This window comes from Deinococcus aetherius (assembly GCF_025997855.1).
GTDB lineage: Bacteria > Deinococcota > Deinococci > Deinococcales > Deinococcaceae > Deinococcus > Deinococcus aetherius.
The window spans coordinates 1503833-1560710 of record NZ_AP026560.1 but is presented as its reverse complement, the minus strand read 5'-3'; the positions used below and the strand labels follow the sequence as shown (position 1 = coordinate 1560710).

Annotated in this window: 50 protein-coding genes, 1 pseudogene and 2 CRISPR repeat arrays (2 of these 53 cut by a window edge); of the genes and pseudogenes, 29 read left to right on the top strand and 22 right to left on the bottom strand. The window is 69.7% G+C overall.

Features of this window, described 5'->3' with window-relative positions; genetic code table 11:
* The 3 genes from recG to DAETH_RS07780 form a co-directional block, all read left to right on the top strand.
* On the top strand, nt 1–2238 hold the 3' portion of the coding sequence (gene recG, locus DAETH_RS07790) for an ATP-dependent DNA helicase RecG (RefSeq protein ID WP_264777345.1). The gene continues 102 nt to the left of window position 1, outside the view; the window shows 2238 of its 2340 coding nt (coding positions 103–2340); its start codon lies beyond the left edge, outside the window; its stop codon occupies nt 2236–2238.
* 101 nt (nt 2239–2339) lie between these two features.
* Nucleotides 2340–2567: a hypothetical protein gene (locus DAETH_RS07785; RefSeq protein ID WP_264777344.1), complete on the top strand. Its 228-nt coding sequence runs from the start codon at nt 2340–2342 to the stop codon at nt 2565–2567.
* A gap of 206 nt (nt 2568–2773) precedes the next feature.
* Nucleotides 2774–3619: an SDR family oxidoreductase gene (locus DAETH_RS07780; protein ID WP_264777343.1), complete on the top strand. Its 846-nt coding sequence runs from the start codon at nt 2774–2776 to the stop codon at nt 3617–3619.
* 52 nt (nt 3620–3671) lie between these two features.
* Here DAETH_RS07780 and DAETH_RS07775 read toward each other — a convergent pair whose 3' ends face one another.
* The 4 genes from DAETH_RS07775 to rsmA form a co-directional block, all read right to left on the bottom strand.
* On the bottom strand, nt 3672–5210 hold the full coding sequence (locus tag DAETH_RS07775) for a gamma-glutamyltransferase family protein (protein WP_264777408.1): 1539 nt from the start codon (nt 5208–5210) through the stop codon (nt 3672–3674).
* A gap of 53 nt (nt 5211–5263) precedes the next feature.
* Nucleotides 5264–5878, bottom strand: a complete 615-nt coding sequence (locus DAETH_RS07770) for a hypothetical protein (protein WP_264777342.1) — start codon at nt 5876–5878, stop codon at nt 5264–5266.
* Nucleotides 5879–5941: 63 nt separating this feature from the next.
* Nucleotides 5942–6874, bottom strand: coding sequence for a carbohydrate kinase family protein (locus DAETH_RS07765; RefSeq protein WP_264777341.1), 933 nt, complete (start codon nt 6872–6874; stop codon nt 5942–5944).
* Between the two features lie 98 nt (nt 6875–6972).
* Nucleotides 6973–7824: a 16S rRNA (adenine(1518)-N(6)/adenine(1519)-N(6))-dimethyltransferase RsmA gene (gene rsmA, locus DAETH_RS07760; RefSeq protein WP_264777340.1), complete on the bottom strand. Its 852-nt coding sequence runs from the start codon at nt 7822–7824 to the stop codon at nt 6973–6975.
* A gap of 81 nt (nt 7825–7905) precedes the next feature.
* Between rsmA and DAETH_RS07755 the strand changes: the two genes are divergently transcribed.
* The 4 genes from DAETH_RS07755 to DAETH_RS07740 are packed head-to-tail and all read left to right on the top strand — an operon-like array spanning nt 7906 to nt 11645.
* Entirely contained in the window at nt 7906–8754 is an 849-nt protein-coding gene (locus DAETH_RS07755; RefSeq protein ID WP_264777339.1) for a tetratricopeptide repeat protein, read from the top strand.
* A 1-nt stretch (nt 8755) separates the two neighbouring features.
* A complete protein-coding gene (locus DAETH_RS07750; protein WP_264777338.1) occupies nt 8756–10261 on the top strand; it encodes an NAD(P)H-hydrate dehydratase in 1506 nt (501 codons plus the stop codon).
* Nucleotides 10262–10275: 14 nt separating this feature from the next.
* The gene (locus DAETH_RS07745) at nt 10276–10977 is read left to right on the top strand and encodes a DUF4388 domain-containing protein (protein ID WP_264777337.1); all 702 of its coding nucleotides are present in this window, start codon (nt 10276–10278) and stop codon (nt 10975–10977) included.
* A 59-nt stretch (nt 10978–11036) separates the two neighbouring features.
* Nucleotides 11037–11645 carry a GNAT family N-acetyltransferase gene (locus DAETH_RS07740; RefSeq protein WP_264777336.1) on the top strand — a complete coding sequence of 203 codons (609 nt, stop codon included), beginning with the start codon at nt 11037–11039 and terminating at the stop codon, nt 11643–11645.
* A gap of 9 nt (nt 11646–11654) precedes the next feature.
* Here DAETH_RS07740 and DAETH_RS07735 read toward each other — a convergent pair whose 3' ends face one another.
* From DAETH_RS07735 to DAETH_RS07725, 3 genes are all read right to left on the bottom strand, one after another.
* Complete coding sequence (locus tag DAETH_RS07735) at nt 11655–12518, bottom strand: DUF2167 domain-containing protein (RefSeq protein ID WP_264777335.1); 864 nt, start codon at nt 12516–12518, stop codon at nt 11655–11657.
* 110 nt (nt 12519–12628) lie between these two features.
* Complete coding sequence (locus tag DAETH_RS07730) at nt 12629–13447, bottom strand: AAC(3) family N-acetyltransferase (protein WP_264777334.1); 819 nt, start codon at nt 13445–13447, stop codon at nt 12629–12631.
* A 114-nt stretch (nt 13448–13561) separates the two neighbouring features.
* Nucleotides 13562–15721: a glutamine synthetase III family protein gene (locus DAETH_RS07725; protein ID WP_264777333.1), complete on the bottom strand. Its 2160-nt coding sequence runs from the start codon at nt 15719–15721 to the stop codon at nt 13562–13564.
* 362 nt (nt 15722–16083) lie between these two features.
* On the opposite strand from DAETH_RS07725, the gene glnA reads away from it, so the two are divergent.
* The 9 genes from glnA (at nt 16084) to DAETH_RS07680 (ending at nt 27582) form a co-directional block, all read left to right on the top strand.
* On the top strand, nt 16084–17451 hold the full coding sequence (glnA, locus tag DAETH_RS07720; RefSeq protein ID WP_264777332.1) for a type I glutamate--ammonia ligase: 1368 nt from the start codon (nt 16084–16086) through the stop codon (nt 17449–17451).
* Between the two features lie 228 nt (nt 17452–17679).
* Entirely contained in the window at nt 17680–18837 is a 1158-nt protein-coding gene (locus DAETH_RS07715) for a branched-chain amino acid ABC transporter substrate-binding protein (protein ID WP_264777331.1), read from the top strand.
* 175 nt (nt 18838–19012) lie between these two features.
* On the top strand, nt 19013–20026 hold the full coding sequence (locus tag DAETH_RS07710) for a branched-chain amino acid ABC transporter permease (RefSeq protein WP_264777330.1): 1014 nt from the start codon (nt 19013–19015) through the stop codon (nt 20024–20026).
* Nucleotides 20023–21666: a branched-chain amino acid ABC transporter permease gene (locus DAETH_RS07705; RefSeq protein WP_264777329.1), complete on the top strand. Its 1644-nt coding sequence runs from the start codon at nt 20023–20025 to the stop codon at nt 21664–21666. Before DAETH_RS07710 ends, DAETH_RS07705 begins: the two co-directional genes overlap by 4 nt.
* A complete protein-coding gene (locus tag DAETH_RS07700) occupies nt 21663–22466 on the top strand; it encodes an ABC transporter ATP-binding protein (RefSeq protein ID WP_264777328.1) in 804 nt (267 codons plus the stop codon). The genes DAETH_RS07705 and DAETH_RS07700 overlap by 4 nt, the downstream gene beginning before the upstream one ends.
* Nucleotides 22459–23220, top strand: a complete 762-nt coding sequence (locus DAETH_RS07695) for an ABC transporter ATP-binding protein (protein WP_264777327.1) — start codon at nt 22459–22461, stop codon at nt 23218–23220. The genes DAETH_RS07700 and DAETH_RS07695 overlap by 8 nt, the downstream gene beginning before the upstream one ends.
* Nucleotides 23221–23323: 103 nt before the next feature.
* Complete coding sequence (locus DAETH_RS07690; RefSeq protein WP_264777326.1) at nt 23324–24340, top strand: lipocalin family protein; 1017 nt, start codon at nt 23324–23326, stop codon at nt 24338–24340.
* A 94-nt stretch (nt 24341–24434) separates the two neighbouring features.
* Nucleotides 24435–26993: an ATP-dependent chaperone ClpB gene (gene clpB, locus DAETH_RS07685; protein WP_264777325.1), complete on the top strand. Its 2559-nt coding sequence runs from the start codon at nt 24435–24437 to the stop codon at nt 26991–26993.
* 103 nt (nt 26994–27096) lie between these two features.
* A complete protein-coding gene (locus DAETH_RS07680) occupies nt 27097–27582 on the top strand; it encodes a GNAT family N-acetyltransferase (RefSeq protein WP_264777324.1) in 486 nt (161 codons plus the stop codon).
* Nucleotides 27583–27641: 59 nt separating this feature from the next.
* On the opposite strand, the gene DAETH_RS07675 is transcribed toward DAETH_RS07680, so the two are convergent.
* Nucleotides 27642–27863, bottom strand: coding sequence for a WGxxGxxG family protein (locus DAETH_RS07675; RefSeq protein WP_264777323.1), 222 nt, complete (start codon nt 27861–27863; stop codon nt 27642–27644).
* A gap of 87 nt (nt 27864–27950) precedes the next feature.
* Here DAETH_RS07675 and DAETH_RS07670 point away from each other — a divergent pair, with 87 nt between their 5' ends.
* Nucleotides 27951–28604, top strand: coding sequence for a hypothetical protein (locus DAETH_RS07670; protein WP_264777322.1), 654 nt, complete (start codon nt 27951–27953; stop codon nt 28602–28604).
* Nucleotides 28605–28620: 16 nt separating this feature from the next.
* Here DAETH_RS07670 and DAETH_RS07665 read toward each other — a convergent pair whose 3' ends face one another.
* Nucleotides 28621–29067: a hypothetical protein gene (locus DAETH_RS07665; protein WP_264777321.1), complete on the bottom strand. Its 447-nt coding sequence runs from the start codon at nt 29065–29067 to the stop codon at nt 28621–28623.
* Nucleotides 29068–29107: 40 nt separating this feature from the next.
* Here DAETH_RS07665 and DAETH_RS07660 point away from each other — a divergent pair, with 40 nt between their 5' ends.
* From DAETH_RS07660 to DAETH_RS07650, 3 genes are all read left to right on the top strand, one after another.
* Nucleotides 29108–30025 (top strand): carbohydrate kinase family protein, encoded by a 918-nt coding sequence (locus DAETH_RS07660; RefSeq protein ID WP_264777320.1) that lies wholly within the window; start codon nt 29108–29110, stop codon nt 30023–30025.
* Between the two features lie 24 nt (nt 30026–30049).
* Nucleotides 30050–31192 carry an acyl-CoA dehydrogenase family protein gene (locus tag DAETH_RS07655; RefSeq protein WP_264777319.1) on the top strand — a complete coding sequence of 381 codons (1143 nt, stop codon included), beginning with the start codon at nt 30050–30052 and terminating at the stop codon, nt 31190–31192.
* Nucleotides 31193–31287: 95 nt separating this feature from the next.
* A complete protein-coding gene (locus tag DAETH_RS07650; RefSeq protein ID WP_264777318.1) occupies nt 31288–33516 on the top strand; it encodes a phospholipase D-like domain-containing protein in 2229 nt (742 codons plus the stop codon).
* Nucleotides 33517–33817: 301 nt separating this feature from the next.
* On the opposite strand, the gene radA is transcribed toward DAETH_RS07650, so the two are convergent.
* Both radA and DAETH_RS07640 read right to left on the bottom strand, forming a co-directional pair.
* On the bottom strand, nt 33818–35167 hold the full coding sequence (gene radA, locus DAETH_RS07645; RefSeq protein ID WP_264777317.1) for a DNA repair protein RadA: 1350 nt from the start codon (nt 35165–35167) through the stop codon (nt 33818–33820).
* On the bottom strand, nt 35160–35453 hold the full coding sequence (locus DAETH_RS07640) for a DUF2087 domain-containing protein (RefSeq protein ID WP_264777316.1): 294 nt from the start codon (nt 35451–35453) through the stop codon (nt 35160–35162). Before DAETH_RS07640 ends, radA begins: the two co-directional genes overlap by 8 nt.
* Nucleotides 35454–35659: 206 nt before the next feature.
* Between DAETH_RS07640 and DAETH_RS07635 the strand changes: the two genes are divergently transcribed.
* The gene (locus tag DAETH_RS07635) at nt 35660–36055 is read left to right on the top strand and encodes a hypothetical protein (RefSeq protein WP_264777315.1); all 396 of its coding nucleotides are present in this window, start codon (nt 35660–35662) and stop codon (nt 36053–36055) included.
* Nucleotides 36056–36166: 111 nt separating this feature from the next.
* Here DAETH_RS07635 and DAETH_RS07630 read toward each other — a convergent pair whose 3' ends face one another.
* From DAETH_RS07630 to DAETH_RS07615, 4 genes are all read right to left on the bottom strand, one after another.
* The gene (locus DAETH_RS07630; protein ID WP_264777314.1) at nt 36167–38407 is read right to left on the bottom strand and encodes an ATP-dependent Clp protease ATP-binding subunit; all 2241 of its coding nucleotides are present in this window, start codon (nt 38405–38407) and stop codon (nt 36167–36169) included.
* A 225-nt stretch (nt 38408–38632) separates the two neighbouring features.
* Nucleotides 38633–39904, bottom strand: a complete 1272-nt coding sequence (locus DAETH_RS07625) for a S41 family peptidase (protein WP_264777313.1) — start codon at nt 39902–39904, stop codon at nt 38633–38635.
* Nucleotides 39905–39967: 63 nt separating this feature from the next.
* A complete protein-coding gene (locus DAETH_RS07620; protein WP_264777312.1) occupies nt 39968–40768 on the bottom strand; it encodes a fumarylacetoacetate hydrolase family protein in 801 nt (266 codons plus the stop codon).
* A gap of 45 nt (nt 40769–40813) precedes the next feature.
* Nucleotides 40814–41158 (bottom strand): hypothetical protein, encoded by a 345-nt coding sequence (locus DAETH_RS07615; RefSeq protein WP_264777311.1) that lies wholly within the window; start codon nt 41156–41158, stop codon nt 40814–40816.
* Between the two features lie 73 nt (nt 41159–41231).
* On the opposite strand from DAETH_RS07615, the gene DAETH_RS07610 reads away from it, so the two are divergent.
* Nucleotides 41232–41849, top strand: a complete 618-nt coding sequence (locus DAETH_RS07610; protein ID WP_264777309.1) for an NUDIX hydrolase — start codon at nt 41232–41234, stop codon at nt 41847–41849.
* An 86-nt stretch (nt 41850–41935) separates the two neighbouring features.
* Entirely contained in the window at nt 41936–43435 is a 1500-nt protein-coding gene (locus DAETH_RS07605) for a class-III pyridoxal-phosphate-dependent aminotransferase (RefSeq protein WP_264777407.1), read from the top strand.
* A 15-nt stretch (nt 43436–43450) separates the two neighbouring features.
* On the opposite strand, the gene DAETH_RS07600 is transcribed toward DAETH_RS07605, so the two are convergent.
* Together DAETH_RS07600 and DAETH_RS07595 are read right to left on the bottom strand one after the other, a co-directional pair.
* Entirely contained in the window at nt 43451–43759 is a 309-nt protein-coding gene (locus DAETH_RS07600; RefSeq protein WP_264777308.1) for a hypothetical protein, read from the bottom strand.
* A 113-nt stretch (nt 43760–43872) separates the two neighbouring features.
* Nucleotides 43873–44379: a hypothetical protein gene (locus tag DAETH_RS07595; RefSeq protein ID WP_264777307.1), complete on the bottom strand. Its 507-nt coding sequence runs from the start codon at nt 44377–44379 to the stop codon at nt 43873–43875.
* A 101-nt stretch (nt 44380–44480) separates the two neighbouring features.
* On the opposite strand from DAETH_RS07595, the gene DAETH_RS07590 reads away from it, so the two are divergent.
* Complete coding sequence (locus DAETH_RS07590; RefSeq protein WP_264777306.1) at nt 44481–45836, top strand: acyl-CoA dehydrogenase family protein; 1356 nt, start codon at nt 44481–44483, stop codon at nt 45834–45836.
* 212 nt (nt 45837–46048) lie between these two features.
* On the opposite strand, the pseudogene DAETH_RS07585 reads toward DAETH_RS07590, so the two are convergent.
* Nucleotides 46049–46192: pseudogene (locus DAETH_RS07585) on the bottom strand (SDR family oxidoreductase); the annotation flags it as partial.
* 385 nt (nt 46193–46577) lie between these two features.
* On the opposite strand from DAETH_RS07585, the gene DAETH_RS07580 reads away from it, so the two are divergent.
* From DAETH_RS07580 to DAETH_RS07560, 5 genes are all read left to right on the top strand, one after another.
* Complete coding sequence (locus DAETH_RS07580; protein ID WP_264777305.1) at nt 46578–47522, top strand: hypothetical protein; 945 nt, start codon at nt 46578–46580, stop codon at nt 47520–47522.
* 67 nt (nt 47523–47589) lie between these two features.
* Nucleotides 47590–48327: an alpha/beta hydrolase gene (locus DAETH_RS07575; protein ID WP_264777304.1), complete on the top strand. Its 738-nt coding sequence runs from the start codon at nt 47590–47592 to the stop codon at nt 48325–48327.
* A 31-nt stretch (nt 48328–48358) separates the two neighbouring features.
* Nucleotides 48359–49210, top strand: coding sequence for a M55 family metallopeptidase (locus DAETH_RS07570; RefSeq protein WP_264777303.1), 852 nt, complete (start codon nt 48359–48361; stop codon nt 49208–49210).
* Nucleotides 49211–49594: 384 nt separating this feature from the next.
* Nucleotides 49595–50686, top strand: a complete 1092-nt coding sequence (locus tag DAETH_RS07565; RefSeq protein WP_264777302.1) for a transposase — start codon at nt 49595–49597, stop codon at nt 50684–50686.
* Between the two features lie 39 nt (nt 50687–50725).
* A CRISPR array of direct repeats spans nt 50726–51050; the repeat unit is 37 nt; unit sequence GTTTCAATCCTCAGCCCACCCAAAGGCAGGCTGCAAC.
* 41 nt (nt 51051–51091) lie between these two features.
* Nucleotides 51092–52206, top strand: a protein-coding gene (locus DAETH_RS07560; RefSeq protein WP_264775521.1) for an IS630 family transposase whose coding sequence is annotated in 2 segments (ribosomal slippage) — nt 51092–51509 and nt 51509–52206 — 1116 coding nt in all. Because the reading frame shifts where the segments join, the coding sequence is not laid out codon by codon here.
* A gap of 60 nt (nt 52207–52266) precedes the next feature.
* A CRISPR array of direct repeats spans nt 52267–54795; the repeat unit is 37 nt; unit sequence GTTTCAATCCTCAGCCCACCCAAAGGCAGGCTGCAAC.
* A gap of 186 nt (nt 54796–54981) precedes the next feature.
* Here the strand turns inward: DAETH_RS07560 and DAETH_RS07555 are convergent.
* The 4 genes in view from DAETH_RS07555 to ispG are tightly spaced (at most 24 nt apart) and all read right to left on the bottom strand, a layout consistent with a single transcriptional unit that may run on beyond the window.
* The gene (locus tag DAETH_RS07555; protein WP_264777301.1) at nt 54982–55383 is read right to left on the bottom strand and encodes a DUF4259 domain-containing protein; all 402 of its coding nucleotides are present in this window, start codon (nt 55381–55383) and stop codon (nt 54982–54984) included.
* 4 nt (nt 55384–55387) lie between these two features.
* Nucleotides 55388–56083 (bottom strand): metallophosphoesterase family protein, encoded by a 696-nt coding sequence (locus tag DAETH_RS07550; protein ID WP_264777300.1) that lies wholly within the window; start codon nt 56081–56083, stop codon nt 55388–55390.
* A gap of 24 nt (nt 56084–56107) precedes the next feature.
* Nucleotides 56108–56404 carry a DUF7710 domain-containing protein gene (locus tag DAETH_RS07545; protein WP_264777299.1) on the bottom strand — a complete coding sequence of 99 codons (297 nt, stop codon included), beginning with the start codon at nt 56402–56404 and terminating at the stop codon, nt 56108–56110.
* Nucleotides 56405–56878: the 3' end of a flavodoxin-dependent (E)-4-hydroxy-3-methylbut-2-enyl-diphosphate synthase gene (gene ispG, locus DAETH_RS07540; protein WP_264777298.1), read on the bottom strand. Its footprint extends 753 nt past the window's final position; the window shows 474 of its 1227 coding nt (coding positions 754–1227); its start codon lies beyond the right edge, outside the window; it ends in the stop codon at nt 56405–56407.

Below are 56878 nucleotides of genomic sequence, written 5' to 3'. Positions count from 1 at the left end.
TTGCTCGCGTCCCCGCTGGCGAGCCCCTTCCCCGTCGTGCGCGAGGCGCTGCGAGGGTACGCGGGGTTGGACGCGGTTCGGCGGGAGCAGGCGCTGAAGACGGCGCTGGCGTCCCTCGGCGGGCAGGAGAAGGAGAAGGCGGCGCCACGTCCTCCTCTGCGGCAGGCCGTCCCCACGGCGGACCCCGGCGAACGGCTTCCCGTCGACGCCGAGATCACGCGGCTGGACACCGGGCCCGGTGGCGCCCGCAAGCTCCAGGCGCTCGGCCTGCACGCCCTGCGCGACGTGCTGCACGCCTACCCGCACCGCCACGAGGACCGCCGCGCCCTGCCCGACCTGTCTACGGTCGAGGAGGGGCAGAAGGTGACGGTCGAGGGCCGGGTGGTGTCCAAGGCCCGCCGCACGCCGAGGCCGAACCTGCTGGTGTTCGACGTGACGCTGGAGACGCCCTCGGGCGGGCGGGTGCGGGCGTCGTGGTTCAACCAGCCGTGGGTGGAGCGGCACCTCAAGGACGGCGCGCGGCTGGTGCTGACGGGGCGGGTCAAGAAGTTCGGTCGCAGCGTGCAGCTCGGCGTCGAGCACCTGGAGACGGTGGAGGACGCGCAGGGCAGCCTTAGCACGGGGCGGATCGTCGGGGTGTACGACTCGAAGGACGGCATCAGCCAGGAGTTCCTGCGGCGGGCGGCTCATCGCGCCCTGCAAGCGGCGCCGTTCGACGACTACCTCCCCGCCCACTGGCGGCAGAAGTACGGGCTGACCGACCTCGCGGACGCGCTGTGGGGCATCCACTTCCCGACGGACGAAGGCCATCTGGAGCGGGCGACGAACCGGCTGCGGTTCGACGAGTACCTCTTTCTGGAACTGCGCGTGCTGTTGCAAGGCGAAGACGCCGTGCTCCTCGGCAAACGCTTCCAGGCGACGGGCGAGGACATCGCGCGCTTCGAGACGGCCCTCCCCTTCTCGTTCACGAACGCCCAGCGGCGGGTGCTGCTGGAAATCACCGACGACATGCGCAGCGAGCGGCAGATGGCGCGGCTGGTGCAGGGGGACGTGGGGAGCGGCAAGACGGCGGTGGCGGCGTGTGCACTGTACCTCGCCGTGCGGGACGGGTATCAGGGGGCGCTGATGGCCCCGACCGAGATTCTGGCGCGGCAGCATTACACGAACCTCATCGGCTACCTCTCCAAGCTCGACGTGCGGGTCGGCCTGCTGATCGGGGCGATGACCCCGAAGGTCAAGCTGGAAATGCAGACGCGCATCGCCGAGGGGGACGTGGACGTGGTGGTGGGCACCCAGGCCCTCATTCAGGAGAACGTGCGCTTCGACAACCTGGGGCTCGCCGTGGTGGACGAGGAGCACCGCTTCGGGGTGATGCAGCGGCGCAGGTTGCTCGCGGGACGCCCGGACGTGCTCGTCATGTCGGCGACGCCGATTCCGCGCAGCCTCGCGCTCACGGCGTATGGGGACCTCGAACTCTCCATCATCGACGAGTTGCCGCCCGGCCGCACGCCGGTCGAGACGAAGCTGATTCAGGACACGCACCGTCAGCAGGCGTACGGCTTCGTGATGCGGCAGATTCGGGAGGGACGGCAGGCGTTCGTGGTGACGGCGCTGATCGAGGAGAACGAGAACCTGGAGGCGCTGGCGGCGACGCAACTCGCGGACGACCTCAAGGTGATCCTGCCGGAGGCGCGCATCAATCTGCTGCACGGCAAGATGAGCGCCGCCGAGAAGGAGTACGTGATGGACCGCTTCCGTGCGGGCGAGTTCGACGTGCTGGTCTCCACCACCGTGATCGAAGTGGGGGTGGACGTGCCCAACGCGACGGTGATGGTGATCGAGAACGCCGAGCGGTTCGGGCTCTCGCAGCTTCACCAGCTCCGGGGGCGGGTGGGGCGCGGCAGCGCGCAGAGCTACTGCGTCCTGATCGCGGGGGAGCACTCCAAGAAGACCCGGCAGCGCCTCAAGATCATCGAGGGCTCGACGGACGGCTTCGTCATCGCGGAGGCGGACCTCAAGCTGCGCGGCCCGGGCGAGATTCGCGGCACCCGGCAGAGCGGTATCCCTGACCTCAGACTTGGCGACCTCTCCAGCGACGTGGAAATTATCGAGCGGGCACGCGAACTCGCCAAGCACATCCTGGCGCACGACCCACGGCTGGAGCACCCGAGGTTGCAGTACCTGAGAAGCGAGCTGCAAAACCGCAGTCAGAGTGTGGCCTTCCGCGAGGTGATCTGACGTGGGGGCAGCTTTCGGGGAAAGACTGGGCGCGGCTGGGGCGGCTTGAGCGTCCCTACGAGCCTCTTACAGAGGAGCAGGCAGCAAGGTTCGCGGCGGAGTTGCGTGGGGAGGTCAGCAAGGGGCACATCCTGCACAACGTCCACATCCAATTCCTTGCCCGGCGCGTAGGTCACGACGACTTTCTGGCCTACGCACCCGAACTCGAAACGCCGTGGGTCGGCGTCGATCTGACGTGGCTGGATGCGAGACACGGGAAGGCAGAGCGCCCGCCCTGGCCCTCCACGCACCTCTACCCGAGCCTCGAAGCCTTCTTCATGGAGCGATGAAACCTCCCCCCGTCGTGCCTGACATGTGACAACTCTGTGACACCCCTCTTCATACACTGGGGTCATCAGCGCAACACAACCAAGCGGGCCGGGTGAAGCTCGCGCGCCGGAAGGCTGGCTCCACGCGGGTCAGCCTTACCTTTTTGGGGGGAGACATTGTCTTTACGCTTGCCGCACCCTTCAAAGGTCACTCCTATGCTGGCGGGATGACGCAGGATATGGACGGAAAAACGGTGCTTGTCACGGGCGCGACGAACGGGATCGGTCTGGTGACGGCGCGGGAGCTGGCGCGGATGAGCGCGCGGGTGGTGATCGTGAGCCGCGACCCCGAGAAGACGGCGCGCGTGGCGGAGGAGGTGGGCGCGGCAGACTTCCTGGTCGCCGACCTGTCGGAACTCGCGCAGGTGCGCCGGGCCGCCGCCGAGTTCCGGGAGCGGGAAGGCAGGCTCGACGTGCTGATCAACAACGCGGGAGCCTACTACGCAAGGAGGCAGGAGACGCGCGAGGGGATCGAGACGACGTGGGCCCTCAACCACCTGGCGGCCTTCCTGCTCACCCGTGAGTTGCTGCCCCTGCTGCGGGGGACGCCGGGGGCACGGGTGGTGACGGTTTCCTCGGAGGCGCACCGCTTCGGGCGGATTCGGTTCGACGACCCGGAGTTCCGGCGCGGGTACAACGGGTGGCGGGCGTACGGGCAGAGCAAGCTGGCGAACGCCCTCTTCGCACGGGAACTGGCGCGGCGTGAGCCCGGCCTTCAGAGCAACGCCCTGCACCCCGGCATGGTGCGGACGGGCTTCGGGCACAACAACGGGGGGCAGACCAGCCTGCTGTGGAGCGTTGTGGACCGCTTCGCCATCAGCCCCGAGCAGGGTGCGCGGACGAGCCTCCGCCTCGCCAGCGATCCCGCCATCACCGTCAGCGGGCGGTACTTCGCCAAGGAACGCGAGGCCCGCCCCGCCCCTCAGGCCCTCGACGACGGGGCGGCGCTGCGGCTGTGGGAGCTGAGCGAGGAGTACGTGGGGGGCGGCTGGGGCGCCGTGAGTGGGAAGTAGTAAGTGGTCAGTGGACTCGATCTTTTCCCACTGACCACTCACCACGAACCACTTACCAGAGGGCGACGTGCCCGTCCGTCCGGCTCTCCGTCCCGCCCTCCAGCACGCCGGTCTCCGGGTTGCGGCGGATGATCTGGCCCCGGCCGAAGGAGCCCGCCTCAAGCTGCACGCGCACGTCGTGGCCGCGTGCGGCGAGGGCGCGGGAAACCCCGGCGCCGAGCGTGTACTCGACCTCCACCGCCTTGCCCGTCAACCACTGCCAGCGCGGCGCGTCGAGGGCCTGCTGGGGGTTCATGCCGTAGCGGACCATGTTGAGCACGACCTGGAGATGACCCTGGGGCTGCATGAAGCCGCCCATCACGCCGAAGGGGCCGACCGGGGTGCCGTCGGCGCGGGAGAGGAAGCCGGGGATGATGGTGTGGTAGGGCCGCTTGCCGGGCGCGAGGACGTTGGGGTGGGTGGGGTCGAGGCTGAAGTTGTGCCCCCGGTTGTGCAGGGCGATCCCGGTGCCGGGCACGACCACGCCGCTCCCGAAGCCCATGTAGTTGCTCTGGATCAGGCTGACCATGCCGCCTTCCCCGTCGGCGGCGGCGAGGTAGACGGTCCCGCCCGTGCCCGGCGCGCGGGTAGCGGGGTCGTGCGCCGTGTCACCGAGGAAGGCGCGGTGGTCGGCGGTGTTCTCCGAACCGAGCAGGCGCTCCACGTCGACCGGAACGTGACGGGGGTCGGCCACGAAGGCGTGCGCGTCGTGGAAGCCGCGCTTCATCGCCTCGATCTGGAGGTGAAGGCCGTCCGGGTCCTCGCGCAGGTCGGGGAGGTCCAGGCCGTTCAGCACGTTCAGGGCGATCAGGGCCGCGATGCCCTGACCGTTCGGCGGAATCTCGTGGACGAGGTGGTCGCCGTACCTCGCCCCAATGGGCGTGACCCACTCGGAGCGGTGGGCGGCGAGGTCGGAGGCCCGCAGCAGGCCGCCGGTCGCGCGGGCATGGGCGTCGATACGTTCGGCGAGGTCGCCCTCATAGAAGGCCGCGCCGTGGGTGGCGGCGATGGCCTCCAGGGTGCGGGCGTGGTCCTCGCTCCGCCACAGGTGACCGGGGGCGGGGGTGAAGCCGTCCGGGGCGAAGACGCGGAACCACTCCTCCAGGATGGGGAGGTTCAGGCGACGGTAGATGCTGACGGCCCGCGCCCAGTTCGCGGCGAGGACGGGCGAGAGGGGATAACCGTCCCGCGCGTAGGAAACGGCGGGGGCGAGCACCTGCTCGAAGGGCAGGCGTCCGAAGCGGGCGTGGAGGTCGGCCCAGCCGCGCACCGCGCCGGGAACGGTGACGGGGAGCCAGCCGTGGCGGGGCATCTCGCTGCCCCCGAGAAGGTCCAGGGAGAGGGCGGCGGGGGCGGCGCCGCTCGCGTTCAGGCCGTGCAGTTCGCCCCCCGCCCAAAGAAGCGCGAAGAGGTCTCCGCCGATGCCGTTGCTCGTCGGCTCGACCACCGTCAGGGCGGCGGCGGTGGCGACGGCGGCGTCCACGGCATTGCCCCCGGCCTGGAGGATGCCCAGACCCGCCTGAGCCGCGAGCGGCTGCGAGGTCGCCACCATCCCCCGCCCGGCGTAGACGGGGCGGCGGACGGTGGGGTATTCGGGATGGAAGCTCACGCCCGTCCCTCCAGGAAGAGGCGCCCCACCTCACGGATGAAGGCGTCGCGGCGCTCCAGCTCCTCGGCGGTGTACCGTTCGCGCAGGACGCGGCCCTTGAAGTCGGCCACGCTCTCCCCCGCCGGGACGGGCCAGGTTTCGAGGGGCGTGCAGGCGAGGGCCTGATCCTGCCCCCACACCCAGTCCGGGTTGACGGGGAGACCGGTCCCGGCGGCCCCCAGCGGCCAGGTGGCGTCCACGACCATGTCTCCCTGGGGCGCGTGGACGATCAGGTAGTTGTGCACGTCCACGACGGGCCGATTGCCGCTCAGGGCGAGTAGTTCGGGTGGGGCGCCGGGGGGCGGGGTGATCTCCTGGGTGCAGGCGACGACGGTGCTGGGGACGCCTCGCTCGGCGAGGAGGGCGGCGAGGAGTTCGTGCTTGGTGGAGCAGGTGCCGCGCCACTCGCGGACGATGCCCGCCGGGTCGTGGGTGCTCGCCCGGGCGTAGGGCAGGTCGCGCACGAGGGCGAACGCCTCGGGGACGCTCGGGAGGGGGGCTGCCGGGTCACGCAGACCCCGGGCGGCGGCCTCCTCGTGGAGCAGGCGGGTGAGGGGGAGGTCGGCGGTCATGGGGGGCAGGGTAACGCAAGCACGCCCCAGCCTGTGGGGGCCGGGGCGCAGGTGAGGAAAGGCTCAGCGGCCCAGCGCCCGTTCGAGGTCGGCGGGGGTGATGGGCCGGGCCTGGGCGCCGAAGCGGGTGGCGGCGAGGGCCCCGGCGGCGTTCGCGGCGCGGGCGGCCTGGGCGAGGGGCAGGCCCGTCAGGGCCGCGTGCGCGAAGGTGGCGGTGAAGGTGTCGCCCGCGCCGGTGGAGTCGACGACCTGCCCCTCGGGCGGCACGGCGTCCACGAGTTCGGTCTCCTCGGGGGACCAGACGATGCTGCCCATGCGGCCCACCTTGACGACCACCCGGCGGGCCCCCGCCTCCCCCAGCCGGGCGAGCGCCGCGCTGATGCTCGCGGTGCCGGTCAGCGCGAGGAGTTCGTGCTGATTGAGGGTGAGGTAGTCGGCCGCGATCACGTCGGCCATCAGCCGGGTGCCCACCTTGTTCACGGCGCCGGTGCCGAGGTCGATGAAGACGGGGACGGGCTTTTTCGCCCCCCGCGCGATCTCGATGGCCCTCAGGGCGTAGTCGCGCTGAGGCCCCTCCGTGAGGCTGTAGGCGCTGATGACCACCGCGTCGGCGCCCTCGATGTCCTTTTTCTTGAGCCTCGCCGGGTCGAGCTGGCGGTTGGCGGCCCCGTGGCTGATCATGGCGCGCTGGCCGTCGGGGGTCTGCATCACCGTGATCGTGCTCGTGAGGTGTTCGGGGTCCTGCTGGATGGCCGTTTGCAAGACGCCGCTCTCGCGCACGCGCCCGAGGGCGTACTCGGCGAAGGGGTCCTGGCCCACCCGGGCGGCGAGGGTGACGGTGTGGCCGAGTCTTGCCAGGGTCACCGAGATCGTGCCGCCCGCACCGCCGGGTTCCATCGTGGCGCGGGTGGGCGAGACCTCCTGGCCGGGGGCCGGGATGCGGTCGAGGTGATAGAGGTGGTCGACGGTCACGTCGCCGATGACGAAAAACTTCACGGAAAAACCTCCGGGCCGCGTACCTGGCCCTTGAATGCGTCCCCCCCGGACGGCACGGCACGTCCCTTGACGGAGGACCAGCGTTTGTGACGCGGTTCCTACCGTACCACGCCCAGCCGCGCGGCAAGGGCGTGCAGATCGGAGAGCGGCACGTCCTCGGCCCGCACGTCCGCGCGCAACCCCACCCCGGCCAGGGCCGCGTCGATGGCCGCCCCCTCCAGCCCGGTCATCCGGAGGTTGTTGCGCAGCGTCTTGCGGCGGTGATGCAGGGCCGCCTCCACGAACCGCAGGAGGGCGGGATCGGGCAGGGGCCGCGAGCGGTCGAAGTCGAGCCGCAAGACGCTGCTCGTCACGTCGGGGGCGGGGAGGAAGGCCCCCCTGGGCACGTCACGCACGTGACGAACCGTGCCGTGCAGGGCGGCGAGCGCGCTCAGGAAGCCGTAGTCGTCGTCGCCGGGGTGGGCGGCGAGTCGCCCGCCCACCTCCTTCTGCACAAGGACGGTGGCGGAGACGATGGGGGCGGCGTGCATGAAGCGCGCCAGGAGCGGCCCGGTGATGTAGTACGGCAGGTTGGCGATCACCCGCGTGCCGGGGGCAAGTGTGGCGTAGTCGAAGTCGAGGGCGTCGCCCCAGACCACGTTCACGCCCAGCCCGGCGAGCGTCTCGGCGAGGACGGGTTTCAACCGCTCGTCCTTCTCCAGCGCGGTGACGTGCGCGCCGCGCGAGGCGATCTCGCGGGTGAGCACGCCCAGGCCGGGGCCGACCTCCAGCACGGGCACACCGGGAGCGGCGCCGCCCGCGTCGGCGATGAGCCGCAGGATGTTGCCGTCGATCAGGAAGTTCTGGCCGAGACTCTTGGTAGGCCTCAGACCGTGGCGGGTGAGGAGTTCGCGCACCCGGGCGGGCGAGTACAGCGGGGCGGGGGGAGAAGGGGCGTCGGGTTGGGTCACAGGGGTACTCTCCGCGCCGGGCCCCCGCACCAAAAGCAGGCGGAAACATGGGGCGCTGGGGCGGGTCAGTATACTCCGCGCATGACGGACTCCGCCCACTCCCCGGGCCCGAACGCGACCACCCCGCCGGACTGGGCCGCGTTCGCGCGGGCGGGCGAGTGGCGCCGTGCCCTCGCCGCCGCGCGGGTCACGGGCGCTCCTCCCGAACTGACCGAGGCGCTGGAGGCCGTCTTGAGCGTGCAGGAGGGGGTGCGCGCCCGGCGCTCCCCGCAGGTGCGGCGGGCCCTGGGCAGACTGGAGGAGGCGCTGGGGGCGCTCGTTGCCCGTGGGCTGGGCGGCGAGCGGGCGCTGCTCGACACGCTCGTCTCGCCCCGGGGCCTGGAGGGCGCGCTGGCCTGCCTGGAGGGGCTGGGGCGCGGCACGGGCGGGGAGACGGAGACGGAGGCGCTGCGCGAACGGCTGGCCCCGGCGCTCGCCCACCCCCTGACCCGGGCGGAGGCGCTGAACGCGCTGGGGGTGCTGCACGCGCTGCGGGAGGAACCGGGGGAGGCGCGGGCCTGCTTCGAGGAGGCGCAGGCCGCCGACCCGGGGCACTACCGGGCCCTCACGAACCTGGGAAACCTCGACCTGGAGGCGGGGCGGGCGGCCCAGGCCGAGGCGCGCTACCGCGAGGTGCTGCGGCTGAACCCCGACTTCGACGGGGCGCACCACAACCTGGGGGTGGCGCTGCGGCGCCAGGGCCGGGTCCACGAGTCGGTGGGCTCGATCCGCCGCGCCCAGCGCCTGGGCGTACGGCGCTCGCAGGAGGACACCCGCGAGGAGATGCGCGAGGGGTTTCGCAGGGACGCGCGGTTGCGGACCGTCCGCGTGGTGCTGCTGGTGCTGGCGGTCCTCGTCCTCTTCCTCGTCGTGCGCGGGGCGGTGGGCTAGCGTGCCCGACTTCGTGCTGTCCCCCGGGGGCGTGCGGGCGGTGGACGCGCGGCTCACGGCGGCCGGTCTCCTCGACCTGGCGATGGAGGAGGCGGGGCGGGCGGTGGCGGACGTGGTGCACGCGCGCTTCCCGGCGGCACGGGTGCTGCTCCTCGCGGGCGGCGGGGCGAACGGCGGGGACGCCCTCGTCGCGGCCCGGCACCTCGCGGCGCTGGGGCAGCCGGTGCGGGTCCTCGCCGCGCCCGCCTCGCACCCGCTGACCGTCCTGAACCGGGACCGGCTGGGGGCGTTCGGCGTCGTGCCGGGGCCGCTGACCGGGGAGGAGGTCGCGCGGGCCGCGCGGGGGGCCGACGTGCTCGTGGACGGCTTGCTGGGGACCGGCTTCGTGGCGCCCCTTCGGCCCGCCCTGGCGGAGGTCGTGGAGGCCGTGAACGCGGCACGGGAGGGGGGCGGGAAGGTGGTCGCCATCGACCTGCCGAGCGGGCTGGACGCGACGCGGGCGGACGCGCCCCCGGCGGCGGTGTGGGCCGACCTCACCGTGACCCTCACGGGGCTCAAGACGGCGCTGCTCTTCGGGTCCGCCGCGCCCCGGGCGGGCGAGGTCGTCCTCGCGCCGCTGCGCCTTCCCCCCGGGTGGGTGCGGGAGGAGGCGCTCGCCTCCCGGCCGACCGACGCCGAGGTCGCCGCCCTGCTGCCCGTGCGCCGCGCGGACGCGCACAAGGGCACGGCGGGGCGGGTGTGGGTGGTCGGGGGGTACCCGGGCACGCTGGGGGCGGCGGCCCTGGCCGGGCTGGGGGCGCTGCGGGCGGGGGCGGGGCTGGTGACTGTCCACTCGGCGGCGGACGTGCCCCTGGTCACGCCGGAGCTGATGGTGCGGCGGCACACGGACCTGGGGAGGTGGCTCGGGGAGGTGACCTCTCTGCCCGACGCCGTGTGTGTCGGCATGGGGTTGGGGCCGGACGCGGCGGCGCTCGCCCGGCGGGTGCTGGGCTGGGGGCTTCCCACCGTCCTCGACGCGGACGCCCTTCAGCCCGAACTGGCCGGGGCGGGGCACGACCGCTGCGTCTGGACCCCCCACCCCGGCGAGGCCGCCCGGCTGCTGGGTCGGGGGACGGGGGAGGTCACGGCCGACCCGCTGGCTGCCGCCCGGGAGTTGCGGGAGCGGTACGGCGGGGTGGTCGTCCTCAAGGGCGGGCCGAGCGTGGTCGCGCACGTGGGGGGGCTGAGCGTGAGCCGGGGCGGGCACCCGGGCATGGCGAGCGCGGGGATGGGCGACACGCTCTCGGGGATCGTCGCCGCGCTCCTGGGGCAGGGGTTGAGTGCTCCGGACGCGGCGGTGGCGGGGGTGCGGCTGCACGCGCGGGCGGGGGAGCGGGCCGGGGAGCGGCACGGGTACGGCCTGATCGCCACGGACGTGAGCGAGGAGATCGGGGGCGCGTGGCTCGACCTGACGCGAGAGGGGCAGCGTGCCGAATTCCGTACGTCGGTGGCGGGCGGGGAGTGGTAGCCTCTGGGGAACAGATGCAGGGCCTCCTTTCCGACCTGCCCCTGCTGGGGGTGCTGGAACTCATCAACGCGACCCGCCAGACGGGCGTTCTCGACGTGCAGGCCGACGTCCCCTACACGGTGGCCTTCGTGGGGGGCGAGATCGTCGGGGGCGGCATCCTCGACTGGCTGGGGGTCGACGCTATCCAGGCGAGCCCACTCCTCCCGGTGGAGGGAAGTTTCGAGTTCACCCCGCGCGGGGTGAAGGGCACGCCGCTCGCCCCATACGGCCACTTCGCCGCCGACTGGGCGCGGGCCAGCGACGAGTGGGAGCAGGTCTGCGCGGTGATCGGCAGCCCCAGCCGGGTCTTCCGGGGCGCCCTGCCGCCCCTGATCGGTCCCGCCGGGCGCAGCGTGCGCGACGCCGCCGAGGGCACGGGCCGCCCGCTGTTCGAGGTCGCGCAGCGGGTCGCCACCGGGGTGCGCGAGGGCCGGGTGGAACCCACCGGGGATTTCGCGTGGTCGACCCTGCGCCTGCAGGCGGGCAGGCCGGACGGGCGCTCCCCGGTCGCGGCGGCCCTCGACGGTCGGCGCAACCTGGGCGAACTCATCGCCGGGGGGCTCGACGTGCGCGAGGTGCGCGAGTACCTCCTGACCCAGATCCGCGCCGGGCTGAGGTTCCCGGGCAGCGGCTGGGTGCTGCGCGACCTGATCTGGGAACAGCAGCACCTGGCCTGAGCGGGGCCGGTCGGGGGGGCGGGTGGCGTCGGGGCCCCTGACCGGCGTTCAATGGGGACGTGTTCGAGATTCGCCCCGCCTCCCCCGCCGACCGGGCGGCCCTGTACCGCATCTGCCTGGAAACCGCCGACAGCGGCGCGGACGCCACCGGGCTCTACCGGGACCCGCTGCTGGTCGGCCACATCTACGCCGGGCCCTACCTGGAGTTCGCGCCGGACTTCGCCTTCGTGCTGAAGGACGGGGCCGGGGTGGGCGGCTACGTGATCGGGGTGCTCGACACGGCGGCCTTCGAGGAGCGGCTGGAGCGCGAGTGGTGGCCCGGTCTGCGCTCGCGGTACCTGGACCCGGCAGACGTGCCGCCCGGGGAGCGCACGCCCGACGAGCGGCTGGCGCACCTCCTCCACCACCCCCAGCGGGCGGATCCCGCCGTGCTCGCGGGCTACCCCTCGCACCTGCATATCGACCTGCTGCCGGGCGCGCAGGGGGAAGGCCACGGGCGCCGGATGCTGGAGCGCCTCTTCACGGCCCTGCGGGAGGCGGGCTCGCCGGGCGTCCACCTGGGGGTGGGGGGACGGAACACGCGCGCCCAGGGCTTCTACCGGCACGTCGGGTTTCGGGAGCTGGCACGATCTCCGAGCGGGGCGATCACGATGGTGCTGGGGCTCTAGCGGGACGGCTCAGGCGCCGCTCCTCCCCCGCCGCAGGAGACGGCCCAGGGTCCCGAAGGCGGCGAGGACCAGCACCCAGGCTTTTTTAAGGAACACGGCGGCGAGACCGAGCAGCCCCACCTTCTTGGCCGCGACCCCGCCGATGAGGGCCGCCACGCCGTACCCGGCCACCCGGTCGGTCCCGGGCTGGAAGTCCTCGTAGCGGCTTCCCGGGTTGAAGCTCACCTGGCGCAGCACGTCCCCCATGTCGGCCTTCACCTGCCCGAGCTGCGACATGCCCGCCACAGCGTTGAGTTCGAGCACCCGGTCGCGTCCCAGGACGCGCACAGCGTAGTTCAGGGTGTGCTCGCCCACCTCCGCCCCGCCCTTCTCCCGGAAGGCGAGTTCCTTGGCCCAGTACAGCTTGTGGGCCTCGCCGTCGTACCGGGGCGTGTCGGCCCAGCCTACGAGTTCGGCGCTGCCGTACCCCGCCGCCTCGCGCCCCGCGTTGCGGTCGCGGGTCTCCCGCTGCATGTTCCGCAGCAACTCGTCGTAGTCGATGCCCCGCGCGTCGTCGTCGGTAACGTGGCCGTCCTCGCTCTGGGTGATCACCACGCCCCAGGAGTTCGGCGCGTCGGGGGCCACGCTCGCGGGCACGATCATCCCCAGGACGTCCGACGCGGCCTCCGGCGGGTTGCCCCATAGGTCCACGAGCACCGTCCGGGCACCCTCCGCGCCTAGGTAACGCAACGCCTGACCTGTCCTCACCGTCGCCTTGCCCCCCAGAAGGGTGATGTTCCCCGTCCGGTAGGTCAGGGTGGGCGCGGGAGCGGTGGTCGCCCCCGCCAGCGAGGCCCACAGGGGGAGGGAAACCGTCAGCCAGAAGGTCTTCATCTCCCTCTCACCGTAACAGGAGAGGGTGGGGGCCTTCGGCACAGTTGCACACCCCCCGGCAGGGGAGGCAGCCTCTCCCCGGCGGGGGCTTTCGACCTACAGTGTGCCGCTCAGGTCAAGGTGCCCGGCAGGGAGCGGAGGTGGGGGCGCGGCGTCAGGCCCTTTTGCCGCACCATCCGCCGGACCTCCTGGCAGCGGCAGCCGGGGGCGGTGCAGAGCAGGAGTTCGGGATCGCGGGTCAGGGCGCCCACAGTGGCGTCCACGAGGTCGCGCACCCGGTAGAGCCGCAGGGTCGAACCGCCCACCCGGGTGGACCGGGCGTGGACGGAGGGCGTCATGCGCTCGAAGTCCGCCGAGCAGTTGGGGAAGGCGGTGGGGAGCACCTGGCCGTTTACGGGCACGTAGCGGGTCAGGAGCGGCATCCCCGCCACATGTTCCCCGAAGTGGATCGTCGTGTTGCTGCCGAAGTCGACGCCCATCAGCAGGGCGTACCCGCCCAGGTCGTACAGGGCGCCGATGGGCTCGTAGGGGCTGTCCAGCGTCTGCACGCCCGTGACGCGCCCCGCCTCCTCGCCCAGCGCGATGAAGCTGAGGGTGGGGTGAAAGCTCCGCACCGCCGACGCGCGCTCCACGAGTTCCTGCGGGACCCGGCCGATGTCGCGGCTCACCCGCGAGTCGCGGTGGAAGCGGGCATGGACGGGCGAGCCCGGGTGGCGCAGCAGGGTGTTGTAGGTGAAGGCGGGGGCGACCAGCGTGGCCGTGCGCGCGACGAGCGTGTCCACGACCGCCCGCGCGCCGCCCTCCATCTGCCCGAAGGACTTCAGGCTCGCGTGGACGATGACGTGCTGCGACCCGTCGAGCCCCAGCTCTCCCAGGCCCTCGTCGAGTTCGGCGGGCGTCACGGGCGGCTTGCGCAGCAGGTTCAGCACTTCATCAGCTTATCAGCCGTCAGCTTTCAGCAATCAGCTAAGAGCACACAGAGGGAAAGCCGCCCAGGCCCGGACGGCTCCCCTGTTGTTGGCTGAGGGCTGAGGGCTGACCGCTTACTTCACGAACAGCATCTGCCGGTAGGTCGGCAGCGGCCAGTGCTTGTCGGCGACGACCTCTTCCAGTTTGTCGGCGGCCTGCCGGACCTGGATCATGGCGGGCAGGACGTGGTTGCGGACGTGGTAGGCCTTCTCGTGCATCTCGTCGCCGCCGAGGGCGCTGTTCTGCTGGCGCAGGACCTGGAGGGCGTCGTACAGCTCGTCGGTGAGCCCGGCGACCTCGCCGGCGGTCGCGTCGAGCGCGCGGCTGAGGGTCTTCACGGCGCACAGGTCGCCCAGGTACCCGGCGGCGGCGGGCAGGATCATGGTCTGGGCGATGTACTCGGTGGTCTCGCCCTCGATGTTCACCGTCTTGAAGTACTGGTCGTACATGATCTCCTGGCGGGCCGCCAGCTCACGCTCACTCAGGACCCCGAATCGCTCGAAGAGCCGCGCGTTCTTCTCGTCGGTCAGGTGTTCTATGGCGTCGAGGCTGGTGCGGAGGTTGAGCAGGCCGCGCTCATGTTCCGCCTCGCGGTGCCACTCCTCGGAGTAGCCGTCGCCGTTGAAGACGATGCGCTTGTGCCGCGCGTAGGTGTCTTTCACGAGTTCGCCCACCGCCGAGTCGAGGTCCTGCCCCCGGGTGAGCCTCGCCTCCAATTCGCTCGTCAGCCCGCTGACAGCATCGGCCACGATGGTATTGAGCACCGTGATGGGCATGGAGATGCTCTGGCTGCTCCCCGCCGCCCGGAACTCGAACTTGTTCCCGGTGAAGGCGAAGGGGCTGGTGCGGTTGCGGTCCCCGGCGTGGCGCGGCAGGGGCGGCAGCACGCTCGAGCCCAAGCCGAGCAGCCCGGCCTCCGCGCCGCGCCCCCCCTCACCGCTCGCCAGCCGGTCGAAGATGTCGGTGAGTTCGGTGCCCAGGAAGATCGAGAGGATCGCGGGCGGGGCCTCATTCGCGCCGAGGCGGTGGTCGTTGCTCGCGGAGGCCACCGAGATGCGCAGCAGGTCCTGGTGCTCGTCCACGGCCTTGATCACTGCCGAGCAGAAGAACAGGAACTGGAGGTTCTCGTGCGGGGTGTCGCCGGGCTCCAGCAGGTTCTCGCCCGCGTTCGTGCCCATGCTCCAGTTGCAGTGCTTGCCCGAGCCGTTCACGCCCGCAAAAGGCTTCTCGTGCAGCAGGGCGACCAGGCCGTATTTGCGCGCGGTGTTGCGGAGAACTTGCATGATGAGCTGCTGGTGGTCGGCCGCGACGTTGCTCTGCTCGAAGATCGGGGCGATCTCGAACTGGCCGGGGGCGACCTCGTTGTGGCGGGTCTTGACCGGGATGCCCAGGGTGTAGAGCTGCATCTCGGCGTCGGTCATGAAGCTCAGCACCCGGTCGGGGATCGCGCCGAAGTAGTGGTCTTCCAGTTCCTGCCCGCGCGGGGGCTGGGCGCCGAAGAGGGTGCGGCCCGTCATCACGAGGTCGGGGCGGCGGTAGAAGTACTCCTCGGCGATCAGGAAGTATTCCTGCTCGGCGCCGAGGGTGCTGCCCACCCGGGTTCCCTCCGAGGCCCCGAAGAGCCGCAGGGCGGGGGTGACGGCCTTGTTGAGCGCCTCGGTCGAGCGCAGCAGCGGCGTCTTGTTGTCGAGGGCCTCGCCGGTCCACGAGGCGAAGGCGGTGGGGATGCACAGGGTCGCGCCGTTCGCGTGCCGCATGATGAAGGCGGGGCTACTCGGGTCCCAGGCGGTGTAACCGCGCGCCTCGAAGGTGGCCCGCAGGCCGCCCGACGGGAACGACGAGGCGTCGGGCTCGGCCTGGATGAGTTCCTTGCCGCTGAAGGTGGCGATGGCCTGCCCGTCCCCGGTGGGCGAGACGAAGGAGTCGTGCTTCTCGGCGGTGGCGCCGGTCAGGGGCTGGAACCAGTGGGTGTAGTGGGTGGCCCCCTTCTCCATCGCCCAGTTCTTCATAGCGAGCGCCACGGTGTCGGCGATGCCGGGGTCGAGGGTCTCGCCGCGCTCCAGGGTGGCCTGGAGGCTCTTGTACACGGGCTTGCTCAGTCGGGCCTTGAGCCCCTCCAGGGTCAGCACGTCCCGGGCGAACAGCTCGTCGACGACGTGGTTGGGCAAGAAGGCCGGGGAGGCCTCGACGCGCCAGTTGCGGGCGGCGGAAATTACATCGAAGTCGTGGTTCATCGTTTCCTCTCCCTGTGGCCTCGGCTCGTACACGGGGCGCGGCGCGGCGGCATCCCTTTCCGCACCCCCTGGGTTCAGCCGGACTCTGAGGTGGAGTATAAGAGCGCGGCAAACGCACGGTCAACGCGAGGTTGGACAAGTTGCAGGAACACGGGGAGGAACAGGAGGAGTACCCTGACAATCCTGCACTTTGAGCGGGCCGGTTGGTCTATTCGGCCAGGGAGCGGCGCACAACCTGCGAAGGGCGTGGGAGACGCCAGACGAGGTGGAGCGCCTCGCCAGGTCACCTCTACCCTTGCGCCCCGCCCCTCCTGCCCGCTACGGTCAGCACCAGGCAGCGCCACACGGAGGCCCACCACGACATGACGCCCACGCCCGATTCCCCCGGCACGCCCCACACCGCGCAGGACATCCTCGCCCATCTCGGTGCCGAGAACGTGAAGTTCCTGCGCCTGCAATTCACCGACATCCTGGGCACCACGAAGAACGTGGAGGTGCCCGGTTCGCAGTTCGAGAAGGCCCTCGCCGGGGACGTGACCTTCGACGGCAGCGCGGTGGAGGGCTTCACCCGGGTCGAGGAGAGCGACATGCTGCTCCGGCCCGACCTCTCCACCTTCCTGATCTACCCCCAGTTCTCGCGCGAGGAGGGCGAGCGGGGCCGGGTCGCGCGGCTGATCTGCGACGTGACCCTGCCCGACGGCACGCCCTTCGAGGGGGACCCCCGGCAGGTTCTGGAACGGCAGGTCGCGCGGGCCCGCGACCTCGGCTTCGAGATGTTCGTGGGGACCGAGCCCGAGTTCTTCCTGTTCGAGCGGGACGAGACGGGGCGGGGCAGCACGGTCACCCACGACAAGGCGGGGTACTTCGACCTGGCGCCCGTCGACAAGGGCGAGCGTATCCGCCGCGAGATCGCGGGCATCCTCGTGCAGATGGGCTTCGAGATCGAGGCCTCGCACCACGAGGTCGCCCCCGGGCAGCACGAGATCGACTTCCGCTACGCCCCGGCGTTGGAAACCGCCGACCGCATCGCCACCTTCAAGTTCGTGGTCAAGCGGGTGGCTCTGGAGTACGGGCTGCTGGCTTCCTTTCTCCCCAAGCCGCTCCCCGGGGTGAACGGCTCGGGGATGCACTGCCACCTCAGCCTCTTCCGGAACGGGGTGAACGCCTTCGCCGACCCGGAGGGGGAGCACGGCCTCTCCAGCACCGCGCGGCACTTCATCGCCGGGCTGCTGGAGCACGCGGGGGGCATGGCGGCGATCACCAACCCCCTGGTGAACTCCTACAAACGGCTGGTGCCGGGGTACGAGGCGCCCGTCAACGTCGCCTGGAGCACGAGCAACCGCTCGGCGCTGATCCGCATCCCCGCCAAGCGCGGGCAGTCCACCCGGGCTGAGGTGCGGATGCCCGACCCCTCGTGCAACCCGTACCTGGCCCTGGCGGCGATGCTGGCGGCGGGGCTCGACGGCATCCAGGAGGGAATGGAGCCGCCGCCCGCCATCGGGCGCAACATCTTCCGCATGACGGTGCGGGAAAAGCGGCACCACCGCATCCGCGAGCTGCCCACCGACCTGCGCGAGGCGGTGGACGAACTCGAGAAGGACCCGGTGATCGCCGGGGCGCTGGGCGAACACGTCCTGGACCATTTCGTCGCGGCCAAGCGGGCAGAGTGGCGCGAGTATTCGTCGGCCGTCCACGCCTGGGAGCTGGAGCGGTATCTGGACCTGGTCTGAGGTCTCCCCCGGCGGGGGTGTTCCCGGAGGTCGGGTGGGGTCGGGCGGCCCACCCCCCTGTGTTGCCCACAACTCATCCTGGCCGCAATATCATTTCGCCGAGGTTCCCTGGAAGCAGTTCCGAAATGGCCTCCACGGATGAGCCTCGCGTTGACTTCGTCTAAAGGCGTCTCTAGAATCGTGGCAATCTCGACAACCGCGCAAAGGCGCACCCGTCCCGGAGGACCCATGAAGAAAACCGCCCTGAGCCTTTCCGTTCTCGCCGCGCTGGCCCTGGGAGGCGCGAGCGCCCAGACCACCATCAAGCTCGCCACCCTCTCGCCCCTCTCGGGCGGGCAGAGCGACCTGGGCACCCAGATTCGCAACGGCGCGCAGCTCGCCGTGAACGAGTACAAGCCGCAGTTTCAGCGGCTCGGCCTGAACCTTCAGCTCGCCCCCTACGACGACCAGGCGGACCCGGCCACGGGCACCGCGCAGGCGCGCAAGATCGCCTCGGACCGCTCAATCCTGGCGGTGGTGGGCACCCTGAACTCGGGCGTGGCGATTCCGTCGAGCGCGGCCCTGGCGCCCAGCCGCGTGGCGCTGGTGAGTCCGGCGAACACCGCCAACCAGGTCACCGACCGTGGCCTGAGCAACATGAACCGCATCGTGGCGCGCGACGACGCGCAGGGCCCGGCGGGAGCGAACTTCATCACGGGGACGCTCAAGGCGAACAAGGTCTACATCCTCAACGACAAGACCGCGTACGGCGAGGGCCTGGCGCGCGAGGTCGAGAAGGCCCTCAAGGCCAAGAACGTGCAGGTCGTGGCGAACGAGGGCACCGAGGAGAAGAGCGACTTTTCCTCCATCGTGGCGAAGATCCGCCTCCAGCGCCCTGACGCGATCTACTTCGGCGGCATCTACAATCAGGTCGGCGTGTTCATCAAGCAGCTCAGGGAAGCCGGGATCACCACGCCCGTCGTCGGCGGCGACGGCCTGGACAGCGCCGAGCTGGTCACCATCGCCGGACCGCAGGGCGCGAACAACATCTACTTCACGACGGTCGCCGCGCCCATCGACGCGCTGCCCGCCGCGAAGACCTTCGCCGCCAACTTCCAGAAGACCTTCAACGACGCGGCGCAGGGCTTCGGCGCCTTCGGGTACGACGCGGCCAAGGTGGCCCTTCAGGGCATCCTGAACGCCGCCAAGGCCAACGGCAACAAGGCCCCGACCCGCGCGCAGGTGGAGGCGGCCATCCGCAAGGGCAACTTCACCGGCCTGCTCTCGGGCAACGTGAGCTTCAACAGCGTCGGCGACCGCAAGGCGGCCACGCTCTACGTGATGAACGTGCAAGACGGCAAGACCAAACTCGCCGCCAGCGTGCCCGTCCGCCCCGCCAAGCAGTAACCGGAAGGGGCGCCGGGACACTCCCCTGGGGCCGGGCGTCACGCTCGGCCCCTTCGCTATGGTGGGGGAGGAACAGGCGGCCTCGGCCCCACCGCCTCCGTTTCGGAGTTCCGCCGTGATGACGCCGCTTCCCGCCCTGACCTCCGTGGGAACCGACACCGAGAGGAGAACCATCTTGGATCTCGCCACCCTGCTGCCCTTCGTCGTCAACGTGATCGTGGGCGGCCTCGTCCTGGGCTTCGTGTACGCCATCATCGCGCTGGGCTACACGATGGTCTACGGCGTGCTGCAACTCATCAACTTCGCCCACTCGGAGGTCTTCGTGACCGGCGCCGTCGTCGGCTTCGAGGTCTTCCGGGTCCTCGCCCCCAATCCCATCAACGGGTATCTCAAGCTGCTGATCGCGCTCGTCGCCGCGATGATCGTGTCGGGGCTGCTCAACGTCCTGATCGAGCGGCTGGCCTACCGCCCGCTCAGGAACGCGCCCAAGCTGGTGCCCCTGATCACCGCCATCGGCGTCTCCTTGATCTTGCAGGACGTGCTGCGGATCATCGAGGGCTTCCAGGGAAGATTCGACCTCACCTACACGCTGCCGCAGGGCTTCTCGGGCCGCTTCTGCGCGGCACAGAGTTCGTGCGCGGGGCTGGGGAACGCGCTGCGAACGATTGGGATCGACCTTCAGCTCAAGGACGTGATCCTGATCGCCGTGTCGCTGCTGAGCCTGGCGGTGCTCAACTACCTCGTGAACCGCACACGGCTGGGCAAGGCGATTCGCGCGGTGGCGCAGGACCGGGTGACCGCCGGGCTGATGGGCATCGACGCGAACCGTATGATCAGCGCGACCTTCCTGATCGGCGGAGCGCTCGGCGGCATCAGCGGGGTGCTGTTCGGCATGAAGTTCGGCACCGTGAACGCCTACTCGGGCTTCGACCCCGGCATCATCGCCTTCACCGCCGCCGTGCTGGGCGGGATCGGCTCGATTCCGGGGGCGGTGCTGGGCGGGCTGGTGCTGGGCGTGATCCAGAACCTGATCGGCGTGACGAACGTGTTCGGCGGGCTGCTCGGCGTAGCCAACCTGGAGTCTATCGACGCCTCGTATCAGCGGATCGGGGCCTTTATCGTGCTCGTGCTCATCCTGATCTTCAAGCCGACCGGCCTGCTCGGCAAGAGCAACGTGGAGAAAGTATGACGGCGGTCAACCCTGGCGCGCCCCGGCGCGCCCAATCGGCACCCGACCGCACTTTCCTGCTCGTGCTGATCTTCCTGGTGACGAGCGCGCTGCTGCTCGTGTCGCACAACGGCGACCTGCTTGAAAACCTCGGTGGGCTGGGGGCGGTGCTGCGCAATCCCATCGTGGAGGCGGTGATCGTCTCACTCTTCCTCGCCAACGTGCTGTTCGCGTACCTGTGGCGCGCGGCCGCGTGGGCGAAGGCACTCGTGGGCCTGGGGAGCCTGCTGCTCGTGCTGCCGTGGGCCGGGCAGGAGGACACCTCGCTGCTCGACCTGAGCATCCAGATCATGATCTTCGCGGCGCTCGCGCTGGGCTTGAACATCGTCGTCGGATTGGCGGGGCTGCTCGACCTGGGGTACGTCGCCTTCTTCGCGGTGGGCGCGTACACCTGGGGCATCTTCGCCAGCCCGCGCTTCGCCGAGATTCTGCGCTACTACGGCGAGAACCCCGGCGGGACGAACGCGCTGACCCTCGCCCTGGGCCTCTTCCTGACGGCGATCACGGCGGCGAGCATGATCTACATCCGGCGACTCCAGCGGAGCGCGCGGCCCACCCGGGCGTCCTCGTGGAGCTTCGGGCTGGCGAGCTTCGGGCTCGTGGCGGGGCTGCTGCTGACGGGGCGGGCCCTGCTGGTGCTCAACGCCTCACGGGCCGCCGGGCTCGGCGCGGGGATCGACCCCAGCTTCTTCTGGCTCTTCCTGGCGCTGAGCGTGCTCAGCGCCGCTGTCGTGGGCGTCCTCATCGGTCTGCCGGTGCTGCGGCTCAAGGGCGACTACCTGGCGATCATCACGCTGGGGCTGGGCGAGGTGATCCGGGTGCTGGCGAACAACCTCGACCTGTACTCGGCGGGGTCGCAGGGCATCACGCCGATAGGGAGCGCCTCGGTGCCGTGGTTCGACCGGCTGGCGGGGACGCTGGGGTTCCAGCCCGACCAGTATTACCTGCTCTTCCTGTACGTGCTCGTGCTCGTGCTCGTCGCCGTGATCCTGCTCGTGAACGTCCGGCTCGACCGCTCGCGGATCGGGCGGGCGTGGATCGCCATCCGCGACGACGAGGTGGCCGCGCAGGCGATGGGCGTGCCCCTGGTGCAGACGAAGCTGATCGCCTTCGCCACGGGGGCGTCCTTTGCCGGGGCGATGGGCATGATCTTCGCCGCGAAGCAGACCTTTGTGAGCCCGGAGAGCTTCAACATCTTCCAGAGCATCGGGGTGCTGAGCATGGTGATCCTGGGCGGGATGGGTTCCTTCCCCGGCGTGATCCTGGGCGCGGCGGTCGTGACCCTGCTCAACCTGCGCATCCTGCCGGGGCTGGGCGAGGCGACCGCCAACCTGGGGATTCCCCAGCAGGTCAACCCGGGCCAGCTCCAGCGCCTGATCTTCGGCGTGATTCTGGTGACCATGATGCTGCTGCGGCCCGAGGGGCTGTTGCCGAACAAGCGCCGGGCGCTCGAACTCCACCACGACGACAACCAGGAGGACGACAGCGCCCAGGGCACGGGCCCGGCGCTGACCGCAGGCGGCGGGGACGTGTTCAGCCCGGGGTACGCCACCGAGCAGGAAGACGAGCACGCGGGCACCACGGGGAGAGGCACGCCATGAACATCCTCGAAGTGCAGGGGGTCACGAAGACCTTCGGCGGCCTGACCGCCGTGAACGACGTGACCCTGGAGGTGCCCCGCGAGGCCATCGTGAGCATCATCGGGCCGAACGGGGCCGGGAAGACGACCTTCTTCAACCTCGTGACCGGCATCTACAGCCCGGACCGGGGCACCATCCGACTGGACAGGCGGGAACTGATCGGCCTGCGCCCGGATCAGGTGGTGAGCGCCGGGATCGCCCGCACCTTCCAGAACATCCGCCTTTTCTCGACCATGACGGCCGAGGAGAACATCATGGTGGGACGGCACACCCGCCTCCGGGCGGGCTACCTCGACGCCGTGCTGCGCACCCGCCGCTTCCACAGCAGCGAGGAGGAGGCGCGCGAGGTGGCGCGGGTGATGCTCGACTTCGTGGGGCTGGGGCGCTGGCGGCGGGAGCTGGCGACCAACCTTCCCTACGGCGACCAGCGCAAGCTGGAGATCGCCCGCGCGCTCGCCACGACGCCCAAGCTCGTCCTCCTCGACGAACCGGCGGCGGGGATGAACCCGCGCGAGACCGAGGACCTCAAGGCCCTGATCCGCCGCATCCGCGACGAGCTGGGGGTGACGGTGGTGCTGATCGAGCATGACATGCGGCTGGTGATGACCCTGTCCGAGCACATCACGGTGCTCGACTACGGGACGAAGATCAGCGAGGGGCTGCCTCACCAGGTTCGCAACGACCCGCGCGTGATGGAGGCGTACCTGGGACGCGGCGCGGCGGCGGGCGAGTACGGGAAGGAGGCGAGGCCGCATGCCTGAGACGCAGATGCTGAATGAAAGGACGCGGGCGGCGGGAATGACCCTGCTCGAACTGCAGGGCGTCCACACGTACTACGGCCACATCCACGCCCTCAAGGGGCTGACCATGACCGTGGGCGAGGGCGAGATCGTCGCGCTGATCGGCGGCAACGGGGCGGGCAAGACGACCACCCTGCGGACGGTCAGCGGCATGATGAAGCCGAGGGTGGGCCAGGTGGTCTACCAGGGCCAGAACGTGGGCGGCCTGCCCCCTCACACGATCATGGGGCGCGGGATGAGCCACGTGCCGGAAGGGCGCCGCATCTTCCCCCAGCTGACGGTGCGCGAGAACCTGGAGGTCGGGGCGTACACGATCACGGACAGAAAGTTGATCGAGGAGCGCGTCCAGGAGGGCTTCGCGCTCTTCCCCCGGCTCAAGGAGCGCGAGAACCAGCTCGGCGGCACCATGTCGGGCGGCGAGCAGCAGATGCTGGCGATCGCGCGGGCACTGATGGTCAATCCCAAACTGCTGCTGCTCGACGAGCCCAGCATGGGCCTCTCACCGCTGTTCGTGGAGGCGATCTTCGACATCGTGGAGCGGCTGAACCGGGAGCGGGGCACGACCATCCTCCTCGTCGAGCAGAACGCGAGCATGGCGCTGGGCGTGGCGCACCGGGCCTACGTGCTCCAGACGGGCGAGATCCGGCTGAGCGGTTCCGCCGCCGAGATCGCGCGCGACGAGAGCGTGCGCAAGGCGTACCTCGGGGACGAGTGAAGGTCAGAGGTGAGGGGGCCGCTTCCGGTGTGGGGCGGCCCTCTCCCTTTGGGTCGGTAGGCAGTCCCACCGAGCGGGCGGGGAGGATTGGGTACCTTCAGCCATGCGACGTCTGACCCTCGCTGCGGCGGCCCTCGTCTCCGCCTCCCTCTTCACGTCCTGCGTTCCGTCTGCGGAGCGCTTCGACCCCGCGCGGCTGCCCGACCCCGCCGACCTGTCCTCGCGCAACGCGGCGACCGAGTGGTACTACGTCTCGGGCTACCTGCCGGAGTCGGGGCTGGCCTTCCACTGGGCGCAGTTCAAGGTGAACTACCGGGGAATTCCCTACCAGGCCGGGCACCTGGCGGTCGCCGACCTGCGGACGGGCAAGTTCAACGTCTACGAGAACAACTCGCAAAACGCCCGCTTCGGGTTCCCCCCGCTGCGGGTGGAGCAGGGCGACTGGCGGCTGAGGCAGGACGCGGGCAGCACCTACCAATTGACGGCCGGGCCCCTGAACCTCACCCTCACGGCGCTCAAGGAGCCGGTCGTCCACCCGCCGGGCTACTCGGGCACCCCCGAGGTCGGGCGGCTGTACTACCAGAGCATTACCCGGATGGACGTGAAGGGAACGGTGGCCCTGCCGGGCGGCGAGACGCGGGAGGCGCGCGGGCTGGTGTGGCTCGACCACCAGTGGGGCGACCAGCAGCCGGGGGCCCAGGCCCAGTGGGACTGGTTCGGCCTCCACCTCTCCGACGGCTCGGACCTGATGCTCTACCGGGTGCGCAACGCTGCCGGGCAGGTCGTGCAGGTGGCGGGCTCGCTGGTCGACCCGCAGGGGGTGGCGCGCGAGGTGCCGAACGTGACCATGACGCCGGGCCGCGTCTACCGCAGCCCCAGCGGGCGCGAGTACGTGCTGGGCTGGCAGGTGCAGGCCGGGGACCTCGCCCTCGCCCTGGACGCCGTGCGCGACGAGCAGGAACTCCTGACGAAAAACACCTCCGTCGCCTACTGGGAGGGGCCTGTGCGCGGGACGGGCACGCTGAATGGGCAGGCGATCACCGCCGAGGGCATGGGCGAGTTCGTCGGGGGCATCCTGACCCGGGAGGAGGGCGGCCGCTTCTTCCCGTCCGGGCGCTAGACGCGAGCGGGACACAGGTCACCCTCTTTAAGACTCTACAAACTTGACATAACCTCACTCAAGTTGCAGAATAGAGGCACTTGAGGAGGTCCCCTTGAATCCCGAACGCTTTACCGAGGCGGCGACGCAGGCGTTGGCCGCCGCCCAGCAGCTCGCACAATCCAACCACCAACAGAACCTGACCGTCGCGCATGTCCTGCGCGCCCTCACCGACAACGACACCGCCGCCCGGGCGATCACCGCCGCCGGGGGCGACCTCGCCACGCTCCGCACCGCGCTGGACGCCGAACTCGGCAAACTGCCGCGCGTGCAGGGCGGTGGGGACAGCCTGTACCTCGACCCGGCGCTCAACCGCGCGCTCCAGAAGGCGGAGGGCGTCGCGGGGGAGTTCGGTGACTCCTTCGTCGCCGCCGACACGCTGCTCCTCGCGCTGCGGGGGGAGTACCGGGGGCAGGGCCTGCCCGCCGAGTCCGCGCTGCGTCAAGCCGTGACCGAGGCCCGGAAAGGAAAGACCGTGACGACGAAGTCCGCTGAATCACAATTCGACGCGCTGAACAAGTACGGCACCGACCTGACCCAGCGTGCCCGCGACGGCAAGCTCGACCCCGTGATCGGCCGCGACGAGGAGATTCGCCGCACGATGCAGATTCTCCTGCGGCGAACCAAGAACAACCCCGTATTGATCGGCGAGCCCGGCGTGGGCAAGACCGCCATCGCGGAAGGTCTCGCCAGCCGCATCGTGAAGGGCGACGTGCCGGAGGGGCTTAGAAATAAGCGCATCGTCTCCCTGGAGATGGGCAGCCTGCTCGCCGGGGCCAAGTTCCGGGGCGAGTTCGAGGAACGCCTCAAGGGCGTGATCGACGAGGTGGTGGGCTCTCAGGGCGAGGTCATCCTCTTCGTGGACGAGATTCACACCATCGTCGGCGCGGGCAAGACCGAGGGCAGCCCCGACGCGGGCAACATGCTCAAGCCCGCCCTGGCACGCGGTGAGCTGCACCTGATCGGCGCGACCACCCTCGACGAGTACCGCGAGATCGAGAAGGACCCGGCGCTGGAGCGGCGTTTCCAGCCCGTCTTCGTGGACGAGCCCAGCGTGGAGGACACCATCTCGATCCTGCGCGGCATCAAGGAGCGCTATCAGGTCCACCACAACGTGGAGATCACCGACCCGGCGCTCGTGGCCGCCGCCCAGCTCTCGCACCGCTACATCAGCGACCGCCAGCTTCCCGACAAGGCCATCGACCTGATCGACGAGTCGGCGGCGCGGCTGCGGATGGCGCTCGAATCCAGCCCCGAGCGGATCGACCAGCTTCAGCGCCGCAAGCTGCAACTGGAGATCGAGCGCGAGGCCCTCAGGCGCGAGAAGGACCAGGACTCGCAAAACCGCCTCCTCGACCTGGAGGAGACGCTGAAGGCCGTCACCGACGAACTCGCCGAGGTGCGGGGGCGCTGGGAGGCCGAGCGAGGTGAGGTCCAGGTTCTGCGCGAGAAGCGCGAGGCGCTCGATCAGGTCCGCACCGACATCGAGAAGGCCCGCCGCGAGTACGACCTGGCGCGGGCCGCCGAGCTGGAGTACGGCAAGCTGCCGCAGCTTGAGCGCGAGGTGCAGGAGCTGGAGCGCAAGCTCCGGGGCGCCGAGTTCGCCCACCTGGAGGTGACGGAGGAGGACGTGGCCGCCGTCGTCAGCCGCTGGACGGGCATCCCGGTCTCCAAGCTGATGGAGGGCGAGCGCGAGAAGCTGCTGCACCTCGAAGAGCAGCTCCACGGGCGGGTGATCGGGCAGGACCGCGCCATCGTGAGCGTGTCCGACGCGATCCGCCGTTCCCGCGCGGGGCTCAGCGACCCGAACCGCCCGCTGGGCTCCTTCATGTTCCTGGGGCCGACGGGGGTCGGGAAGACCGAGCTTGCCAAGGCGCTCGCGGAGTTCCTGTTCGACTCGCAGGACGCGATGGTCCGCCTCGACATGAGCGAGTACATGGAGAAGCACAGCGTCGCCCGATTGATCGGGGCCCCTCCCGGGTACGTGGGCTACGAGGAGGGCGGCCAGCTCACCGAGGCCGTGCGCCGTCGCCCCTACGCGGTGATCTTGCTCGACGAGATCGAGAAGGCGCACCCGGACGTCTTCAACGTGCTGCTTCAGGTGCTCGACGACGGGCGCCTCACCGATGGGCAGGGCCGCACGGTGGACTTCCGCAACACGCTGATCATCCTGACGAGCAACATCGGCTCGCCGCTGATCCTGGAGGCGCAGGCAAGGGGGGACAGCGCCGAGAGCATTCGCGATCAGGTGCTGAATGTGTTGCAATCGAGCTTCCGGCCCGAGTTCCTCAACCGCATCGACGACATCATCGTCTTCGACGCGCTGACGCCCGCCGACCTGCACAAGATCGTGGACATCCAGATGCAGGGCCTGCGCAAGCGCCTCGCCGAGCGCCGGGTGACGCTGCACCTCACCGACGCCGCGAAGGACCACCTCGCCCGGATTGGCTACGACCCGGCCTTCGGCGCCCGGCCCCTCAAGCGCGCCATCGCCCGCGAGATCGAGACGCCGCTCGCCCGCGAGATCCTGCAAGGACACGTCCACGACAACAGCACGCTGGCGGTGGACTACGACGGGTCGCGGTTCCGGTTCGACACGGGAGTGCTGAACTAGGAGCGGTCGGCTCTCAGCCGTCAGCAGGACAAAGAAAGCCGCTGCCCTGGCATGGGTGGCGGCTTCTTGTTTTGAGGGAAGCCTGAGCGTGTTAGCGTGCCCCATGCCCGTCCTGCTCGACGTTCCGCCCGCCGACCGGCGCGTGATCGACCTGATGAAGGCCCAGCAGCGCGAATTGCGGGCGCTGTACAACGACACCGACGAGCGCACCGAACCCTTCGACCCGGCGACCCTCTCCGGCGAGGGCTGCGTGCTTCTGGCGGTGGAGGAGGGTGGGGAGCTGCTCGCCTGCGGGGCGCTCAAGCGCATCGAGGCGGACACGGCGGAGGTCAAGCGCATGTACACGGTGCCGGACGCGCGGGGCCGTGGCCTGGGGCGTCAAGTCCTCGCGGCGCTGATCGAGCGGGGGCGGGCGCTGGGGTTCGGGCGGCTGGTGCTGGAGACGGGGGACTTGCAGGCGGAGGCGATTCACCTCTACGAGTCGGCGGGCTTCACCCGCATCCCGAACTACGGGTACTACGTGGGGATCGAGAACAGCCTGTGCTACGAGTTGCCGCTGGACGTGCGGGCGGCCCGCCCTCCTCCGTGATTCCCGGCCGACGAAGAAGCCGCCGCCCGAGCACAGGCAGCGGCTGATCCGTGGTCCCCTCAGCGGCGGTTGTTCGCGGCGTTGCGGCCCGTCAGTCCAGCGAGCCCGATCAGCCCGGCGAGACCCAGCCAGCCCCAGTCGGTCCCCCGGTTCTCGGTGGTGGTCGTGCCGGTCGTGGCGGTGTCCGTGGTCGTGCCGGTGGCGTCCGTCTGGGCGAGGGCGGTCACGGGGAAAGCAAGGACGGCGGCCAGGGTCACGGTCTTCAGCGTGAAGTTCTTCATGAGGGCCAGTGTGACTTACGACACGCCCGTGGAGATTTCAGCGAACGCATGATTCCTTGACCAAACCTTATCAACGCCGGGCGGGAGATGGCCGGGGGCGTGGGCGGCAAGACGACGGCCACCCTCCGGGGACACTTGGAAGTTGCCCGGCGTGCGAAACTGGGGGTGATTCTGCAAACGCACCGCATGGGCAGGATGCCGGACAGGCAGGGCCGAACGGAGGGCACGATGAACGCGCAGTCGTCTCAGGCTCCGGCACGAGGGCGCTCACTCCTGGAGCGCGACCTGGCCGCCCTTCCTGCCGGGCACCGCAATTTCCTCCGGCTGGTGGTCGGCGTGACCTGGGCGCTGTTCGTGCTCCTCTGGCCCCTGCTGTGGGCCGCGTGGTTCCTGCGCCTGTTCGGCGCGGCGCTCGCGGGCGGGGCGTGCCCCGTCGTCCTGCCCGCGCGGCCTACCGAGCAGGACCCTGCACCCGACTGGACGCTGCTGGAGGTCCCGGGGTGTCCCCTTTACGTGGTGGGGGCCGGGGTGGCGCTCGTGCTGGGCCTCGTCTCGACCATCGGCATGTGCTTCTGGCCTCTGATCGCCGGGATGTGGGTCTTCCAGAACCTGCTGGACGCGGGCCAGGGGGGAGCGGCCGCCATTCGGGTGGCGCTTGGGGCACTGGGCGCGGTGGGGCTGGAGGCCGCCATGCTCACCGTCTACGTGCGCTACGTCCGCGACGGTCTGGCGGGGAGGTGAGGCAGGCGGGAGGGCCTTACAGCGCGTCCTCGAACTCCGTCACCGCGTGGGCGAGGGCGTCGGTCGTGGTCGCCTGGTAGCCCGCCCACGCGAGCCACAGGGCGTGGAGGGTGTGCTCGGCCCGCCGCAGGGCGGCCTGCACCTCGGGCGTTGGTTCGTCCCCGGCGGCGGCCAGGGTAACCGTGAGGTTGAGCTTGGCGTTCAGGTAACGGGCCTGCTCGCTGCGCGTGCCGTCGTAGACGTAGACCACCTCCTCCCAGCCCGGCGAGAAGTCCTGCCAGATCAGCCGGGTGACCGCCGCGTGGCTGCCGATGCACAGGTGCTCGGCGGGAAAACCCTCGGGCGTCCGCAGGCCCTGCTCCTGGCAGTAGCGGGCCGCGAGGCCGCTGACATCGCGGTCCACGGCGTCCTGGAAGCGGGCCTGGATAACGCTGCGGGCGGAGTCACGCGAGTCCTTGGACATAGTGAGTAGATTATATTCTGTTTTCCACGAAATATGGGAGTTGGCTGGACGAAACCGATACACTCGCCGCCATGTCCCCCGGCCCCTGCACGCCCTGGTGTGTGGGAACGCGAACGTCGAGCTGAGCCTCGCGGCGCCGGGGTTCTCCCTGCCCCCCGGCGAGAGCACGGAACACCCGCATGGGTTGTCGTTGGGTGTCTCCGGAGTCGGGTTCAACGTGGCGCACGCCCTCGCGCGGCTAGGGGCGGAGACGTACTTCCTGGGCTTCGCGGGCACCGACCCCGCCGGGGAGGTCGTGCGGCGGGGGTTGGAGAAGGCGGGGGTCGGGGCACACCTCGTTCCCGTCCCCGCCACGCCGCTCTCGCTGGTGGTGACGACACCCGGCGGACGGCGGCACATCCACCGGGACCTCAAGGGGCTGGGGGAACACCCCGCGCCCACAGAGGTCTTCCAGACGACACTCGCCGGGGCGCAGGTCGTCGTCCTGGGCAACGTCGCCTGGACGCGCGAGCTGCTTCCCCTCGCGCGGGCGGCGGGGGTGCCCGTCGTCACCGACCTCCAGGGCACGCCGGGCCCCGGCCACCCCTACGACGTGCCGTACCTGGCGGCGGACATCGTGTTTCTGAGCGGCGAGAACGGCGAGGCCGTGCAGGCCTACCGCGCCGAGCACGACCCCCGGGTCATCGTGGCCGGGCTGGGCGGCGAGGGGGCGCTGCTCTCCGAACGGGGGCGGGCGCCGTGGCACCAGCCCGCCGTCCGCACACGTCCGGTAATGAGCACGAACGGGGCTGGGGACGCGCTGCTGGCGGCCTTCACCCGCGCCTACTTCGGCGGCCTGGGCACGCGGGAGGCGCTGCGGCTCGCCTGCGCCTTCGCCTCGTGGAAGTGTGGGGAGGCGGGGGGCGCGGCGGGGCACCTGACCCGGGCCGAACTGTCCGCGCTGACCGAGACGCCGTGAGGGTGGGCGCGTTACCCTGCGCGGGTGACCCGGACCCTCTCCCCCACCCTGCAAGACGTAATAGGCCGGGCCGTGCGGGCCATCCGCGAGCACGCGGACGAGTGCGAGGCCGCGCAGGACGTGACCCCGCAGGCGGCCTCGGCCCTGCGCGCGAGCGGCTACACCCGGCTGTCGCTGCCCGAGGAGCGCGGGGGGCTGGGCTCGGGCCTGGAGGAGTACGCGGCGGCGGGGCTGCGGCTGGGCGAGGCGAACGCGGCGCTCGCGCTCGTGCTGGCAATGCACACCCATGTGGTGGGCTCGGCCTTCCAGGGGCGCACGCTGCCCGAGCCCATGCTCGCGGCCCTCGCGCGGGCGAGCCTGGAGGGCCAGCTCGTGAACGCCCTGGCGAGCGAGCCCGAACTCGGCAGCCCCTCGCGCGGGGGCCTGCCCCGAACGGCGGCGACCCCAGACGGCTCGGGCGGGTGGCTCCTGACGGGCCGCAAGACCTGGGCGACGGGGGCGCGGGCGCTGGGCCTCGCGGTGGTGAGCGCGGCCACTCCCGAGGGCACGGTCGCCCGCCTCCTCGTGCCGATGGACGCGCCCGGCGTGCGGGTCGAGGAGACCTGGGCGGGCTCGCTCGCGCTGCGGGGCACGGGAAGTCACGACGTGGTCTTCGAGAACGTCACCGTGCCCGGCGACCACCTTGCCCCGCCCGGCGCGCCTCATCCCTCGGGGAGCGCGTGGTTCTGGACAGCCATCGCGGCGACCTACCTGGGGGTGGGCTTCGCGGCCCTGGACGCCCTGGCGGAGTACGCGCGGGCGCGGGTGCCCACCGCCCTCGGCGCCCCCATCGCCACGCTGCCGCGTGTGCAGGAGAACGTGGGGCGCATCGCCACCGACCTCGGCGCAGCCCGCGCCCTGCTGCTGGAGGCGACCCGCGCCTGGGACGCCCGGCCGGGCGAGGACGCCGTGCCCGGCCTCGCCGCCGCGAAGGCCCACGCCACGAATGCCGCCGTGAGCGCCACCGACCTCGCCGTGCGGGTGGCGGGGGGCGCGGCCCTGACGCCCGCCCTGCCGCTCTCTCGTCTGCTGCGCGACGCCCGCGCCGGGCTGACCCACCCCCCAGCGGACGAGGTGAGCTACGCCAGCCTGGGGGCAGCCCTGCTGGGGGTGGAGGCGCGGCGGTAAGGGCTTTCGTCACCGGGTACTGAACTCCAACCCGGTCGGGGCCTGCGGGTGGCCGGAGAGGCAAGCTCCCCGCCTCCCCTATGCTGAACACCCGAATGCGCCTGCTGCCCCGCCACTCCCCGCCCGCCCACCTGGGACGGCTGGCGCTCTCGGCCCTGGCGGGCTTCCTCCTCGCCCTGGTGCTGGCGCGCGGGGGACTGAGCGTGGTGCTCGCGGTCGTGCCGCCCGGACAACCGTATGTGCGGGCGGTGGTCGGCACCCTCGCCGCGCTGGGAAGCCTCGTGCTGAGTTTCGGGCTGGCGGGGGCGCTGTCGGCACGGGCCCTGCCGCTCGCCCGGCTGGGTCTCTCCCGGGGGCAGGCGCGGGTGCGGGCGGGGGTCGCGTCGGGGGTGACGGCGGGACTGCTCGTGGTGCCGGTGGGCGGGCTGATGGGGCTGGCGGGCGTGTACCGGGGCGGGGCGCTCGGGGACGCGCTGGGAGGTTCGCAGCTCGCCCTGCTCGCCCTCGTGCTGTGTGCGCTCTACGGCCTGATCTCGGGGGCGGTGCTCGGCCTGCTCACCCTGCGGGCGAGGCTGGCGTGGCGGCCCGCGCTCGGGGGACTTCTCGGCTTCGGGCTGGTGGGAGCTGTGGGTGGGGCGCTCCTCGGCTGGGCGGGCGTGCCCAATGTGCTCGCGGGGGGCGGCTGGGCGCTGCTCGGGCTCCTCGCGGCCTTCGTGGTCGCCTCGCAGGTCGTGGGGGACAGCGCCGTCGCGGCAGGGATCGACGCGGCGGCGGACAGTTCCCGGCACGACTCGGCGGACGACCGGCAGGTCAAGCTCACGCTCGCGGCCCTCGGTCTCGCGCTGCTGGGGGTGTGGGGTCTGGGCGAGCGCGCGGTGAACTTTGTGCAGACGCGCCCGGGCCGCGCCGAGCCCCTCGCCGTGCCCGCCGCCCCCGGCCTGGCCTGCCCGGCGCCGACGGACCCGCTGGAACTCGCCGTGTGGCGGGTGACCACGCGGGGCAGGCGACCCGACCTGTCGTGCGGGAACGACTTCCTGGGATTCCTGCACACGCCGAACCCCGACCCCGCCTTCAGCGCGCAGCCCCCCACCCCACACGGCGGCTTCGACGGCCTTGCCGCTCAGATCGCGGGCGCGCGGCGCGAGGTGCTGTTCGCGGTGATGGAGTGGGCGGACGACCCCCGGCGCGGGCCTGGGGCGGTCCTGGCGCGCGGCGTGGCCGAGCTGTATGGGCAGGTGCGGGACAACCCGGCGGCCTTCCCGGATGGGGTGACGGTGCGGGTGGCGCTGGGGAACTTTCCGCGCGCCGCCAACCTGGAGTGGGGTTCACAGGTGTACGCGGCGGCGCGCGACCTCCTCGCAGCGGGGGTGCCGCTGCGCGACGACCGGCTGGGCTGGCGGGTGGAGATCGCTAACTACGCGGGCACCTTTCCCCACAGCCACGCCAAGCTCCTCGTGACGGATAGCGTGGGGCTCACGGTGATGGGCTTCAACGTGGGCCCGCTGCACCTGCCCTCGGGGACGACGCGGGGCCACGGCGGCGACGTACGCGACCTCGGGATGCGCTTTCGCGGCCCGGTGGCGCGCGACGGGCTGAACGTCTTCGACGACCTGTGGCGGCGCAGCACCCTGCTGGACTGTTCGCCGGGCGTCACCCCGCGCACCGTCCGCTCCTCGTGCCGGAACGGGGGGCCGGGCGAGCCCACGCACCCGCAGGGCACCGACCGGTTTGCCCCCACCCGCGCCGGGGACGTGCGCGCCTTCAGCCTGTACCGCCGCGAGGGCTTCCAGATGGCCGACGACGCCCTTGTCGCGCTGCTGGACGCCTCGCGGCAGAGCGTGGACCTCATGCACGTCAGCTTCAGCATGGACGTGCGCTGCAACCTCGCCCTGCTCAACCCCCGGCTGTGCACCTCCCAGGACGCGCTGCCTTGGATGCGGGCCCTCGTCCGCGCCGCCGAGCGGGGAGTCACCGTCCGCGCCCTGCTGTACGAGCACGGTTTCCTGGGGCTGGAAAACCGGGTGGGCCTCGCCGTCCTGCGCCGTGAACTGCGGGCGCGCGGGCTGGAGGACCGGCTTCAGGCCCGCTGGTTCCCGGGCGGCCTGCACGCCAAGACCATGCTCGTGGACGGGCGGATGCTCACCGTCGGCAGCCAGAACCTTCACTACTCCTCGTGGACGCCGCGCGGCCTGAACGAGTACACCCTCGCCACCACCGCGCCGGGGGCGGCGCAGGGGTACGCCCGGGAGTTCGCCTTCTTCTGGGGGCAAGCCCGCCCCGCCGACCTGCCGAGGTGGCTGAGCGTGGACGGGGAGGAGCGTTGAGCGAAGGAGGACCGTCGCTCACCAGCCTTTGCCCTCTCAGGGGCGAAGTGTTGGGCGTGGTCGCCCGGGCTGGATGAGTAAGCTGTGTCCGACCACTTCCAAGGGGCTTGAGGAGGCCCTGGTGGAGGAAGTGGCGCGTTTCTGGAGGGTGTTCCCCACGTGCGCGGGAATGACTGACGGTAGAGCGGAGCGTGGGAAAACCGTTTTCTGTTGTGGCATTCCAGGAAGCGGAAGTGAGCAACTTCTGCTTGTTCATCCTCGCCCAGAGCAACCTCGGTTGCCTACACGCCGAGCAAACGCCTCAGCCCACCCCCTTCCACACCAGCCCGACCGCCTCCTCCACGCTGCGAACGCCCTCGCGGCCCTCCAAGCCGGGGGGGACGATCAGGTCGCGATATCCGGCACGTCTGGCCTCCTCGGCGCGGCGTAGGGAACCCTGGGTCGAGCGCACCTCGCCCGCCAGGCCGACCTCCCCGAAGACGGCGACGTTGCCGGGGAGGGCGCGGCCCACGACCGCCGAGTACACGGCCAGGGCAACCGCGAGGTCGAGGCCGGGGTCGGCGACCTTCAGGCCGCCCGCCAGGTTCACGTACACGTCGAGGCCGCCGAGGGTCAGGTCGAGGCGGCGCTCCAGCACGGCGAGGACGACATCAACCCGGCGGGGATCGAGGCCGACGACTACCCGGCGCGGGTTGGGATAGGGCGTCTTGGCCGCGAGCGCCTGCACTTCGAGCAGCATGGGCCGCTGTCCGTCGATGGTCGCGGCGACGACCGAACCCGGCACCCCCACGGGCCGCTCGGCGAGGAAGGCCGCCGACGGGTTCTCGACGGCGACGAGGCCCTCGCCGCGCATCTCGAAGACGCCGAGTTCCCCGGCCTGACCGAAGCGGTTCTTCACGCTTCTGAGCAGGCGGAAGGCGCCCACCGTCTCCAGGAAAACCGTCGTGTCCACGATGTGCTCCATCACCTTCGGCCCGGCGACCGTGCCCTCCTTGGTGACGTGGCCGACGAGGACGGTCGCGGTGCCCGTCTCCTTGGCGGCGCGGGTCAGCAGGGCCGTCCCCTCGCGCACCTGGGCGACGCCGCCGGGAGTGCCGTCCCCCTCCACGGTCACCGTCTGGATCGAATCGACGATACACAGGGCCGGTTTGTGCTCGGCCATCAGGGCGGCGACGTGCTCGGCGCGGGTGTCCCGGGTGAGGTGGATGTCGCCCTTGACGCCCAGTCGGTCGGCGCGCAGGCGAATCTGCTCCAGCGACTCCTCGCCCGCGACGTAGAGGACGGTCTGGCCCCCGGTGGCGAGCCGGTCCGCCACCTGGAGGAGCAGCGTGCTCTTGCCGATGCCGGGCTCGCCGCCGATCAAGGTGACGCCGCCCGCGACCAGCCCGCCGCCGAGCACCCGGTCGAGTTCGGGAATGCCGCTGGGGAGGCGGGGTTCCTCGCGGCGCCCGACGGTCGAGAGGGGGGTGAGCTTGCCGCCCGTGACGCCGCCGTACCCCCCCAGGCCGCCCGTCCGGCCCTTGCCGACGGCGGCAGCGGGCACCTCCTCCTCGAAGGAGTTCCACACCTGGCAATTCGGGCAGCGTCCAAGGGGCTTGGCGGACTGGTAGCCGCAGCTCGTGCAGACGTAGCGGGTGGTGACCTTAGCCATTCGACTCCGCCGAGCTCACGGGACGGGCGTCCGCTCGCCAATAGGTGCCCCCGCTCGTTGCCAGGTAGTCGCCGTCCACGAGTTCGGTCAGAAGAATGCCCACGTCCTCCATCGTGCTGTGATCCCGCAACAGGGCCTGGACCTCGGCCTCCGGGTAGCGCCGACCCGGCTCGAACAGGCCCGTCAGGTGGTCGAGGATCGCCAACTGGTGCGCTCGGCGGCGGTCGGAAGGCCAGCCGGTGATGCGGCCGTATTCGTCCTGAAAGGCGGCGATGCTCTTGGTCATGGGGGGCATGGTAGCGGCCCCGGGGGCAGGACACCGTGCCGGGATGCAGAAGTGCGGGTCTGCAAGCCGCACATCTTTTTCCCCTACTCCGTTCAGCCGGATAAGCTCTTTCCGTGCGAACACAACCCGACTTGTCGCTGGAGAGAACCTATACCCCATATTGGAGTTCTGTAAACCCGGCGAGGAGAGGTAGAAGGCTCAACGCTTTGATTGGCCTTCTGGCCCTGACGCTCCTCTCATGCGGGAGGTTCCCCGTCGCCAATGACCTCTACCTGTTCTTCGGTTCCTCCACCGAGTCATTCTCCACCGGGCTGAACACTAACGCTGACCGGCGTTTCACAGTGATGGTGCGCACCGACGCTCTGACAGACGACGCGGCGGCCAAAGTGGCGTCAGCAAAACTGTTCGTGGGTTCACAGACTTTCCAGGGGCACTATTTCCCTGGGGAGGCAGGCGACACGTACTACCAATTCAACGCCGGGAACCGTTGCAGCGCCTACCTGAAGGGCGACAACGTGACCTTCGGGTACGAGATTTACGATCAGTCGGGCCATGTCTTGCAGCAGAAGAGCGTGACCGTGCCTCACATCGATGGCTGCTAAGGGTCTTGCGCTGTCAAAGGGGACGTTCCCAAGACATTCCCTCGATACCCGACACCTAAAGAAAAAGCCCCGGAGTCGAACACTCCGGGGCTCTTGGTGTGCCGTTCAAGCTCACGCCAGTATCTGCGGCGGCGCCGTCGTCCCGCGCTCGAACTGGATGCCGTCCTGATTCAGCACCACGCGCAGTTCCTCGCCCGCGTTGCCGATGAGTTCCAGCGCCAGCGGGTCCTCGATCTCCTCGCGCACCAGGGTGCGGAGCTGACGGCTCGATCCCACCGCGTGCTTTGGGCTGCGGGACTTGAGCTTGCTCACCAGCCACGCGGCGATGGCGGGGTCGAAGGTCACCGTCAGCTCGCGGCTGGCGAGTTCTTCCCGCATCTCGCCGAGGAGCTGCTGGGCCACCCTCACGAGTTCGTCCTCGCCGAGGGGGCGGAAGCGGATCACGTCGTCGAGGCGGTCGAGGAATTCGGGCGTGAAGATGTGCCGCAGCGGCGTGTTGTTGTCGGGCGTCACGGGCGAGAAGCCCACCGTCGGGTTGACGTTGAAGCCGGTGTTGCTCGTCATGATGATGATCGTGCGGCGGAAGTCCACCGTCCGGCCCAGCCCGTCGGTCAGCCGCCCGTCGTCGAGCACCTGGAGGAAGGTGTTGTAGATGTCCGGGTGCGCCTTCTCGATCTCGTCGAGGAGGATCACCGAGAAGGGCTGGCGGCGCACGGCCTCGGTCAGGCGCCCGCCCTGCTCGTAGCCCACGTACCCGGGAGGGGACCCGATGAGTTTCGAGATCGAGTGCGACTCCTGGAACTCGCTCATGTCCACCCGGATCAGCGACCGCTCGGAGCCGAAGAGGGTGCGCGAGAGCGCCCGGGCGAGGTGCGTCTTGCCCACGCCGCTGGGCCCCACGAAGAGGAAGCTGGCCGAGACGCGGGTGCGTCCACCCAGACCGACGCGGGCGCGGCGCAGGGCGCTGGAGAGCGCCTTGATCGCCTCGGGCTGGCCGTACACCTGATCGGTGAGCTGGTCTTCGAGGTCGCTGAGCTGCGCCGCCGACTCTTCCGAGTACACGCCGCCCATCGAGTTGATCACGCTCTCGATGTCCTCACGCGCCACGATGGGCTCGCCGTCCTCGTTCTCGGTGATGGGCAGGCCGACGCTCATGTTCAGCCGGACGCGGCTCGCCGCCTCGTCGATCAGGTCGATGGCCTTGTCGGGGAAGTTGCGGCCCGGCAGGCTGCGCTCACCGATGCGGACGGCCAGTTCGAGCGCCTGATCGGGAATCTGGACCCCGTGGTGCTCCTCGTAGCGGTGGCGCAGACCCCGCAGGATTTGCAGGGTCTCGGCGGGGCTGGGCTCCAGCACGATCACCGGCTGGAAGCGGCGCTCCAGGGCGGCGTCCTTCTCGATGTAGCGGTGGTACTCGCCGGTCGTGGTGGCGCCGATGACCTGAATCTCGCCCCTGCTGAGGGCGGGCTTGAGGATATTCGCGGCGTCGAGGGTCCCCTCCGCGCCGCCCGCGCCGACGAGGGTGTGCAGCTCGTCGATAAAGGCCATGACCTTCGCGTTGCGCAGTTCCTCGATGATCTGGCGCAGCCGCTCCTCGAACTCGCCCCGGTACTTCGTACCCGCGACGACGCCCGAGAGGTCGAGGCTGACGAGCCGAACGTCGTGCAGGTTGGGGGGCGTGCGCTTCTCGAAGATGGCGAGCGCGAGCCCCTCCACGATGGCGGTCTTGCCCACGCCGGGGTCACCGATCAGCACCGGGTTGTTCTTGGTGCGGCGGGTGAGGATCTGGGTGACGCGGCGGATTTCCTCGCTTCGCCCGATCACCGGGTCGAGCTTGCCCTCGCGGGCCTGCTTGGTCAGGTCGCGGCCGTACTCGTCGAGGAAGGGCGTGGCGACGGGCTTGGCGGGCTTGCCGCTCCCGTGGCCCTCACCCTGCGCGAGGACCCGCCAGCGGATCGTGTCCACGTCCTTGGTGAGTTCCTGGAGGATGCGGAAGGCCACCCCGTCCCCCTCGCGGATGATGCCGAGGAGAATGTGCTCGGTGGAAGTGACCTGGGCGCCCAGGGAACGGGCCTCGGCGGAGGCGAGTTCCATCACGCGGCGGGCGCGGGGAGTGATGCTGGGAGCGTCGTTGAGGCGGCTGCCCTCGCCCCGGCCGATGATCTCCTCGACGCGGCGGCGCAGGCCGTCCAGGGAGGCGCCGAACTCGCTGAGGATGGTGGCGGCGGTGCCGCCCTCGCGCATCAGGCCGAGGAGGAGGTGTTCGGGGCCGACCATCGCGTGCCCGAGGCGGTTGCCTTCCTCACGGGCGTAGTGGAACACGAGGCGGGCGCGGTCATCGTATCGGTTCATAGGCTCCCCCTCTGTCGGGCGGGCCGCACGGCGTGAGGCGGCACGGCGCGGGGCGAAAGTGGGTCATGGTCTGGCACTGATTCTAGTCTAAGGGCGTTTCCCCGCTGGGCAGGCGTTGAATCTCACCTTCTCCCCCACCGGGCCCCCGGAGTTCAGGCTAGCGCGCCCGGGCTGACGGGGACTTCGCTCAGGCTTCATGGGGCTCAACCTCCCGTTCATGCCCCGTCAGCCCCGCGTCCGTGTCCGCGTCGCCAGGGCGCTCAGGGCGGTCAGGGCCGCCTCCAGGGTGGTGTCCCGGCCCTGGGCGGTGAGGACCCCGATGTCGGTGGGCGCGGCCACGTCGGGCGTGATGAAGGCGGGGAGCGGCTGGTCCCCGTCGCTGTAGGCCCGCAGGACCGTCACGGCGAGCACGCCCCCGTCGGGCATGGGCTGGAAGACCACGCCGCTGTTGCCCACCCCGCGCGTCTTCTCGCCGACCACGATGGCCCCCGCCTGCCGGGCGTAGTGGGTGAAGACCTCCGCGCACGAGGCGGTGTTCGGCCCGACGAGGACGGCCAGCGGCCCGTGCCACAGGCTCCAGTCGGGCCGGGCGGCGCGGGCGAGGAAGGGCAGGACCTCCTCGCCGCGCAGGCCGCCGTAGGTGTAGGCACCGCCCTGCCAGCGGGTCTTGTACAGCACCGGGCCGAAGGTGCTCGCGGCGGCCACGCACTCGCCCAGGCTGCCGCCGCCGTTGTACCGCACGTCGACGACGATGGCCCGCGCGCCGCGCGCCTGCGCCTCGGCCACGCGGGCGAGGAAGAGTTCGGAGGAGTCCGAGGACAGGAAGGTGGGGTACTGGATCACGGCCGTCTTGCCCTCGGGACCGGCCCAGGCGAGGGTGGGCGCGTCGCGGGCGAGCAACTTCTCGGTGGGGAGCGTGAGGTCACGGTCGGCGCCCCCCGCCCGGCGCACGCTCACCCGCAGGGGCGAGCCCGCCCGCTCCAGCCGCACGAACTCGTTGGGGCCGACCGGAAGGTTCGCGTCTGCCACGTCCTTCCCGGCCGCCTCGCCGTTCACCTGGGTGATGAGGTCGAACCGGCGCACGTCCGCCCGCTCGGCGGGGCTGTCCGGCATGACCGAGGTGACGAGGAGGCCACCCTTAACCCGCGCCACGCGCACGCCCGTGCGGTTCACCGCGCGGTTGTAGGTGACCTCCGCGATGCGCTCGGCCCCCTCCGCGTCGCGGATGTTGGTGTGGTCGTCGCCGAGTTCCTTGAAGAGGTCGCCGAGCACCGCCCGGCCCGTGGCGTAGTCGCAGGCGTCGCCCTGGGGAGCGCACTTCTCGGCAAGGACGGCCCCGTACTTCACCCCGAGTTGCTGGCGGTCCACGGTGGACCAGCCGTAGTAGCGGGTCTGCACGGTGCGGGTGGCAGCGTCGAACAGGTCGGTGGCGGGGCTCGCTCCCGCCGTGAGAGCGGTCAGGAGCGCGAGGGCACAGGCGCGGCGGCGTGTGGGCACGTCCCCAGGCTAGCGCGGTGCCACAGTGAGTAACCGTGGCGCAGGGTGGGGTGGCCTCCCCCCTCAGCCCCCGGTGTGGACGGGCCCGGAGCCGGAAACGCCATGCTCCCCGCCGCCGATGTGGGTGACAAGCGTCCCCACCCCCTCCACCTCGACCTCCACGGTGTCCCCCCGTTCCAGGGGGCCCACCCCCTCGGGCGTGCCGGTAAGCACCACGTCGCCGGGTTCCAGGGTGACGAAGCGGGTCACGTAGGTCAGAATCTGCACCACGTCGAAGATCATGTGGCTGGTGCGGCCGTCCTGGCGGGGCTCGCCGTTTACCCGGGTCTGCACCCGCAGGTCGGTGGGGTCGAGGTCCGTCTCGATCCACGGGCCCAGCGGGCAGAAGCGGTCGGCGGCCTTGGCGCGAAACCACTGCAGGTCGGTCTTCTGGAGGTCGCGGGCGGTGAGGTCGAGCCCACAGGTGTAGCCCAGGACGGCGGACAGGGCCTCGTCGGGCTTGAGGTCCCGGGCCCGCTGCCCGATCACCAGGGCAAGCTCGCCCTCGAAGTGGAAATTCCGCGTCCAGTCGGGGTAGGCGACCGTGCCACCCGGCTCGGCGAGGGCGTTCGGCCCCTTGAGGAAGATGCCCGGCTCCTTGGGGACGTCCCCCGTGTCGTTCCCCAGCTCGCGGATGTGGTCGAGGTAGTTACGGCCCACACACACGATCTTGGTGGGCTCGGCGGGGGCGAGGAGGGTGGCTCCCGCCAGCGGCACGGTCTCCCCCGTCCGCTCTCCGCCCAAGCCGCGCGTGAGGTGAACGGTGTCCCCCTCGACCTGGCCCCACTGCGGGGCATCCCCATGCTCGATCCTGACAAGACGCATGGGGGGAGGATAACGGGCACGGGGCCCTCCTGGGGAGCAGGCGGGTCATTCGGAAAGTGAGTCGGCGGGAACATGGCGAGCCAAGTCGTCGCCCCGCTCCTCGAACTCGGCCTCACACAGCTCGCAACGCCACAGGCGCGTTCGAATGGTCCTGCGGCGGACGGACCAGAAATCCTCGTCCCCGGGGAGGGGTGGGGGCGGGGGGGTGACGTCGCGCAGCGTGCCGCGCAGTCCGCAGTTCGGGCAACGCCGCCAACGTTCTGCGAGCGTCAGGATCGGCAGGGCAAGGAACAAGATCACGGGCATCAGGAGCAGCAGCAGGATGACAAAGGCCACGTCACCCAGCGTCCGCAGCCACCTCAGGCGTCTGGAGCGGGGGCGGCGGGGCACGCCTCATTCAACCACGGGCCCTGTTCTGCTCCAGCAATCTTGACGGGACGCCCGGGAGGATGGACGCTTCCGTATGCCGTCCCTTCCTCAACTCCGGGAACTCCAAGCCATCGCCCAGGCGGGCCTGACGTACACCCGCGACCCCTACGACCGCCAGCGTTTCGAGCGGCTGCTCGCCCTGACCGCCGAGCTGCTCGCGGAGACCACCGGGCAGACGGCAGACGAGGTTCACGAGGTGTTGCGGGTGGAGCGGGGCTACCTCACCCCCAAGGTGGAGGTGCGCGCGGTGGTGCTTAACGTTCACGGCGAGGTGCTTCTGGCCCGCGAGCGCGAGGACGGGCGCTGGAGCCTGCCGGGCGGGTGGGCCGACCCCGGCGAGAGCCCCCGCCAGATGGCGGAGCGCGAGGTCCGCGAGGAGACGGGGCGCACGGTGCGGGCGGTGCGGCTGCTGAGCGTGGTGGACAAGAGCCAGCACGGGCACCCGCCGGAGCTGTGGGCGGTGTACCAGCTCAACGTGCTGTGTGAACTCACCGGGGACTCTCCTCATACTGAGAACATCGAGACGCTGGAGAGCGGCTGGTTCGACCCCGAGCACCTCCCGCCCCTGAGTGAAAACCGCAACCTCCCGGAGCAGGTGCGCCGGGCCGTCCACCTCGCGCGGCACCCTGAACTCGGCGTGGACGTGGATTGAGACCCGGGCGGACCCTCGCCCCGGGGCCGGGGGGCTAGACTGCCGCGATGACGAGCAGCACAGGAACGAGTCGCCCGGTGACCGGGATGCCAGCGACCCACGGCGGAGAAGCGGGCCCCCCGGCGCCGGGCAACCTCCCCCCAGGCTTCATCCGCGCGCAAGACGTGCTGGACGAGAAGTTCGGCCCGCAGCAGGCCAGGATGCTCGACACCCGCTACGGCAACGAGGAACTGCTCTTCGGCCTGAACCTCCTCGGCCTCGCCGGGCCCTTCTACCGGGTGAGCCCCTGGGAGTTGGAGGACGAGCACGGCGTGCGGCGCATCAACGCCTCGGGCTACGCGGCGGTCCCGTTCGGGGACATGCCCCCGGTGCTCACCTCGTTCATCCGCGACTTCACCGAGAAGAACCGGGCGCAGACCCTCCCGCAACAGGCGAGCAGCCCGTGGCGGGCGGCCCTGGAGACCAACCTCGTGCGGCTGCTCGCCCGCGAGCTCCCCAGCCACGCGGACTCGCAGGTCTTCTTCTGCTCCAGCGGCACCGAGGCCATCGAGGGCGCACTGAAGTTCGCCAAGGCGTGGCGGCCCAGGGGCAAGTTCTACATCTCCTTTTCGAGCGCCTACCACGGCAAGACGCTGGGGAGCCTCAGCCTGACGCCCAACCCCGAGTACCAGGACGTGTTCCGGCCGCTGATTCCGGGGGCGCTGACGAGCCCGTACGGGGACGTGGGCGCGCTGTCCACCCTGATTCGGCGCCTGGGGCCGCAGAACGTGATTGCGGTGCTCGTCGAGCCCATCCAGGGCGAGGGCGGGGTGAACATCCCGCCGCCGGGCTTCCTGACCGGGGTGGGCGAGGTGTGCCGCCGCCACGGCATCGTGGTGATCGCGGACGAGATTCAGACCGGGCTGGGCCGCACCGGGCACTGGTTCGAGTCGGCGGCTCAGGGGCTCGACCCCGACATCGTGACGCTCGCCAAGCCGCTCGGGGGCGGGATGACGGCGGTGGGGGCGACCATCGTGCGCCACACGATCTATAAAAAGATGCTGGGCGGCCTGAGTTCCAAGCGGCACTCGAACACCTTCGGCGGCAACGCGCTGGCGATGGCGGTGGGACTGAGGTCGCTCGAATACCTTGTCGAGCAGGACCTCCCCGCCCGCAGCCTGCGGCTGGGCAGGGTCGGGCTGGAGCGGCTGAGGGCCCTTCAAGCCCGCTTTCCACGCCTCTTCGAGGACGTGCGCGGCCAGGGGATGCTCCTCGCCATGCAGTTCAAACCGATGGTGGGCGTGCCGCTGCCGGGGGTGCTCAAGGAACTCGTGTTCGAGGCGACCGCGATCCTCGCCCTGCGGGAGATTCACGAGGCGGGCGTGCTCGCCAACCTCAGCCTCTCCTCCAAACGCACGGTGCGGCTGACCCCCGCCCTCGACATCCCGGAGGACCTGTTCGGAGCGATGCTGGACCGGGTGGAGACCTTCGCGGAGCGCAATCCCGCCTCCCGCCACATCCTCACGAACACACCCCCCGCCCTGACCGCCCGGCTGGCGAAGTTCGCGGCGAGCAAGCCGAAGAAGCGGACGGAGAGCGACGGCTAGGGACGTGGGCGGCGCTCAGAACGTGTCGGAGTTCGGGCGTGGCGGTGCGGCCACCACGTTCGGCCTGCCCCGCCCGCGCCGGGGAAACAGCGCCAACAGGAGCAGGACCCAGGCGGCGGTGTCGAGCAGCGTTCTGACGACCCCCACTGCCGCCAGGATGAGCCCGTTGCCCGCCACGCCGACGTCGCCGCGCAGGATCAGGAATGGGAGGACCGCGTTCGCGGCCGTGCCGACCACGCCCGTCACCAGGAGGAGGATCAGCGCGATGAGCACGAGCCGGGAGGTGTTGGGCGGCGCGTGACGGCGAGAATGATTCCGAGGCACCAGACCAGGAACAGGGGGGACGCGAAACCGAGTTGAACGAAGAAATTGGTGATGAGGTCGGCAGCCATCCTCTCATCTTTCAACAGCACGGGCCCCACCGCCACCCGTCCCCCCTACGCCAGCCCGCAGCCCCGCTGCACGAGCACATGCACCTCGTCGCGGCCCAGGCGGCGGGCCTGGAGGGGCAACCCGGCGGGCAGGGTGCCCAGGCCGGGCACGATGGGCGCGAAGCGGAAGTCGGGCTTGACGATCAGGTCGCGCCCGGCGGTGAAGGCGAGGACGAAGTTCACCCTCAGCTCGTAGTGGGCGTTCAACTCAGCGCGCAGGGGACCAGGGTCGCCGCCGAGCAGCGCGAGAAGGGCGGGGTGGGTCTCGAAGCCGTCCTCCAGGTGCCCCTCGACGCGGGCGGTGTCGAGGAAGAGGGCCGCGCCGGGGAGGGCGTAGCCGGTCACGCGGCGGCGGCACAGCTCGGGCGGGTCGCCGCGCGTCGGCGTGACCTCGCGCCCGGCGCGCTCGGCGGCCCCCAGGTACGACCAGAAGCGGCCCAGGCTGCTGTAGCGCGCGAGTTCCACGTACCCGGCGGGGCGCGCGGGCAGGGGGCGGGTGGGCCGGGGGGTCACGGCCCCATGCTAGAGGCTGGGCCGCTAACGCTGAAGGGTGGGTGAACGGCCCTTGGGTGAGCCCTCGCAGTCCCGCCGGGCTGCACCGGGTACAACGGGGCATGACGACCCGACCGAAGAACCCGATGGAACTGCTCGGGCAGATCGACCTGGAGGCTCTGGGTCGCCTGAGCGGGCGGGTGGACCTCCCCGCCCTCATCGACGCCGCCTCACGCATGAGCGATGGGCAACTCAAGCACCTGTCGAGGACGCTTTCGGGCGGTGACCGCAAGGCGCCCGCCTTGCCCGAGCCGAACGCCGACTTCTTCGGGCAGCTCGGTGAGTTGACGGACGAGCAGAAGGATGTCCAGATGGCCGTGCGCTCGTTCATGCAGGGGACGGTCGCGCCGATCATGAACGAGTACTGGAGCCGGGACGAGTTCCCGAAACAGATCATCCCCGAGTTGCGGCGGCTGGGGCTGCCCCGCCGCGTCTGGAACGAGGACGGCACCCGCAAGCCCGACGCGACGGTCATGGAGGGCCTGATCACCCTGGAGGCGTGCAAGGTGGACGTCTCGACCGCCGTGTTCTTCGGGGTCCACACCGGGCTCACCTTCGCCTCCATCGCGCTGGGCGGCAGTGCCCAGCAGAAGGCGGAGTGGCTGCCCCGGATGCTCGACCTGGAGGTCATCGGCGCCTTCGGCCTGACCGAGCCCGAGGGCGGCTCGCAGGTCAGCCAGGGGATGCGGACCACCTGCCGCCGCGACGGGGACGGCTGGGTCCTGAACGGCGAGAAGAAGTGGATAGGGAACTCCACCTTCAGCGACTTCACGGTGATCTGGGCGCGCGACGTGGAGACGCAGGAGGTGCGCGGCTTCATCGTGCGGGCCGGGACGCCAGGCTACGAGGTGCAGAAGATTCAGGGCAAGATCGCCCTGCGGATCGTGGAGAACGGGCAGATCAGCCTCAAGGACTGCCGGGTGCCGGAGTCCGACCGCCTTCAGGAGGTGCGCGGCTGGCGGACGACGGCGGAGATTCTGCGGCTCACGCGGGCAGGTGTGGCGTGGCAGGCGGTCGGGTGCGCGGCGGGCGCGTACGAGCTGGCCCTGGGGTACGCCCAGACGCGCGAGCAGTTCGGCAAGCCCATCGGGAACTTCCAGCTTATCCAGAACCACCTCGTCCACATGCTCGGCAACGTGACGACCAACCTCGCGCTGTGCCTGCGCCTCTCGCATATGGCCGACGCGGGCACCATGCGCGACGAGCACGCGGCACTGGCGAAGGTGATCACGGCGGCCCGCTGCCGCGAGACGGTCGCCCTGGCGCGCGAGACCTTCGGCGGCAACGGCATCCTGCTCGAAAACGGGGTCGCCAAGCACTTCACCGACACCGAGGCGATCTACTCGTACGAGGGCACGAACGAGATCAACACTCTGGTGGTGGGCCGGGCGATCACGGGCTTCAGCGCGTTCGTGTGAGGTTGGTTCTCCCTCTCCCCTCGCGGGACTCGTGGAGCTGCTCGCGAAGAGGGCGGGGGTGAGGGGGCGTGTGACCAGCCCCACCGCCGGGTCCGCCCCACGACGCCGCTCGGGGTTACCCCATCCGGTCTTCCCCAGGGACGCTCGATGTGAAGTGCAAAACGGGTTGTCAGGACGTTCTTGTCGTCCGAGAGCAGGACGATTCGCGCTCGTCATCCCCTTCTCTCCCCCACCTCGCCGCTGATGCCCGCGTTATTCACGAGGATGTCAGGCACTCCGAGTTCCCGCTCCACCTGTTCGAAGGCGCGGGACACGTCCTGGGGGTCGCGCACGTCGAGCCGGATCACCGTGACGCGGCACCCTCGGCGTCGGTGTGGGAGGCGATGACAACGCTGCTCCCTCGCGGGCGAACTCGGTGGCGATGCCCTGCCCGATGCCCGAGTCCGAGCCGGTCACGACGGCGAGGCAGCCTTGGGCTCGGGGAGCGGGGTGGTCCGGGGTTGCTGCCGTCCGTTGGTCATGTGGCTCTCCTCCCACCCCAGGGAACGGGACGCGCATGAGAGGTCGCCCCACGCCCCAATCCGGGTGGAGGACGCGTTGAGGTGCGGGCACGCGACTTCCGGCGGCGGCCTCGGTGAGGTGTGAATTAAGCAACATCGCCGAGCGAAAGGCAGGCGGGACGTTTAGGGTAGGTGCCGAACTGCCTTGCCCCTACCTGGGGCACGTCACGAGGAGAAAACTATGACCTTGAACACAGACCGCAACTCCCACCGCCTGAGCTGGCGCGGCGTCTTCGCCGGGCTGGTGCTGGGCCTGGTCACCACCCTGACCATCCTCGCCCTCGGCCTGGTCATCACCGCGCTGACCGGCATCACCCTGACGGGCACGGGCATTCAGGCCGCGATCTGGACCGCGCTCGCCGCGCTGATCGGTGCTTGGGCGGCGGGCCGCACCGCCGTGCGCGCCAGCGCCCCCGCCACCCGCAACAACGACGGCATCGCGGCCATGACCCACGACGACGCCAGCCTCACTGGCCTCGTCACCGGCGGCCTGCTCGTCCTCCTCACCACCCTGCTGACCTACAACGCGCTGAGCAGCCTGCTGGGTTCGGCCACCAACCTGCTCGGCAACGTGGCGGGCACGGTGACGAACGCGGCGGGCAACGCGGCCCAGAGCGGGGGTGTCCAGAACGGTCTCCAGAATCTGCTCAGCGGTGTGGATGAGCAGGACGTGGTGAACTTGATCGCCGAGAACAGCCCCAGCCTGAACCAGACGCAGGTGAACGCCGCCGCCAACGTGGTCACGGGCATCTTCCGCCGCGCCCAGTACGACCTGGGCAACGTGAACCCGGCGAACATCACCGACTTCGCCACCGCCCGCGTGAACGCGATCCAGAACGCGCTGACCGGCCCGCAGTTCGTGACCCGCCTGCAGCGCCAGGGGCTGAGCAACGCCCAGGCGCAGGAAGTCCGCACGGCCGTGACCAACCAGATCAACCGGCTCCAGACGCAGGCCCAGCAGGTCGCCAACACGGTCGAGCAAAACGCGCGCGTCGCCGCCCGCAACACCGGCTTGGCCTGGCTGCTCAGCGCGGGCCTGACCCTGCTGCTCTCGGTGCTGGGGGCCCGGAGCGCCGCCACCCACCGCGCCATCGCCACGCTGCCGGTGGACGACACCCGCGTCTGAACCTCCCCCTCGCAGGGCGCCGCTTCCACATGGGGCGGCGCCCTTGTGCTTCTCCTACGCTGGCGTCATGACTCGCCTCCTGCTCACCGGGCTGCTCCTCCTGCTCCTGGGCTTCCTGGCCGCCACGGCGGGGCGGTTCGTCGTTCGCCCTCCCCTCGTGGTCGGGCAGGACGCCGCGTACCCGGGGGCGCGGGCGATGGCCAGGCTGGAGCGTGAACCCCAGCCGTTCATCGACATTGCGCCCGTGGGCACCGAAGCCGACACGCTGCTGATCCTCTACCCCGGGGGCCTCGTGCGGCCGCAGGCGTACGAGTGGATAGGCAGGGCGCTCGCCGGGCGGGGGGTGCGGACGGTCATCCCCGTCTTTCCGCTCGACCTCGCGGTGCTGAGCGTGAACCGGGCGGACGCCCTGATCGGCCGCTTCGGGGCCGGTAAGCGGGTCTTTCTCGCTGGGCACTCCCTCGGCGGGGCGATGGCGGCGGGGTACGCGGCGCGGCACGGGGACCAGCTCTCGGGCCTGATCCTGATGGGGGCCTACCCCCCGAACAACGTCAGCCTGCGCGACTCGCGCCTGCGGGTTCTCTCCCTCCTCGCGGAGCGGGACGGCGTGGCGAGCCCCGGGGAGGTGCGGGGCGGGCTGGAGCGCCTGCCGCCGGGCACCCAGCTCACCGTCCTGCCCGGCGCCGTCCACGCCTTCTTCGGGCGGTACGGCCCGCAGCGGGGCGACGGTCTGCCCACCGTGGAACGCGCGACGACGGAAGCGCAGATCGTCCAGGCCGTCGGTGACTTCCTGACGCAGCCGTGAGGGCCCCACCGACTCTGTTACGCTCCCGAGCGTGAAAGTCGTGATCAGCGTGGACATGGAGGGCGTGTGCGGCGTGACGAGTTGGGTGCAGGTGAGCCCGCCCGAATTCGGCGGGTTGGTGAACGGCACCGAGTACCAGGCGGCGCGCGAACGCATGACGCGGGAGGCCGCCGCCGCTGCCGAGGGAGCACTTGCGGGCGGCGCGACCGGAGTCCTCGTCAACGACTCGCATGACGGCATGCGGAACCTGCTTCCCGACCTCCTCCCCGAGGGGGTGCGCTACACCAGCGGCAGCGACAAGCCGCTGAGCATGGTGCAGGGAGTGCAGGAGCCGGGGGTGGGTGCGCTGCTCTTCGTCGGCTACCACGCCCGGGCGGGCAGCGTGCGGGGCCCGCTGGCGCATACCTGGAACGGCTTTATCCGCAACGTCCGGGTGAACGGGCGTGACACAGGCGAGTACGGCCTGAACGCGCTCGTCGCCGGGCACTACGGGGTGCCCGTGGTCTTCGCCTCGGGGGACGACGTGGCGATGGCCGAGGTCGGGAACGAGCTGGGCGAGGGGGTCGTGCGCGTGGCGGTCAAGGAGGGGCTGAGCAGCTTCGCCGCTGTTCACCTCCACCCACTTGAGGCGCAGCGTCTCATCCGGGAGGGGGCGAAGCGGGCGGTGCAGGCCGCCTCGGAGGGCAAACCGTACAGGACGACCTGGCCTGCCCGCGCCGAACTGAGCTTCAACCACCAGGCCCGCGCCGACCAGTGCGAGCGGGTGCCGGGTGTGGAGCGGGTGGACGGCGTGACCGTCGCGTGGGAGAGCCCGGACGCCCTGCACCTCTTCCAGACCTTCCGGATGCTGGCGAAGGTGGCTGAAGTGAGGCTGGACGGGTAGGGGCTTTTATTCCTCGCCCACCGGAAGGCAGGCTGCAACGCGGTCATCTCTGCTCCTTCGTGTAGGGGGCGGGTGTGATTTCAATCCTCAGCCCACCCAAAGGCAGGCTGCAACTGCGGTCGCTGAGCATGGTGCCCATCTCCGAGGGGTTTCAATCCTCAGCCCACCCAAAGGCAGGCTGCAACTCAGGTGTACGGAGCCCTGATCTACTTCCCCAGTTTCAATCCTCAGCCCACCCAAAGGCAGGCTGCAACAGCGGCATTGCGGTCATGCAGCCTGACCCCGCCGGGTTTCAATCCTCAGCCCACCCAAAGGCAGGCTGCAACTCATCTCTTGCACCTGAATAGATAGCGAAAGAGCGCTCCGAGACGCGAGAAAGAGGGTGTGTATGACCTCAAGCTTCGCGGGGAGCGCGCGTCCATTCTGGCAGATGCGCTCCTCTCTGTCCCGACCCGTCCGTACCAGAAGCGCAGCCTGGAGGCTGCGCTGGGGCTCTTCCTTGACCTGAAGACGAAAAAAGCGCTGCACCGGGCCCACACGGTCAGCGCCAGTGCGCTGAGTCGCCTGCTGAACGTCTACGAGTGGGACACGTCCGAGTGCTGGGCGAGTCTGGTCCAGGCCCAATGGGACGCCCTGCTCCTCGCGGCACGGCGCAGACATCACCCTCGTTTGCGGCTGTGCGTGGACCTGACCAGCGTCCCGAAAACGGGACGCGACTTGCCCTTCGTTCGCGTCTACAACGAGGTCTATGGCCTTCATCTGGTGGTGCTGTACGCGGTGTACCGAGACCTCAAGTTCCCGGTGGGCTACCGGGTGTATCGGGGGAAGGGGACCCCTTCCCCCGTCCGTCTCGCCCTGGACCTCCTGACCACCGTGCCCGCCGAAGTCAGCCACCGCTTTGACGTGTGGGTGCTGGCAGACAGCGGGTTCGAGTCGGCCGCGTTCCTTCAGGGCGTCCGGGACCTGGGCTTCGACTTCGTGGTGGGCGTTCGCTCGACCCGTCGGACTGACCATCGCGGGCACGTCACGGTAGCGGACTGCGAACACGGGAGCTGGGTGAACCTCGCCAACTGGCCCTGGGAGACCCTCACCCTGGCCCGGGTGGACCGAGGGGAGCGCACCTTTTTCTCGGTCGCCTCCCACCTGCTCTCGGGCGACATCGTCGCCCGGGAGGGGAGGCAGCGCTGGGCCATCGAGTCTTTTTTCAAGGAGGCCAAGCACGGCTTTGGGCTGAATCGGTTCGCGTTGCGAACCGCTCAGGGGCTCGACCGCTGGGTCCTGCTGGTCTTTGCCGCCTTCACCTTGTCGATGCTCTGCCGAGCCGACACTCTTTCGCTGGAACAAGCGGCGGAAGTCGCCGCCCGGGTTGCCTTGCCACTGCTGGTCGTTCAGCGACTCGCCCTACAGGTCTGGCGAGAGGAGGAATTCCTGCGCCAACACGGTTATTCACTCACCCTGTCCAGGTGCAAGACCTGAGTGCAACGGGATCGTCGGCCGCCGCGCGCACCTGGGCCGCGTTTCAATCCTCAGCCCACCCAAAGGCAGGCTGCAACGCGGGCGCTCATTGCAGGACATGGGCTTTATCATGGTTTCAATCCTCAGCCCACCCAAAGGCAGGCTGCAACGGCGTCCTTGAGGGCAGCGAGGAGGTCGCTCATCGTTTCAATCCTCAGCCCACCCAAAGGCAGGCTGCAACTCCAGGCTGAGCCCGGCCTGTACGTGCCCCCCACGTTTCAATCCTCAGCCCACCCAAAGGCAGGCTGCAACCAGTCCGTGCGCCTCATGCGCGGCGGTCACGGTACGGTTTCAATCCTCAGCCCACCCAAAGGCAGGCTGCAACTAGTGGTCGACCACGGACAAGAGAAGGTCTAAGATGAGGGTATGGGACGGCGGAAGCAGTTTGTCGTGACGCTCAGCGATGAGGAGCGTCGTCAACTTACCGACATGACGCGAAAGGGCGTGATCAGTGCGCGGGTCATGACCCGCGCACGTCTCTTGCTTCTGGCTGACCAACAGTTGAAGGATGATGACGTGGCCGAGCGGCTGGACATCAGTCATTTGACGGTCGCCAGCATTCGGAAGAAATACACCCAAGGTGGGCTGCAAGCCGCCTTGTACGAGAAGGCTCGTCCGAAACCGCCGTCAAAACTGGGTCCTAAGGAGACAGCAATCCTGATTGCAGAAGCCTGTTCAGGAGGTCCAGATGGGCAAGCCAAGTGGACCATGCAACTCCTTGCAGATCGTTTGGTGACGCTGGGCGTAGTGGAAAGCATCAGTGATGAGACGATCCGGCGAACACTGAAAAAAACGACTTGAAGCCCTGGCAAGTCCAGAGTTGGTGCATCGCCAAAGTCGGCGCTGATTTCGTCTGGCGCATGGAAGAGGTGCTGGACACGTACGCTGAGCCGTATGATCCACTGTACCCCGTGGTCTGCTTCGACGAGAAGTCCTATCAATTGTTGGCGCACATCACTGAACCGCTTCCACCCGTGCCGGGACACCCGGCACGGGTGGACTACGAGTACAGGCGTTGTGGAACGGCCAATCTCTTCATTGCTTTTGAACCCTTGACCGGGCAGCGGACAGTCACCGTGACCGAACGTCGCAGCAGCGAGGAGTTCGTGGCACAAATGCAGGCTCTCCACTTGCGCTACCCCGAGGCGAAGACAATTCGCCTGGTGCTGGACCAACTGTCCACGCACACGCCGTCCTCGTTGTACCAGCACCTCCCGCCCGACGAAGCAAACGCCTTGAAGAGGCGGTTTGAATGGGTCTACACGCCGAAGCACGCTTCCTGGTTGAACATGGCGGAAATGGAATGGTCAGTTTTGGAGCGACAGTGCTTGAGACGACGATTGGCAACCTTTGAGGAACTCAACAATGAAGTCAAAGCCTGGGAAGCGGATCGAAATGCTCGGTCAGTTAAGGTGAGCTGGCAATTCAATACAGACAAGGCACGAGTGAAATTAAGCCGCCAATATCCGTCCCAAAATTAGGCCTAGCTATGTCTGTGGTTATCCACTAGGTCTCGGCGTAGCTGCCGTTCAGGACGAGGTAGTTTCAATCCTCAGCCCACCCAAAGGCAGGCTGCAACAACCGCAGGGGCAGGGAGCCGCGCACCGGGCCCTGGTTTCAATCCTCAGCCCACCCAAAGGCAGGCTGCAACGTCAGCCGCTCCCCGAGACGACCGAGGACGGCAAGTTTCAATCCTCAGCCCACCCAAAGGCAGGCTGCAACCTCCGGGACGGGAGGGAGCGTGACGCCGTATTGCTGTTTCAATCCTCAGCCCACCCAAAGGCAGGCTGCAACTAGATGGACGCGCAGACCTCACACCGCAGGCACGTTTCAATCCTCAGCCCACCCAAAGGCAGGCTGCAACTGAAGCGAGCGCGGCGGGTGGGCTGGACTTCGTTGTTTCAATCCTCAGCCCACCCAAAGGCAGGCTGCAACTTGAAATGCAGATACCGTGCGACTGCTAACAAGTCGTTTCAATCCTCAGCCCACCCAAAGGCAGGCTGCAACCTCAAGCAGATGGGGGAGCGGGCCGACTTCACGACGTTTCAATCCTCAGCCCACCCAAAGGCAGGCTGCAACCCGTCTACCACGACCAGATTCTGGGGAAGGCGTTTCAATCCTCAGCCCACCCAAAGGCAGGCTGCAACCGGGAACCCGGACACCCTGGCAAGCAACGTCGAGGGGTTTCAATCCTCAGCCCACCCAAAGGCAGGCTGCAACGGGGCGCTGCTCTCTCCGTTCACGTCTCCGGCGGTTTCAATCCTCAGCCCACCCAAAGGCAGGCTGCAACCGGCAGCAGGTAGAGCGGGCTGGCCGGAGTGGTTTCAATCCTCAGCCCACCCAAAGGCAGGCTGCAACGTACAGGGCCTCGGCGTTATCGCGGGCGGTGAGCAGGTTTCAATCCTCAGCCCACCCAAAGGCAGGCTGCAACCCCCCGATCAAGCGGACGGTCTCGGCGTGGTCGCGGTTTCAATCCTCAGCCCACCCAAAGGCAGGCTGCAACAGGTGCCAGTGGCCCCGGGTGTCCTGCCGGATAGGTTTCAATCCTCAGCCCACCCAAAGGCAGGCTGCAACACGGTTTACATCGCCCTCGCGGCGCGACTCGCCGTTTCAATCCTCAGCCCACCCAAAGGCAGGCTGCAACCCTTTGAGCGCAGGCCGCCATTCGGCACGGCGAAGTTTCAATCCTCAGCCCACCCAAAGGCAGGCTGCAACGCTCCCCTGCGCGGGCACCTCGCGCACCTCGGCTCGTTTCAATCCTCAGCCCACCCAAAGGCAGGCTGCAACCTCATCTACCAGACCCGTAAGCAGGCATAGGAGGGTTTCAATCCTCAGCCCACCCAAAGGCAGGCTGCAACGGTGTCACACGAAGGGCGACTCTGTCGGTATGGCAGTTTCAATCCTCAGCCCACCCAAAGGCAGGCTGCAACGGGACTGATGTGGGCTCCCATTGAGGGCTCCCCGGTTTCAATCCTCAGCCCACCCAAAGGCAGGCTGCAACGCAGGTGCCAGTAGAGCTTTGCCCGCAGGTTGGCGTTTCAATCCTCAGCCCACCCAAAGGCAGGCTGCAACGACGGCCTGCCCGGCGGGCGTGTCCTCGATGGGCACGTTTCAATCCTCAGCCCACCCAAAGGCAGGCTGCAACCCACCGAGCGGGACGAGGCGCGCGGGCAGTACGAGTTTCAATCCTCAGCCCACCCAAAGGCAGGCTGCAACTCGTGGCCCGCGTAATGGGTCCACGCCTCCAGCCCGTTTCAATCCTCAGCCCACCCAAAGGCAGGCTGCAACCCCGGGTCGTTTGCCGCCCCCCCCGTTTTCCCCAGGTTTCAATCCTCAGCCCACCCAAAGGCAGGCTGCAACGTCGTGATGATGAGTGATTGCCCCTCCTCCGGGAGGTTTCAATCCTCAGCCCACCCAAAGGCAGGCTGCAACCATCCCGGGCACGTTGGCGTCCAGGTCGTCCGGGTTTCAATCCTCAGCCCACCCAAAGGCAGGCTGCAACCGAGGAGCGCGCGAGGAGGGCGCGCGAGCTGGGTTTCAATCCTCAGCCCACCCAAAGGCAGGCTGCAACACGTCCATGCTCTCGTACTCGGCGACCTTCGTGTTTCAATCCTCAGCCCACCCAAAGGCAGGCTGCAACTAGACGGGGAGGTAAACCTCCCCCCCGGGGTGGCAGTTTCAATCCTCAGCCCACCCAAAGGCAGGCTGCAACCCCGTTCAGGAGGACCACACCATGACCAGCACCGTGTTTCAATCCTCAGCCCACCCAAAGGCAGGCTGCAACCACGATCACCATGCTGGACAACCCCGGCACCGGGTTTCAATCCTCAGCCCACCCAAAGGCAGGCTGCAACTTGATCCACACGCCGGCGCGCGCGTTGTCCTGATAGTTTCAATCCTCAGCCCACCCAAAGGCAGGCTGCAACATGTTCGGGGACTCGGCCCCCGCGGACGGGCCGGTGTTTCAATCCTCAGCCCACCCAAAGGCAGGCTGCAACGCCGGCGCCTCCAGTTCGGCCGACTGAGCCCGGGTGTTTCAATCCTCAGCCCACCCAAAGGCAGGCTGCAACGGTCGCGCGCTGGAACCTGACCAGCACGCGTTCCGCTTTGTATTCTGCGCGAACCCGGCGCCTGCCGTCCAACTTGGGCCAGCAGGACGGCAGCCGGTGGCACGCGCTGGGCCCGGATCAGCCTTTAAGGCTTGCGCGAACGTCCCCTGTTTCGGGTGGGCACCAGGGGTTCGCGTAGATTTTCCCCTACTCCAGCGCCGCCAGCAAACGCACCACATCCGCACGCCACGCCCACGCGTCCTCCTCGTCCTCCCAGAGGTCGGGGAGTTCACTGCCTTCGCCGATCACTCGCTCCACGGCGGCGCGGCCCACGTCGCGCAGGGGTTCGAGGTCGGCGGGGTGGGCGCCCGCGAGCCACGCGCGCAGCCCCGCGTCCGTGATCTGCCCGGTGTCACCCGTCAGCCCGGCGACCAGCACCTCGGCGGCGGCGAGGGCGCGATGGCCCTCCTCGGCGGCGAGAAAGTCGGTGTCGGGGTCGAGCGCCACGTCGAACGCCTCGGCGAGGGCGACGGCGCCGTCCTGCACCACTTCCTCCGCGAAGGCCGCACCCACCTCGTTCTCGAAACTGCCGATGCCCCAGACGTTCATGCGGTTATTGTGCCAGCCCGGTGCGGAGCCAGTGGGCGCGGTCGGGGCGGCCCTTCCTTTCGGTTTCCCGCGCCGCCCGTTCATGGTCGTAGGGGACGGCGTGGAAGCGAACCTCCCAGCCCGCGCGCGTCTGTGTGAGCGTGGCGTAGCGCGCGTGCGGGCTGAAATTTTCCACGACGTAGGGATCAGGGGCAGCGTCGTAGGCGGGGAGCCCGACGCTCCCGGGATTGACGACGAGCGGCCCATCGGGAAGCTGCACCATGCGGGGCAGGTGGGTGTGCGCGCAGGCAACCACAGCCACACGGATGTTCCCGAGCCGCGCCTGAATCTCAGGGATGGTGGCGGGTCTCGTCCCCTGCGGCGTGACGGTCAGCATCAGGTGGGTGGTATTGCTGGTCGGCGTCCCGTGACAACAGAACACGTCATCGAGGGTCAGCGTGAGGGGCAAGCCCGCCAGAAAAACCCTCTGTGTGGTGGAGAGCTGTAAATCAGGGTGCGCAACGTCCTGTTCCTCGTCGTGGTTACCGCGCACGCCGGGAAAGGCCATCAGCCGCTCCACCGTGCCTGCGGGATCGACATTGCCCCACACGGCGTCTCCGAGATTCACCGTGGCATCCACGTCCTGGCGGGCAATGTCTTCCAGCACGGCATCCAGCGCAAACACGTTGGCGTGAACGTCGGCGATCAGGGCAAGGCGCATGGGGAATTATATGGAGAGGAGCCGTTACCCTTCCTCCGCGAAGGGCAGGGGATCGTCGTTTTCATAGTGGTGATGCGGCTGGTACACCGATGAGAACCGTGCCCGGAACTTCGGCGTCCCATGCTCGGGCTTGGGCTTGAACTTGCCCTCGCCTACCACCCAGTCGTACACGCTGAGGTCGAGCGGATACCACGTCAGTATGCCTGCCAGACCATGTTCACCGACCCAGGCTTCGGCCCGTTCCCGCGTCGTGAACACGGCGGCGGGGTGCTGGGCCCCCAAGCCCATGAACACCCAGACTCCGGCCCGGTCCTCCGCCATTCAGACGCCCGCCCGCTCCCGCCCGTACCGCTCCTCCACATACCGCTCCAGCAACTCCTGGAAGTCCTCGGCGATGCGGGGCCCCCTCAGCGTGGTCAGCAACTTGCCGTCCTGGTACACCGGGGCGCGCGGGTCCTCGCCCGTGCCCGGCAGGGAAATCCCGATGTTGGCGTGCTTGCTCTCGCCGGGGCCGTTCACGATGCAGCCCATGACGGCGACCTGCATCTCCTCGACGCCGGGATATTTCGCCTTCCAGACGGGCATCGCGTCCCGGATGTAGTCCTGAATCTTCTGGGCGAGTTCCTGGAAGAAGGTGGAGGTCGTGCGCCCGCAGCCGGGGCAGGAGGTGACCTGCGGCAGGAACTGCCGCAGGCCGAGGCTCTGGAGAATCTGCTGGGCGACCTCGACCTCCAGCTTGCGGGGGGCGCCGGGCTCGGGGGTGAGCGACACGCGGATGGTGTCGCCGATGCCGTC

Excerpts from the sequence above, each read along its gene's own strand:
- DAETH_RS07580 (WP_264777305.1), top strand. The coding sequence starts at position 46,578 with ATGACCTTGAACACAGACCGCAACTCCCACCGCCTGAGCTGGCGCGGC.
- DAETH_RS07670 (WP_264777322.1), top strand. The coding sequence starts at position 27,951 with ATGGCCGGGGGCGTGGGCGGCAAGACGACGGCCACCCTCCGGGGACAC.
- glnA (WP_264777332.1), top strand. The coding sequence starts at position 16,084 with ATGACGCCCACGCCCGATTCCCCCGGCACGCCCCACACCGCGCAGGAC.
- DAETH_RS07640 (WP_264777316.1), bottom strand. The coding sequence starts at position 35,453 with ATGACCAAGAGCATCGCCGCCTTTCAGGACGAATACGGCCGCATCACC.
- DAETH_RS07630 (WP_264777314.1), bottom strand. The coding sequence starts at position 38,407 with ATGAACCGATACGATGACCGCGCCCGCCTCGTGTTCCACTACGCCCGT.
- DAETH_RS07555 (WP_264777301.1), bottom strand. The coding sequence starts at position 55,383 with ATGAACGTCTGGGGCATCGGCAGTTTCGAGAACGAGGTGGGTGCGGCC.
- DAETH_RS07575 (WP_264777304.1), top strand. The coding sequence starts at position 47,590 with ATGACTCGCCTCCTGCTCACCGGGCTGCTCCTCCTGCTCCTGGGCTTC.
- DAETH_RS07680 (WP_264777324.1), top strand. The coding sequence starts at position 27,097 with ATGCCCGTCCTGCTCGACGTTCCGCCCGCCGACCGGCGCGTGATCGAC.
- DAETH_RS07610 (WP_264777309.1), top strand. The coding sequence starts at position 41,232 with ATGCCGTCCCTTCCTCAACTCCGGGAACTCCAAGCCATCGCCCAGGCG.
- radA (WP_264777317.1), bottom strand. The coding sequence starts at position 35,167 with ATGGCTAAGGTCACCACCCGCTACGTCTGCACGAGCTGCGGCTACCAG.
- DAETH_RS07755 (WP_264777339.1), top strand. The coding sequence starts at position 7,906 with ATGACGGACTCCGCCCACTCCCCGGGCCCGAACGCGACCACCCCGCCG.
- DAETH_RS07715 (WP_264777331.1), top strand. The coding sequence starts at position 17,680 with ATGAAGAAAACCGCCCTGAGCCTTTCCGTTCTCGCCGCGCTGGCCCTG.
- DAETH_RS07665 (WP_264777321.1), bottom strand. The coding sequence starts at position 29,067 with ATGTCCAAGGACTCGCGTGACTCCGCCCGCAGCGTTATCCAGGCCCGC.
- DAETH_RS07725 (WP_264777333.1), bottom strand. The coding sequence starts at position 15,721 with ATGAACCACGACTTCGATGTAATTTCCGCCGCCCGCAACTGGCGCGTC.
- DAETH_RS07545 (WP_264777299.1), bottom strand. The coding sequence starts at position 56,404 with ATGGCGGAGGACCGGGCCGGAGTCTGGGTGTTCATGGGCTTGGGGGCC.
- DAETH_RS07650 (WP_264777318.1), top strand. The coding sequence starts at position 31,288 with ATGCGCCTGCTGCCCCGCCACTCCCCGCCCGCCCACCTGGGACGGCTG.
- DAETH_RS07735 (WP_264777335.1), bottom strand. The coding sequence starts at position 12,518 with ATGAAGACCTTCTGGCTGACGGTTTCCCTCCCCCTGTGGGCCTCGCTG.
- DAETH_RS07620 (WP_264777312.1), bottom strand. The coding sequence starts at position 40,768 with ATGCGTCTTGTCAGGATCGAGCATGGGGATGCCCCGCAGTGGGGCCAG.
- DAETH_RS07700 (WP_264777328.1), top strand. The coding sequence starts at position 21,663 with ATGAACATCCTCGAAGTGCAGGGGGTCACGAAGACCTTCGGCGGCCTG.
- DAETH_RS07605 (WP_264777407.1), top strand. The coding sequence starts at position 41,936 with ATGCCAGCGACCCACGGCGGAGAAGCGGGCCCCCCGGCGCCGGGCAAC.
- DAETH_RS07690 (WP_264777326.1), top strand. The coding sequence starts at position 23,324 with ATGCGACGTCTGACCCTCGCTGCGGCGGCCCTCGTCTCCGCCTCCCTC.
- DAETH_RS07745 (WP_264777337.1), top strand. The coding sequence starts at position 10,276 with ATGCAGGGCCTCCTTTCCGACCTGCCCCTGCTGGGGGTGCTGGAACTC.
- DAETH_RS07705 (WP_264777329.1), top strand. The coding sequence starts at position 20,023 with ATGACGGCGGTCAACCCTGGCGCGCCCCGGCGCGCCCAATCGGCACCC.
- DAETH_RS07775 (WP_264777408.1), bottom strand. The coding sequence starts at position 5,210 with ATGGTGGCGACCTCGCAGCCGCTCGCGGCTCAGGCGGGTCTGGGCATC.
- DAETH_RS07550 (WP_264777300.1), bottom strand. The coding sequence starts at position 56,083 with ATGCGCCTTGCCCTGATCGCCGACGTTCACGCCAACGTGTTTGCGCTG.
- DAETH_RS07590 (WP_264777306.1), top strand. The coding sequence starts at position 44,481 with ATGACGACCCGACCGAAGAACCCGATGGAACTGCTCGGGCAGATCGAC.
- DAETH_RS07780 (WP_264777343.1), top strand. The coding sequence starts at position 2,774 with ATGACGCAGGATATGGACGGAAAAACGGTGCTTGTCACGGGCGCGACG.
- DAETH_RS07695 (WP_264777327.1), top strand. The coding sequence starts at position 22,459 with ATGCCTGAGACGCAGATGCTGAATGAAAGGACGCGGGCGGCGGGAATG.
- DAETH_RS07675 (WP_264777323.1), bottom strand. The coding sequence starts at position 27,863 with ATGAAGAACTTCACGCTGAAGACCGTGACCCTGGCCGCCGTCCTTGCT.
- DAETH_RS07770 (WP_264777342.1), bottom strand. The coding sequence starts at position 5,878 with ATGACCGCCGACCTCCCCCTCACCCGCCTGCTCCACGAGGAGGCCGCC.